Consider the following 55,031-nt stretch of genomic DNA (forward strand, 5'->3'; position numbering starts at 1 on the left):
CGTAAGTTGCTCGGCTGCTGCAGAAGCGGGTATCGGCAACATCGACGCGACGATTGCAGCAACCAATCCCGAAGCATTGGCATATTACGAGGCGATGGGCTTTCGAACCTACCGGACCCCAGATGGACTAATCTGCAAGCGTTTCGCGGTTGTGGGGCAGAGTTCCTAGACGCATGGTTTCGGGCATTGCCGCGCGGGCAAGTTTTGAAAAAGCAGACGTTGCAGCAGAAAGTTTGAATTTCCGTTCCGTCCGCATATCCAACATTCCAGACCACACCGCCCCTTGAAGGCCCGGTTGCAAAGTTCTCGGCCGGTTGGTGCAACAGCTTGGGGTCATGCAGGGGCCTTGTCGCGGACGCAGCCAACAGCTTCGCAATGACCGGTTGGAAGCCATCTGGTTGGCATTGTCCCAGAACGCGCTGCCACCGGAGACGACGCGCCCGCCCATTGTCACGGCTCAGGCCGTCAGGCCACCGTCGACCCGCAATTCCACCCCGGTCACGAACCCAGCCTCGTCCGAGGCGAGGTAGAGCGCCGCGTTGGCCACGTCCCACGCGCTGCCCTGACGCCCCATCGGCACCATCGCCGCGCGGCGCCGAGCCAGGTCTTCGGGATTGGTCTCGCTATCAACGAACGCATTCACATGCGGCGTCTCGATCACGCCGGGCAGGATCACGTTCGAACGCACCCCGTGGGGCGCGTTTTCATGCGCGACCGAGCGGGCAAAGCGCACCAGCCCGGCCTTCGACACCTCGTAAGAGACATAGCTGTAAGGCGCGGAATAGACCGCAGCCAGCGACGAGACATAGACAAAGGCACCGGTTCCTTGCGACCGCATTCCAGGCAGAACCGCCCGGGTGATCCGCATCGCCGCGCCGAGGTTGATGTCGAACACCCGCGCCCAGTCGGCGTCCGAGGTTTCGAGAACGCCGCCCGTCTGGCTGATCCCCACGTTATAGGCCAGCACATCGACCCCGCCCCAGGCTCGCTCCATCGCTCCTGAAACGGCATCGCCCGCCTCGGGCGCGGTCACATCAACCGCCAGAACCTCGGCCACACCGCCTTCATCGGCGATCAACCCCGCCGTCTCCTGCGCCGCCTCCAGGTTGCGATCGACACAGAGCACCCGCGCGCCCTCCCGTGCGAAGCGCACCGCCATCGCCTTGCCATTGCCCCAGCCCGGCCCCACCGAGCCGGCCCCGATCACCGCCGCGCGTTTTCCCGCCAGCCGCGTCATCGCGACAGCACCTGATTGGGCAGCCACATTACGATCTCCGGTTGCCAGATCAGCACCGCCAGAACCGCCACCTGCAACAGCACGAAGGGAATGATCCCGCGGTAGATGTCGCGCATTTCCACCAGGTCGCCCGCTGCGCCCTTCATGTAGAACAGCGCAAAACCGAATGGAGGCGTCAGGAAGGAGGTCTGCAAATTCACCGCCACAAGGATGGTGAACCAATAGACCAGGTCGGCCTTGTCGATATGCGCCCCCAGGTCCATCAACCCCACGATGGGCGCGAAGATCGGCAGCAGGATCAGCGTGATCTCGATCCAGTCGAAAAAGAACCCCATGACAAAGACCATCGCCATCATCATGAACAAGAGTGCCCAATCCCCGAGATCGAGGCTGCGTGCCATCTCGATGATGAACTCGTCACCGCCGATCCTGCGAAAGACGTAAGAGAACGCCGTCGCCGCCGCGAAGATGAAGAACAGAAGCGCAATGGTGCGCAATGCCGAATCCGTGGCCTCGCCCAGCGTCGAAAGGCTCAGCCGCCCGCGGATCAACCCCAGAAGCAGCGCCGCGAAGGCGCCCACCCCAGAGGCTTCGGTCGGGCTGGCAATGCCGCCGATGATCGACCCCAGAACCGAGACGATCAGGATCAGCGGAAAGCTGACCGAGATGATCGTTTCGCGCCAGAGACCGGCACGTTCCCCGGCCTCGAGCCGCGCCGTCACCGGCGTCTCGCCCGGCCGCAGAAGCGAGCGCAGCACCAGGTAGACAAGATAGACCCCGGCCAGGAACAGCCCCGGCAGGAACGCCGCCACGAACACCTTGGCAAGGTTGAGCGACAGAAGGTCCGACATGAAGACCAGCATCACCGAGGGCGGAATGAGAATCCCAAGCGTGCCCGCGCTCGCCACCGTGCCGGTGGCCAGCGGCGCGGAATATCCCGCCCGCATCATGGTGGGCAGCGCCATCACCGTCAGCATCACCACCGAGGCCCCGATGATCCCCGTCGCGGCGGCCAGGATCGTGCCCATCAATACCACGGCCAGCGCCAGCCCCCCCGGCACCCGCGCCATCAGCTTCTGAAGCGTGAGCAGCAGATCCTCGGCGATCCGCGTCTTCTCCATCACCACGCCCATGAAGATGAACATCGGCGCGGCGACCAGAACCGCGTTGTCGATCACCCCGCCGAAGATCCGCGTCGGGATAAGCGACAGGTGCACCGGCCGCATCTCGCCCAGCCACAGAGCGATCAGCGCGAAAACAAGCGTAATCGCCGACAGCACGATCGGCACCGGAAGCGAGGTGAAAAGCCCCGCGATCAGGCTCAGGAACATGATTGCGGGCAGGAATTCGATCAGCGTTTCCATAGGCCCCGCTCGATGAAAGGAGTCTCGACAAGATCGGGCCGCCTCAGCACGGCCAGAATACGAAGCACGACCGCAGCGCAGCCCGCGATCGTCACCAGCCCCGCGACCGGGATCACCGACTTGATGACCCAGCGATGCGGCAACCCGCGCCCGCCATTGGCCCCCTCGCCGCGCACGAAGGCGCGTTCGGCGAATTCGTAGCCATACCAGACAATGATCGCGAAGAACGGGATGACCAGAAGGACAACCACCCAAAGCTCAAGCCAGAGGCGGAACCGCGGATTCATCCGGTGGGCCAGAACGTCGATGCGCACATGGGCGTCGCGCGTATAGGCATAGCCAAAGGCGAACATCGCGATCACCCCGTGGATATGCCATTCCAGATCCTGCAACACGAAGGAACTGGTGTCGAAGAACTTTCGCCCGATCACGTCATACATGATGACCGCCACCAGCACGATGAGAAGCACCGCGGCGATCCGCGCGGCCCAGTCGCAGATGCGGGTCAGCGCCGCCGCGACATTCAAGGCTGCCTGCATGTCCCCTCCCCCGTTATGGCCCGGCCCGGAACCATGTCCGGGCCGACGCCTGCGATAAGCCTATTTCAGGTAACCGATCTCTTTCCACTCGGCATAGTCGGCACGGAAGGCCTCTATGCTCTCCCATGCGCGTTTGAAATCGGCGTCCTGCGCGGATTTCTCCGCCGCCACCTCGGCCCAGGCCGATTCATACGCCGCCAGGATCTCGTCGGGCCATGTATGAACCTGCACGTCGTTCTCCTCCTGCATCTTGGCCAGCGGAGCGAGCTGTACGGCCTCGCCCTCGGCCATGGTGCGCAGAACCTGCGCCTCGCAGGCGGTCTCGATGATGGCGCGCTCCTGGTCGGTGAAATCGTTCCAGGTATCCATGTTGATCAGCAGGCTCAGGAAACTGGTCTGCTGGTGCCAGCCGGGGAAATAGTAATGCTTGGCGTGTTCATACATCCCCACGAGGTTGTCGAGATAGGGAAAGCCCAGCTCGGCACTGTCGATCGCCCCGGTATTGAGCGCCGACATCGTATCGGCCAGCCCCATCGACTGCGCCTCGACCCCGAGCTTGGCCATCACGCTGGCCCCAAGGCCGAAGAAGCGCATCTTCTTGCCTTGCAGGTCGGCGACCGTCTTGATCTCTTCGCGAAACCAGCCCGAGGCTTCGGGCACCAGCGTCGAACAATGGATGGTCTTGATGTTGTATTGCGCCTCGGTGATCTCGGTCCAGATCTCCTGCCCGCCGCCATAATACCACCAGGCGGCATATTCCTTGATGTCCGGCCCGAACGGGAAGGTCGTGAACAGCGGCGCCGACGGCACCACGCCCTCGGCGAAACCGATCGAATACCACGACGATTCCAGCGCCCCGGTCGATACCGCGTCCCAGACCTCGCCGGTCGAGACGATTTCGCCGGGGTTCTTGACGTTGAACTGAACGCCCCCCGCGGTCAATTCCGCGACTTTCTCGGCAATGTCCCAGCCCGGCTTGCCCAGAAGCGGCAGCGTCTGCGGGAAAATCGCCTGCATCTCGATATCCTTGGCGACGGCTCCCGTCGCCACGATGGCCGCGGCACAGGCGGTTATGGTAAATTTGGTCTTCATTGGCACTCCTCCCTAAATGGCGCGTATCTAGGCCACGCGATCGCCTTTCTTGACCTGAACGGTCCGGTTATCGACGGCCGGAAGCATCCGGGCCGGGTCTCGTGTGACCATGACGTCGATGACGCTTGGCCGGTTCCTCTCGGCGAAGGCTGCCTTCAACGCGCCTTCCAGTTCTCCGGGCTCCTCCACCCGGATACCATGACAGCCCATCGCCTCGGCCACTTTCGCATAATTGGTCTCGGCCAGGTCCGAGCTCTGGTAATTGCCTTCGCCATACATCAGATGCTGCAACGCCTTCACGTACCCCGATGCCGCGTTGTTCACCACGATCACCGTCAGGCCCAGTCCCATCCGCCGCGCGGTCTCCAACTCCCCCAACACCATGTTGAACCCGCCATCGCCGGTCAATCCCACGACCACCGCTTCGGGATCGGCCAGTTGCGCGCCCATCGCGCCGGGCAGGCCATAGCCGATCGAGGCAAAGCCCCGGTCCGGCACGAAACTGCGCCGTGCCTCTTTCGAATTGAACAGCAATCCGCCCCAATGCGCGGCGAACCCGCCATCGGCGATCAGGTACCCATCCGCCGGCAAATGCCGGTTCAACTCGGTGATGAGCCGCGCCATATGCACCGGGCTTTCATCCGAATAAAGCCGATCCGCCGCGACCTCGTCATGCCAGGCCTGCATCTTCACCGGGATCTCGGCGAGGTAATCGGCCCGCCGTGCCCGCTGCGCCCCGGCGGTGTCGGCCATCGCTTCGGTCAGGGCGTCGAGCCCCTCGCGGGCATCCCCCCAAAGCTTGAGCGCCGGTTCATAGGTTCGCCCCATCTCCTCGGCCACATTGTCAAGGTGAATGACCCGTTGCCCCTTGTGCGGGATCGAAAACCGCTTGGTCGCGATCTCGCCCAGCTTGCAACCCGTCACGACGATGCAATCGCTGGCCGCGATCAGGTCGTTGGCGATCCGGTCATAGCGGCCGAACAACCCCGCGCTCAGCGGCGAGGTGCAGGCAATCGCGCCCTTGCCGCTCATCGTGTGGGCCACGGGGATGCCGTTTTCCTCGGCAAAGCGCGTCACCGCCCCGGTGGCCTGTGAAATATGGATGCCCCCGCCACAGAGCAGGATCGGCCGCTCGGCCCCGGCGATCATGTCAGCGGCGCGCGCAATGCTCGCCACATCAGGACGACAGCGCAGCGCGGGTGCCGCCTCATGCGCCGGATCGACATCGAAATCGCCGTCGTCATAGCCCCAGAGCCCATGCGCGATATCCTCGGGCACGTCCACCACCACCGGGCCGGGCCGTCCGCTCGTGGCCACGGCGAAGGCGCGGCGCATGATCTCGGGGATGCGCTGGATCGACTCGATGCGCAGAAGCTCCTTGCAGGCGGGGCGCAGGATCGACACCTGGTCGGTCTCCTGCGTCATGTTCTTGCCCGCGTGATCGCGCTGCGCATCGCCGATGATCGCCACGATGGGCGAACCCGCGTTCAACGCCTCGACCAGTCCGGTCACGAGGTTGGTGGCCCCCGGCCCCAGCGTGGCATCGACCAATCCGACCCGTCCCGACACCTTGGCATAGGCATCGGCGGCAAAGACCGCGCAGCGTTCGTCGTTGATCAGGTTGTGTTTCAGCCCCAGCCGCCGCGCCGCATCGTAAAAGGGCAGCAGTTGAAACCCGCCCATGCCGAACATCGGGCCGGCCCCATGGGCCAGAAGCATCCGCACCAGCGCCTCGCCCCCTGTCATCTCGTTGCTGCTCATGCTGCCTTTGCCTCCATCATCTCTTCCGCCGCCTGCGCGATCATTTCTTCCGTCACGCGCAACTGATCCTCAAGGTTGGGCGCATAGGCCACCAGCGACCGGGGCGCGCCCAGCCGACGTGGCCGCACCTTCATCGCCACATCCTGCGCGACGCTGGCCACCACCTCGGCACCGAAACCACCCACCGAAACGGCTTCATGCGCCACGATCAGACGGCCCGTCTTGCGCACGCTCTCGATCACCGCGCGCTTGTCCCAGGGCCAGAGGCTCACAAGGTCGATCACCTCGGCCGCGATGCCCCGTTCGGCCAGCACCGCCCCTGCACTCTCGGCCAGGTTGGCGCAATCCGACCAGCTCACGATGGTCACATCCCTGCCCGACCGTCGCACTCGCGCCTTGCCGAAATCGCCCGGGGCGGTGGTATCCACCTCGCCCTCGAGCGCCCAGATGTTCTTGTGTTCAAGGTAAACCACCGGATCGTCGCAGGCGATCGCGGCCTTCATCATGGAATAATTGTCCTGTGGCGTGCTCGGGCAGACCACGACCAGCCCCGGAATATGCGCATACCACGCCTCAAGGCTCTGGCTGTGCTGCGCCGCCGAACTGCGCCACATCCCCATCGGCTTGCGGATCACCATCGGCGCGCGGCTCTGTCCGCCGAACATGAAGCGGGCCTTGGCAACCTGGTTGATCAACTCGTCGGTGGCGCAAAGCGCGAAGTCGGCGAACCGCATCTCGACAATCGGCCGCGTGCCCACCATCGCCGCGCCGAAGGCCGCGCCCATGATCGCCGCCTCGGAAATCGGCGCATCGCTGATCCGATCGGGGCCGAACTCCTCGCGCAGCCCCGCGTATTGCTTGAAGACGCCGCCGCGTCCCAGATCCTCGCCCACGCACCAGACGCGCGGGTCATCACGCATCGCTTCGGCAACGGCCAGTTTCGCGGCCTCCGCGTAACTCATCACCACCATCAGAATGCCTCCACCGCAGGTGAACCTACATCCTGCACATCGTCGAATACCGTGTCATCGGCGGGCCATGGCGCCGCCTTTGCCGCCTCCAGAGCAGCGCGCATCTCGTCCCGCGCAGCCTTGGCGATCTCGTCCATCCGCTCCGCCGCGACCCCGGCCGCACCCAACAGGTCACGCTGGCGCGCGATCGGGCAGGTCTCGACCTGCATCCGCTCGGCCTCGCCCTCGGGGCGATAGGTCGCCGGATCGAAATAGGTATGCCCGTCAAGGCGATAGGTGAGCGCATGCATGAATTCCGGCTCTCCGCCCGCGCGGATGCGCGCGATGATCTCGCGCGATGTCGCGGCCATCTCCTCGACATCGTTGCCGTCGATCCGCGTGACCGGCAGGCCCAGCGCCTCGGCCCGCGCGCCGACGTCGCCCGAGGTCATGTCGGATGTCCTGGTGGTCGCCGAATACTGGTTGTCCTCGCACACGAAGAGGATCGGCAAATCGAACACCCCGGCCCAGTTGATCCCTTCCAGGAACGGCCCCCGGTTGGCCGCGCCATCGCCGAAGATGCACACGACAACCTGATCCCCGCCCAGAAGCTTGACCCCATGCGCCGCCCCCGCCGCGATGGTGATATTGGCCGACACCACACCGTTCGCGCCCAGCATTCCGACCCCGAAATCCGCGATATGCATCGAGCCACCCTTGCCGCCACAGCACCCGCCTTCGCGCCCCAGCAGCTCTTTCATCATCGCCGCCGGATCGGCGCCCTTGACCAGCGTGTGCCCGTGGCCGCGATGGGTCGAGGTGATGTAATCGTCGCGCCGCAGGCTTTCGAGCAGCCCCACCGCCACCGCCTCCTGCCCGATCGACAGGTGGATCGCGCCCAGTACGAGGCCCTCCTCGACCGCCGCATGGCGTGCCGCCTCTTCAAAGGCACGGATGCGCTCCATCAGGGTCAACCGCTCCAGCGCCTGGCCCGCATCGAAATTCCGCAAGCTCAAATCAACCCCTCCCCTTCGAGAATGCTGAACTTCTCCGCAAGCACCGCTACCTCCTGCCGCAACAGCGGCACCAGTTCGCCCTCGATCCGGTCGGTGCTCATCCGGTCGTTGATCGCCCCGATCCCGACCGCCGCAACGAGCCGCCCCGACCGTGTCACGATGGGCAGGCCCACCGCGCTCATCCCCGGGATCACGATCGACGGGTTGAGCGCATAGCCCCGCGTATGGAAATCCGCGCACCGTTCCTCGACCAGATCGGGGGTATAGTTGAAATCGGCCATCCAGCGCCGGTTCGCCTCGGCGACTGCGCGGCGTTTGCGTTCGGGCGTCATCGCATAAAGCGCCTGCCCGGTCGCCCCCACGCCCAACGGCACCCGGTCGCCCGCGTCGATGGTCAATGTGCGGATCGGGAATCCCCCCAGTTCGCGCCGCACACAGATCGAGGCCGCCCCCTCGGGCGCCGACATGAAGATCGTGTCCGCGCTTACATCGGCCAGCCGCCGCATCGACCGGGCCGCAAGCGCCGCAAGGTCGGATCGGTTGGCCACCCGCGCCAGCTTGGCCAGGGCGCTGCCCAGGAAATATTTCCGGCTGTCCGGGTCCTGATAGGCATAATGCACCTCCTGCAAGGAGGCCAGAACCCGGTGGGTGGTGGATTTGGTGAACTCGGTGCGGGCCATGATCTCGGTCAGCGACGCCCCCAAGGGTGCATCGGCCAGCGCCGACAGCACCTTCTGGGCACGCGCAATAGAGCCGACCGGCGCCTCTACATTCACTTGCTTCCTCCCACCATTCCTATTGTCGGAACTTATGTGCCGATAATAGGAACAACTTGTCGAGGTGTGTCAAACGAAATATTGATACCCCATGACCAAACGCGCGCTCCTGCTCGATTCCATCACCGACGCCGACACCGCGGCCGAGGGCCGCTTGGCCGTTTCGGGGTCACATGGCGGGCTCTATGCCGCCGCCATCGCCTCGCGCGCCGGGCTGCGCGCCGTCATTCTCAACGATGCGGGAATCGGGTTGAACCGTGCGGGGGTCAAGGGCGTCGAGGCGCTGGCCGATGTCGGCATGGCCGCCGCCGCCGTCGATGCCATGAGCGCCGAAATTGGCGCAGCCCGTGACATGCTCGAAAACGGGATAATCTCCCATGCCAACACATCCGCACTGGCCCTTGGTGTCGCCCCGGGCCAGACGGTGGGTGACGCCCTCGCGCGGCTCGCCGATGCACCGACGCCCAAGGCCATGCTCGCCCCCGTCCCCGAGGCACGATGGGAAGAAGCGCTTGGCCCGCACCGGATTCTCTGCGTCGACAGCGCCTCTCTCGTCCAGCCGCAGGATTCAGGCCGGATCATCGTCACCGGCTCGCATGGCGGGTTGATCGGCGGTGATCCGGCCCGCGCATCCAAGGCTGCCGCCCGGCTGATCGCCTTCAATGACGCAGGCCGGGGCAAGAATGATATCGGCCTCTCACGTCTGCCCGCGCTCGACGCATATGGCATCGGTGCGGTGACGCTCGATTGCATGAGTTGCGAAATCGGCAGCGCCGCCTCGGCGCTGGCCAGCGGTGTGATCTCGGCGGCGAATGACACCGCACGTGCGATGGGGCTTGACCCCGGCATGGCCCTCGCCGAAGCAATCGCCACACTCGGCCCGGCGGCGGCGTGACGTTCCCTTACCTGGCTGACGTCAGGCCACGCGGGCGATCTCGGCAGCGCCTAGGGCGTTGACCCGGTTCATGAGGGCGGTGCGGGTTCAGAGTTTTGCAACAAACATGCCAAGCGCAATCGGCCCCGCGGCGCACCACATCCGACAAGAGGTCCGACCGTCCGGCAGGGGTTCGTTTTTTCTGCCCGGCCCCTTCCAACCCGTGCGCGGCTGGCCTATCCATGCCGCGCAACAACCACGCGAGTCCATCATGGCCGAACTCATCCTTGTCCGACACGGGCAGGCCAATGCCGCCGCCACCGATGAAGAGAGCTATGACCGGCTCTCGGATCTGGGTCATCAGCAGGCCCGCTGGCTGGGCGAGCATATAGCCGCGACCAACCCGCATTTCGACCGGGTGATCACCGGCACGCTGAGCCGTCAGCGCGACACCGCGCTCTCCATGGGGCTCGAGATCACCGACACCGACCCGCGGCTCAACGAGTTGAGCTATTTCGCGCTGGCCCAGGCGCTTGAGGACCAGGCGGGCATCCCGGCGCCGCGTGATCCCACGGAATTCGCCGCCCACCTGCCCGAGGTGATCGACCACTGGACCCGCGATGCGCTGGAGGGTGTGCCCGAGCGGTTTTCCGACTTCGCCGCCCGCGTGACCGGCATCGTCGACGAGGTCTGTGAAGGTCATGGTCGTATCCTGATCGTGACCTCGGGCGGGGTGATCGGCATGGTCGTGCGCCATATTCTGGGGCTGGAGAATGGCGGCATGTCGCGGATCATGTTGCAGATCATGAATTCATCCGTGCATCGGGTCGAGCATGTCCATGACGCGCTCATGTTGGGCGGGTTCAACGCCACGCCGCATCTCGACATTCCGGGGCGCGAACATGCCCGCACTTTCGTCTGACGGAGACCTGCCATGATACATCTCTGGGTTCGCGCCGAGCAACGCCCGAACGAGGACCGCGTCGGCCTCACCCCCGAGGGCGCGAAGGCGCTGATCGACGCAGGCCTGCGCGTGACGGTCGAGGAGAGCGCGACGCGCGCCATCCCGATCGACGGCTATCGCGCGGCGGGGGCCGAGATCGCACCGGAGAATTCCTGGCCCGAGGCGCCGCGCGATGCGATCATATTCGGGTTGAAGGAACTGCCCGATGACGGCACGCCACTGCCGCATCGCCACATCCTGTTCGGCCATGCGTTCAAGGGCCAGCATTCGGGCAAGGCGCTTCTGCGGCGGTTCAAGGCGGGGGGCGGCACGCTTTACGATCTGGAATACCTCGTGGACGAAGACGGCCGCCGCGTTGCCGCCTTCGGCTATTGGGCGGGGTTCGCGGGGGCGGCGGTCACGCTCATGGCATGGGCGGCGCAGCAGGGGGGCGGCATCTGTGGCCCGGTGGGTGCCTATCCGGGCAAGGACGCGATGCTTGCCGACCTTGGCGCGCGGCTCGACGCTACCGGTGCGGGTCGGCCCTCGGCCCTTGTCATCGGCGCCCTCGGCCGGGTTGGCACCGGCGCCGCAGACCTGTGCGAGGCGGTGGGCGTCAGCGTCACCAAGTGGGACATAGATGAGACCGCGTCGGGCGGCCCCTTCCCCGAGACCCTCGATCACGACATCTTCTTCAACTGCATCCTTGCCCGGCCCGGCACGCCGGTTTTCGTGCCGCGCGCGGCCCTGACCGCCCCGCGCCGCCTGACCGCGATCGGCGATGTCGCCTGCGACCCGGACAGCGATTACAACCCGGTGCCGGTCTATGACCGGGCCACCACGTGGGATGCGCCTGTCATTCGCGTGCATGACACGCCGCCGCTCGACGTGATGGCGATCGACAACCTGCCCTCGATGCTGCCGGTCGAATCGTCGCAAGATTACGCCTCTCAGCTCTTGCCAACGCTGCTCACCCTCTCCAATCTTTCCCAAGGCGTCTGGGCCCGCGCCCGCGACACCTTCGAAACCCATGCAAAGGCGCTCTCGGAATGACCCTTGTCATCGGCTATCTCGCGGCCTTCCTCGGCACCGTCTGCTGGATTCCGCAAGCCTGGAAGGCCTGGGCCTCGCGCGATACCGCGGCGCTTTCGCTGCCCTCGAACCTGATGTTCCTCGCCACGGTCTCGCTCTGGCTGCTCTATGGCATCCTCGTGGTCGACTGGCCGCTGATCGTCGCCAATATCTGTGCCGTCACCGCGGTTCTCGCCATCGTGACGGCCAAGCTGAAATTCAAGTGAACAGGAGATGACGACATGACAATCCACTGGTGCGGCACCGGCTTTTCCTCGATCCCCGGCCTGCGCCGCCTGATCGCGGCGGGCCACCCTGTCACGGTCTGGAACCGGACGCTGGACAAGGCGCAGGAAGCGGTCGGCGACGTCGCCAGCGATATCCGCATCTTCGACATCGACGCACTGAGTGCGGCGACCGAGAAGGGCGATATCGTGGTGTCGATGCTGCCCGGCGACTGGCATGTGCCGCTGGCCGAGATGTGCCTGTCGAAGGGCGCGCATTTCGTCTCGTCCTCCTATATCGCGCCCGAGATGCGCGCACTGAACGACGCCGCGCGCGAGGCCGGGCTTGCCTTCGTCAACGAGGTCGGGCTCGATCCGGGCATCGACCACCTGATGGCGCACAAGCTGGTGGCGGATTACCGCGCCTCGGACGCCTATGCGCCGGACAACGAGATCAGCTTTACCTCCTATTGCGGCGGGGTGCCGAAAGAGGCCAACCCGATGCGCTACAAGTTCTCCTGGGCCCCGGTGGGGGTATTGAAGGCGTTGCGCTCGCCCTCGCGCTCGATCCGCGATTTCAAGGAGTTCAACGTCGAGAAACCCTGGGACGCGCTGTCGCGCTATGACGCACCGTTGCCCACGCCCGAGAGCTTCGAGGTCTATCCCAACCGCGATTCGCTGCCCTTCATGGCGGATTACAATTTCGCCCCGGAATGGCCGGTGCGCGAATTCGTGCGCGGCACATTGCGGCTCAACGGCTGGGCCGAGGCATGGGCCGACATCTTCGCCGAAATGGGCACGGCATCGGACGCGCGACTGCAAGAGATCGCCGACGAACTCCTGCGCGACAACGCCTATGACGAGGGCGAGGCCGACCGAGTGATCCTCTGCGTCGATCTCAAGGCCACAAAGGACGGCACGGCGGTCTGGCACAAGACCTGTGTGATGGACGCGTGGGGAGACGAGCGCGGCACGGCGATGGCCCGGCTGGTGTCGGTGCCCGTGTCGCTGGCGGTCGAGGCGGTGATGAACCGCGAGATCCCCGCCGGTGTCAGCCCCACACCCGCCGATCCGAAACTGGTCGGGCGCTGGCTTGGCGAGGTCGAGAAACTGGCCCAGCATATGCAGATCGTCGAGCACGCATGAAACACGAAGACGCCCGGACACCCCGGGCGTTTCACGATCCCTGGGGTTCGCTCATCCGCCGCGAATGAGATCGTCCTCTTCATCCGCCGCCGACAGGCCCAGCGCATCGAGTCCATTTTCCAGGTGGTCCGACAGGTGCGGTGTCCCCAGAAGGTAATCCGCCGTGGGCACCGTTGCCTCGGTCATGGCGGTGGCCTTGGCCTCTTCCAGCTCGTCGGCCGAAAAACTGTCGCGCCCGATCCACATCACCGCGACAAGGCTCGCCTGTTCCTCTTCGGTCAGGCGGTCGATGAACCCGCGCAATTCCCCTTCGGCGCGCTCCAGTTCCCGCGACATCAGGATCACCTGGGCGATCTTGTGAACAGAGATATCCAGCATGGTTTCATCCTTCCGTCCGCGCTTTGGGCATTGTCGGTGAAAGATGACGGTCACGCAATCCCCCGTCCTTGATCTGGCGCAAACGCCAGACGCGGCGCTTGCCTGACGGGTGGTGCGATTGAGTATTTTCACCAAGAAAGAACCACCAGGACAGACTCTCCCCCGTCTCTTTCTTGGGAAAAATACTCATTTCCACCTGTCCGCGCGCACCACGAATGAGCCGGGAAACAAGCCCGCCTGCGCGCGGGGGAGGGTGGGCGGGACGCGCGCAGGCGGGCGGCGCCGAAGGTCAGGACGTCGTTTCAGGGCCAGAGAGGGGCACCGCGTCGGACGGGTCCGGGGCGAGTTCCTCGAAATCGAAATTGTCGAGCCGCTGTGCCCGCCGCCCGGCCTTGTCGGCGGAAATCTTGATCTCCGAGATGTCCTTGGCCGCCTGCCCGAAATGCCGGTCGAGATTTTCAACCCGGCCAGAAAGCCTTTCAACGTCCTGGAACAAAAGGCTTAATTCCCGGCGAATCGCCCCTGCCTGTTCACGCATCCGGGCGTCTTTCAGGATCGCGCGCATCGTGTTGAGCGTCGCCATGCAGGTGGTGGGCGACACGATCCAGACCCGCGCGGCAAAGCCTTCGCGCACCAGTTCGGGGAAATTGGCGTGCAACTCGGCATAGACCGCCTCGGAGGGCAGGAACATCAACGCGCCGTCCGCCGTTTCGCCCTCGATGATGTAACGCTCTGAAATCGCCTTGATATGCGCCCGCACGGCCCCGCGCATCATGCGCGCCGCCTCGGTCAACTCGCCCTGGGTCTGGGCATTGCGCAATGCCTCGTAGGCCTCCAGGGGAAATTTCGAATCCACCACGATCGGCCCCGGCGGATTGGGCAGGTGGATCAGCACATCCGCCCGGCGCCCGTTCGACAGCGCCACCTGCACGCCATAGCTGTCGCGCGGCAGCGCCTTGGACACGATATCGTTGAGCTGAATCTCGCCGAACGCGCCGCGCGTCTGCTTGTTCGACAGGATATCCTGAAGGCTCAGCACATCGCCCGAAAGCTTGGTGATGTTCTCCTGCGCCTTGTCGATCGCGACCAGCCGTTCATGCAACTCGCCCAGCGAGCGGGACGTGCGTTGCGCCGATCCATGCAGGTTTTCCTGCATCTTGCCCGACACTTCCGAAAGCCGCTTTTCCATCAGTTCCAGCATGTTCTTCTGCGACGCCGCCTGCGCCTCGCTCACATGCATGAGCCCGCCCGAGAGTTGCTGTTGCCCGTCCGAGAGCGATTGAACCCGCTGGCTCATCCCCGCCAGTTGGTGAACCAATGGCTCGGTCGCCCGTGCCGTCCGCCCCGCAGCGCGCACCGCCATGATCAGCAGGATGAGCATGATCAGAAGCACCACCCCGCCCGCCAGCGCCGCCAGTTCCATTTCCGTCAGGGTATGGCCGTTGATTTCGATCATGTCCGACCAAACAACCGTTCGATATCGGCAAGCCTCAACTCCACATAGGTCGGGCGGCCGTGGTTGCATTGCCCGGAATGCGGCGTCGCCTCCATCTCGCGCAGGAGCGCATTCATCTCTTCGGCGCGCATCCGCCGACCCGAGCGGATCGAGCCGTGACAGGCCACGCGGCTCAGGATCGCCTCGATTCGCGCCTGCACGCCCAGGCTCTCGCCCAGATCGTCCAGCTCATCGAGGATGTCATGCAGCATCGCCTTGGCGTTCACCTCGCCGAGGATCGCGGGGGTTTCGCGCACCGCGACGGCACCGCCGCCAAAGGGTTCGATGGTCAGGCCGAGCCGTTGCAGGTCTTCGGATATCTCCATCAGGCGGGCGCAATCGCCGTCGTTCAACTCGACGATCTCGGGGATCAAAAGCGCCTGTGCCGCGATACCGTTCTCGGCCATCTGGCGCTTGAGCTTTTCGTAGACCAGCCGTTCATGCGCGGCGTGCTGATCGACGATGACCATGCCGGTTTCGGTCTGGGCGATGATGTAATTCTCGTGCACCTGCGCGCGTGCGGCGCCCAGCGGTCGGCCTTCGCTAGCCTCTGGCAATTCCGCCTCGGGCTCGACCCGCGCGCTTGGGGCGTCGGCAAAGCCCGGCGCGTCCATCTGCGGGGCCTGCATCCGGTAGGCCATTGAAATCGCTTGCCCTGACGGGCGGACCATCTGGTAGACCCGCGCGGGGCCCGTCGCCTCGGAGCGCATCGCGCCCAGCGTCGCGTCGGCCACGGTCGAAGAGGCGCGGTGCCCCGCCTCGGCCAGCGCGTGGCGCAGGGCCGACACGATCAGCCCGCGCGCGACGCCCGGTTCGCGAAACCGCACCTCGGATTTGGCCGGGTGGACGTTCACATCCACGAGGTGCGGGTCGCAGTCGATAAAGAGCGCCGCCGCCGGGTGGCGGTCGCGGCTGAGGAAATCGGAATAGGCGGCGCGCAGCGCGCCATAGAGCATCTTGTCGCGCACCGGGCGGGCATTGACGAAGAGGTATTGCGCCACGCTCGACCCGCGCGAATAGGTCGGCAGGGCGGCGTAACCGGCCAGCCGCAGCCCCTCGCGTTCGGCGTCGATCCGGAGGGCGTTTTCCGCGAATTCACGGCCCAGGACCTGCGCCAGCCTGCCATGCAGCGCATCGAAGAGATCGCCGTTCTGCGCGTCGGCGCGGAACGTCACGCGCCCCTCGCCGCCGCCCGAGACATCGCGCAGAGTAAAGCCCACGTAAGGCTCGGCCATGGCGAGGCGTTTGACCACGTCGCCAATCGCCTGCGCCTCGGCCCGGTCCGAGCGCATGAACTTGAGCCGCGCGGGGGTGGCGTGGAAGATGTCGCGCAGCTCGACCAGCGTGCCGGGGTTGAGCGCGGCAGGTTTCACCGCACCCATGCGCCCGCCCGTCACCTCGATCTCGGCGCCCTCCCCACCCGCCACGCGGGTCATGATGCTGAGCCGCCCGACCGCCCCGAGGCTGGGCAATGCTTCGCCGCGAAAGCCGAATGTCTGGATGTCGAGCAGGTCCGACCCGTCGATCTTGGACGTGGCATGGCGGCTCAGTGCGAGCGGCAGGTCGACCGCCGTCATCCCGCACCCATCATCGCCGACCCGGATGAGGGTCTTGCCACCATCGGCGTAATCGACGGTGATCCGCGTGGCCCCGGCGTCGAGCGCGTTCTCGATCAACTCCTTGACCGCGCTGGCGGGCCGTTCGACCACTTCACCGGCGGCGATGCGGTTGATCGCGGCGTCGTCAAGCTGCCGGATAACGGGGGTAGGTCGGTGCATATGGGGGTTTGCCTGTGCCATGCCACAAGACTTAGCACGTCACCTTGCGATTCTGCCAGCGGGATTGCCCGTCTCGCGGGCGCAAAATCGAAAAGACCCGGGCACCATTGGCACCCGGGTCCGATCCTTTCAGGCTGTAGCTTTGGTCAGCCCTTGCCGAAATCGGGATAGGCTTCCATCCCCAGCTCGCCCATGTCGAGGCCGTTGATCTCGGTTTCCTCGTCGACCCGCAGGCCCATCGTGGCCTTGATGACGACCCAGACCACCAGCGACGCGACGATGGTGAAGGCACCCACAAGGACGATGCCATAGATCTGGGCGCCGAAGGACGCGTCGGAGTTGGTCAGCGGAACCGCCAGCGTGCCCCAGATCCCGGCGATGAGGTGCACCGGGATGGCGCCGACCACGTCGTCGATCTTGAGCCTGTCGAGGAACGGCACCGCGAAGACCACGATCACGCCGCCGATCATGCCGATCAGCAGGGCCGATCCGAGGCCGGGCGCCAGCGGTTCGGCGGTGATCGACACCAGGCCGGCCAGCGCGCCGTTGAGCACCATGGTCAGGTCAGGCTTCTTGTAGAGAAGCTGGGTCAGGATCAGCGCGGCCACCGCCCCACCGGCAGCGGCGGCATTGGTGTTGGCGAAGATGCGGCTGACATTGGCGGCACTGTCCACGCCACCCAGCGCCAGTTCCGAGCCACCATTGAAGCCGAACCAGCCGAGCCACAGGATGAACGTGCCGAGCGTGGCCAGCGCGAGGTTCGAGCCCGGCATCGGCACTGTGCGCCCTTCCTTGGTGTATTTGCCAAGGCGCGGCCCGAGGATGATCGCCCCGGTCAGCGCGGCCCAGCCACCCACGGAGTGCACGATGGTTGACCCCGCGAAGTCGCTGAAGCCCGCGGCGTCGAGAACGCCCGCGCCCCAGCTCCAGCTTGCCTGGATCGGATAGATCAGCGCAGTCAGGACGATGACGAAGATCAGGAACGGCCAGAGCTTGATCCGCTCGGCCACGGTGCCCGACACGATCGAGGCGGTGGTCGCCACGAACATCAGCTGGAAGAAGTAATCCGACCCGGTCGAGGCATAGTCATAGGCATCGGCATCGGCCGCAGCGAGGCCGACGGGTTCGAGAATGGCAACGCCGAGCGCACCCAGCCAGCCATCGATCATCCACCCGTCGCCGGGATACATCAGCACGTAACCGATGACATAATAGGTGATCGCCGCGAACGAAAAGAGCGCGATGTTCTTGGTCAACTGCATGGTCACGTTCTTGGAACGCACCAACCCGGCTTCGAGCATGGCAAAGCCCGCCGCCATCCAGAACACGAGAACCCCGCCGATCAGGAACAGCAGCGTGTTGAAGACAAAGACAGAATCGGTGGGCACCGCGGTTGCGACCGCGTCCCCTGCATCCTGCGCGAAGGACGGCATCGCCATCATGGCCATGACCGCCGCAAGGCTGATTTTGGTTTTCAGGTAGTTCATCCGTTTTCCCCTTTGGCGCAACGCTCAGATCGCGTCTTCATTGGTTTCGCCCGTGCGCACGCGGACGGCCTGTCCCACGTCCAGCACGAATATCTTGCCGTCACCGATCTTGCCGGTGCGCGCGGTCTTGGAGATGGTTTCCACCACCTCGTCGGCCATGGCCGCACTCACGACGAGTTCCAGCTTGATCTTGGGCACGAAATTCACGGCGTATTCCGCACCGCGATAAATCTCGGTATGGCCCGACTGCGCGCCAAACCCCTTGATCTCGGTGACCATCATGCCGCGCACCCCGATCCCGGTGAGCGCCTCGCGCACCTCTTCGAGCTTGAACGGCTTGATCGTTGCTATGATCAGTTTCACCTCGGTTCCCCTTGTCCTTGCGCCGGTCTCCCGGCCTGTTTGCAACTGCAGCAAATCGCGGAAGACCGGGAAAAAGGAAGAAAACCGCACGAATTTTCAGCCCTGACCCCCATGCATGAGATTAAAAAATACACAAAAAGTGACTTGTGCCCCATTTTTAGGCAAATGAAAAAGTCACAGATGGTCACCTGGGTCTCTACTTTTGGTTGGCAACGGTCTATTGTGGGCACAACAAACAGGCACCGGGCAGGGCAACGGAATGAGTGATTCAGGGCGCAGGAAACCGCCACTGGTGGCCGAGCGGCGATACCCGTCCAAGACCGCCAAGGCCAAGACACGCGCAAAGACCAAGCGAAAGACGCAAAGGCGCAAAACCCGCCGCCGCAACCCGGTGACCGCGTTGTTCGCCTGGCTGTTGCGGCTGGTCTGGCGGCTGGTCTGGGGGTTCGGCTGGCGCGTGGCAGCGGTAAGCACGATCATCATCGCAGTGGCGGTCGGCTATGTCACACTTACCCTGCCGCCGGTCGATCAGCTTTATGATGGGCGCGCGCGCGGCTCGGTCACGCTTCTCGATGCGTCGGGCGATGTCTTTGCATGGCGCGGCGACCAGTTCGGCGGCGTGATCACGGCGGACACGGTCAGCCCGCACCTGAAGAACGCGATTGTCGCCACCGAGGACCGGCGGTTTTACCGCCATTTCGGGCTGTCGCCGCGCGGTATCGCCTCGGCCGTCCGCATCAACCTGAGCGAAGGACGCGGGCCGCTTTCGGGGCATGGCGGCTCAACCATTACCCAGCAGACGGCCAAGCTTTTGTGCCTGGGCGTGCCATATGACCCCGAGCGATGGACCAGCGAGGCCGACTACGAGGCCGATTGCCGCCAGGGATCAATCTGGCGCAAGGCCAAGGAAGCCATCTATGCCATGGCGCTCGAGGCGAAATTCACCAAGGACGACATCCTTACCGTCTATATGAACCGCGCCTTTCTGGGCGGCGGTGCGCGCGGGTTCGAAGCCGCGGCGCAGCGGTATTTCGGCAAATCCGCCGCGCAGGTAACCCCGCCCGAGGCCGCGATGCTGGCCGGGCTTCTGGTGGCGCCGACGCGCTATGCGCCGACCAACAACCTCGAACGCTCGCAGGCGCGGGCGCTCACCGTGCTCAAGCTGATGCACGATCAGGGTTACCTGTCGGACGAGGAACATGCCGCCGCCGCGGCGAACCCCGCGCAACTCTCGGAGGCGGCGCAGAAGCGGGCGGGCGGATATTTCGCCGACTGGGTGATGCAGACCGGCCCCGAGGTTTTCACCCGCGGCACGACCGAGGATGTGATCATCACCACCACGCTGGACCAGCGCATCCAGACCGCCGCGGAAGAGGCGATGCAAGAGATTTTCGAGAACAAGGTGCGCGAAGGCTCCGAGGCGCAGGCCGCCATCGTGGTCATGTCCGCCGATGGCGCGGTCCGGGCGATGGTCGGCGGGCGCAAGACCCGCGTTTCGGGCGAATTCAACCGCGCCACGATGGCCAAGCGACAGACCGGCTCGGCCTTCAAGCCGTTCGTCTATGCCGCCGCGCTCGACCTTGGCCGGTCGCCGCTGGATATGATCGAGGACACGGAATATTGCGTCACGATCCCCGGTTCCGGCGAATGGTGCCCGCAGAATTTCGACCGCAAGTTTCGCGGGCCCGTGACGCTGGCTGACGCGCTCAAGAATTCGTTGAACATCCCTGCGGTCAAGCTGGCGCAGGCCTCCGGGCTCGACATCGTGCGCAGGGTGGCCAGCGAATTCGGCATCGAATCAGACCTCGCACAGGGCCCGGCCCTTGCCCTCGGCGCATCCGAGGCATCGTTGCTGGAAATGTCGGGCGCCTATGCCGGCATCCTGAACGGGGGCAGTTCGGTCACGCCCTATGGCATGACCGGGTTGCGGCTGCTGGGCGAGTCAGAACCGATCTTTTCGGCCACGTCGGGCATCGGCGAGCGAGTCATCCTGGAGGAGACGGCGCGGCAACTGATCTGGATGATGAACAAGGTCGTCACCGAAGGTAGCGGGAGGCGCGCCGCCCTGCCCGACCGCGAGGCTGCGGGCAAGACCGGCACTTCACAATCGGCCCGCGACGCGTGGTTCATGGGCTTCACGGCCGATTACGTGACCGGCGTGTGGATGGGCTATGACGACAACACGCCGCTGACCGGCGTGACCGGGGCGGGGCTGCCAGCCGAAATCTGGCACGAAACCATGGTGCGGGTGCATGAGGGCCTGCCGGCGCGCCCCTTGCCGATGATGGCTCCGGTGCCCTCGACGCAACCGCAAGAGCAGACCCCCCGCACTGACGGCCAAGGCCGGACCGGCGGGGACATCAATAACGTGCTGCGTGGCCTGTTCGGGGCGGATAACCGCTGATCCCCGATCAACCGATGTTCTGAAGGTCCTGGATCAAGGCGTCGATATCGCCACGGCGCCGGTCGAGCATCGAGCCGATCTCGGTGCGCTCGGTCAAAAGCATGTTCACACCTTCGATGAAGATGTTGAAGAACTTAGGCCGCCCGGAACGGTCGCTGACCAGGAACGCCACTTCGAACGGCGCCTCGCCGCGCAGATGGGCGATGGTCTTGACCTCGTGGAAATTCTTGACCGCCCGGGCCTCTTGCACCTCGATCCGGCCGCCGATGAATTCACGGAAGCGGCGGCCATATTTGCGGCTGACATAGACCTGGAACGCCCGGGTAAAGCCGTTGATCTGTGCCGCGCTCGCCCGGCGGGCATCGACACCAAGGGCATAGCGCGCGATCGTCGGCACATCGGCATAGCGCACGAAGATCTTCTCGAACTCGGCGATCTTGGCAGCCTCCGAGGTCGGCGCCTCGATCACCTTGTTGATATCGGCGACGATCAGGTCAACCAGCCGCTTGGCCCCGTCCGCGCTCAAGGCCCAGGCCCCCGACGGGATCGCCGCCAGTGCCACGCCGGACATCAGGCCGCCAAGCAGGTTGCGCCGGGTCATATCATTCCGAGTAGGGATCATCATAAAGCTCACCATAGGGATCGTCATAAGGGTCGATGTAGGTATCATCATCGCCGCCACCAAGCTCGAAGCGGCGATTCTGGAGATATATCAGCCGGGATTGAGAATAGCTGTCCGCACTCTCGTAGAGAACCGAGTCGACCGTATCCGAGAAACGCCCGCGACTCCTGAGTTTCGAGGCCACGCTCGCCGCCCGGCCATAATATTTCTCGGGTTTGGGCAGCGCATGGGTCAACGGGTTGGTAAACAGGTCCACGACACGGCCTGCCGCGTCACGTTCGGTCGATGGCCCAAGGACCGGCAGTTCGACATAGGCGCCTTCCGGCACGCCCCAGACATGCAGCGTGCCGCCGAAATCGGCCTCGACCTCGGCAATGCCCAGTTCGCTCGCCGGATCGCCAAGCCCGCCGATGCCGAACACCGTGTTGAAGGCAAACCGATAGGTGTTCTGCAACGCCCCACCCAGATCGCCCTGAAGCAGGTTGTTCACAACGGTGCCCGGCAAGCTGAGATTGGCGGCGAAATTCGACACGGATTCCGCGACCGGATCGGGCACGATTGTCACGTATCCCTTGCTCGCCGGGCGGACGAGGCCTCGGTCAAGAGCGCGGTTCAACTCGTGATTCTTGCGGTTTGTCTGTTCATAGGGATCGTGAATGCCGTCCGGCGCACCGCCAGGTCCGGGCACGCTACAGGCGCTCAGCCCAAGTGCAAGGCACACCGACAGGACGAACCGGGCGGTCCCGGTTTTCCGGGCCCTGTGGAAAGAGAAGTCTGCCTGGGGAAAAAACGCTGGTGATCGCATGATGAACCTGACTGGCCTTAATACAATTGGTCGTAGGCAATTTCGCATCCCGTCATTCGGTGCCTGTTCCGGGTATGGCAGAATGGAGACACGAGACGCGGTGATAGATCAAAATGCGACGAATGACAACAAATCGCGATGGCGGATGGCACGCAAACCGATGCGGATGAGCCGGCACAAACTGCCGCCGGGGCCGCGAAATTGCGCACAAGGCACGGGGCAAAGGCCGGATCAGGGGGGGTGGCAAAACCCCGCTCATTGCCCCTGCGCGCCATGCAATGCAATCGCGGCCTCGGGGCGATTGGTGAATCGATGACACCGTTTGCGTGCAACCCGTCATAACCAGACCGAGGAGGCGATTCGGGTTTCCCTTCGGCATTTGTTTGCACTAGCGTCGCGGCGACATCAGCCAGAGGAGACCCAAGATGCCATCGCAAATCGAAACCCGCCTTGCCGACCTGGGCGTCACCCTGCCCGATGCTGCCGCCCCCGCCGCGAACTACGTGCCTTATGTTCAGGTCGGCGATCTTGTCTTCGTGTCTGGGCAGGTCTCGATGGACGAGAACGGCCTGATCAAGGGCAAGCTCGGCGCCGACATGGATGTTGACGGCGGAGTCGCGGCGGCCCGGCGCTGTGCCATCATGCTCCTGGCCCAGGCCAGGGCCGCGTGCGGCGGCGATCTCGACCGGCTCACCCGGGTTGTCAAACTGACCGGCTTTGTCAATTCGACCGACACGTTCGGGGATCAGCCCAAGGTGATCAACGGCTGTTCGGATTTCCTTGTCGAGGTTCTCGGCGATGCCGGGCGGCATTCGCGTTCGGCGGTGTCGGCGGCGTCGCTGCCTTTCGGTGTCGCGGTCGAGGTCGAAGCCATCTTCCAGATCAGTTGAGCGCAATGCCCGAACTCGACCCGGCCTTTACCCGTGCCCCCATCGCGCACCGGGCCCTGCACGACGTCACCGACGGGCGGCCCGAGAATTCGCGCGCGGCTATCCGTGCCGCAATCGCGGCAGGGTACGGGATCGAGATCGACCTTCAGCTTTCGCTCGACGGTCAGGCAATGGTGTTCCACGATTACGATCTGCACCGCCTGACCGGTCAGCCGGGTTCGATCCGCCAGCGCAGAGCGGGTGAGCTTGCCCGCCTTCCCCTGCTGCATGGCGACGGCGAAGGCGTACCGACCCTTACCGACATCCTGGCGCTGGTGCAGGGGCGCGCGCCGCTGCTGATCGAGATCAAGGATCAGGACGGCATCATGGGGCCGAATGTCGGCACGCTCGAATATGCCGCGGCGCAGGCGCTTGGCAGCTACAAGGGTCCGGTGGCGGTGATGTCGTTCAATCCCCACGCGGTCGAGGTCATGGCGCGGCTCATGCCCGATCTGCCGCGCGGATTGACGACCAGCGCCTTTGCCCCGCAGGACTGGCCGTTGCTGCCTGCGGCGACCTGCGATCATCTCGGACGCATTCCTGATTATGACCGGCTCGGGGCAAGTTTCGTGTCGCATGAACGCCACGACCTGCACAATCCGCGACTGGTCGAGTTGCGCGACAAGGGCGCGGCGATCCTGTGCTGGACCGTCACCTCGCCCGAAGCCGAGGCATGCGCCCGCGAAGTCGCCGACAATATCACCTTCGAAGGGTATCGCGCCGCGATGCCGTCTTGATCCACCACAAGGTCACGCCAATATCGGAAAGGGCATGGATACCGAGACGACGATCGAGATTCGGGTGAAGACATCGCTTTCCGAGATACCGGAACGCGAATGGGATGCCTGTGCCTGTCCCGAGGCCGCGCAGGGCGGGCGCCCGGACGATCCCTTCACCACGCACCGGTTTCTCTCGGCACTCGAAGACAGCGGTTCGGTCGGGCCGGGAACAGGGTGGGAGCCGCATTACCTGACCGCGCATGTCGGCGGAGACATGATCGCCTGCGCCCCGCTTTATGCCAAGTCACACTCACAGGGCGAATATATCTTCGATCACAACTGGGCCCATGCCTATGAACGCGCGGGCGGGCACTATTATCCCAAGCTTCAGATCGCCGTGCCCTTCACCCCGGCCACCGGGCGGCGTTTCCTGACCCGGCCCGGCTTTGACGGCATCGGGCGGCAGGCGCTGGCGCAGGGCGCGATGCAACTGGCCGAAGGCAACGGGCTCAGCTCGGTTCACGTCACCTTCTGCACCCCGGACGAGGCCGAAGAGGGCCAGACCCTCGGTTTTCTGCACCGGACCACGCAGCAATTCCATTGGCAGAACCGCGGTTACGCCGATTTCGACGCCTTCCTCGCCTCGCTCAGTTCGCGCAAGCGCAAGACCATCCGCAAGGAACGCGCGACGGCACAGGGATTCGGTGGTGAAATCCGGGCGCTGACCGGCAGCGAGATTCGCCCCGAGCACTGGGACGCCGTCTGGCAATTCTATCAGGACACCGGCGCGCGCAAATGGGGCACGCCCTACCTCACCCGCGCGTTCTTCGACATCGCACATGAGCGGCTGCGCGACGATGTGCTGCTGGTGCTGGCGTTTCGGGGTGGCGACCCCGTGGCCGGGGCGCTCAACCTCATCGGGCGCGACGCTTTGTTCGGGCGCTACTGGGGCTGCACCGAACATCACCCCTGCCTGCATTTCGAAATCTGCTATTATCAGGCCATCGAGTTCGCCATCACCCACGGGCTGGCACGGGTCGAGGCCGGGGCACAGGGCGAACACAAACTGGCGCGCGGATACATGCCCACCACCTGCCACGCGCTGACATGGGTGCGCGACCCGGGGTTTCGCGATGCCATCGCGCGCTATCTCGACGCCGAACGCGAGGCGGTGGCCGAGGAGGTCGAAATCCTCACCGAATACGGCCCGTTCCGCAACACCACCCAAGAGGAGGATCACGATTGAACGAACTTCTGTCAGACACGGCCCGCGAAAGCCTGCTCAAACCGCTTTTCGACAGTGGATGGACCATGGTCGAGGGGCGCGATGCGATCACCAAGGACTTCAAGTTCAAGGATTTCCCCGAGGCGTTCGGCTGGATGACCCGGGTCGCGATCTTTGCCGAGAAATGGGACCACCACCCGGAATGGAACAATGTCTATAACCGCGTGTCGGTGACGCTCACCACGCATGACGCGGGCGGGCTTTCGGCGCTCGACGCCAAGCTGGCGCGCAAGATGGACGGCCTCTGACCGCCCGCGTTCCGCGACAGGCAGGGAATTTTCGCAAGAAATCACCCACCAGGGCGCAGCAGGCCGCGGACCCGGCGATTCGGGGCGCGGCCTGTTTTCGGTCACGCGCCTGCGAATCCCCCTTGAAAACATGCGGTTTGACATTTCTGACTGTTTTTGTCATTTATAGAAATGCCCAGCCACCCCGTCGCGCATTTCGGGGAAGCCCGCGATCATTCCGAACCGGAGCCGAGAAATGCACACCGACCAGATGCCGGGCCTGTCACATCCCGAACATGCCATCGACCAACGCACAGGGTTGAACGACCTATGGGAACTCATTTCGACCATGGGCGGGCTGCGCCTGCCCGACTGCGAATGGCTCGTGGACCGATTGATCCCCGAGAACCCGGAGGAAACGCCATGATGCAGCACAAATCAGCCGATATGCGATGCCCCGACGGCGATTCGACCCCGCTTTACAAGGCCGAAGACCTGATGCAGGGCGGGCAGATCGCACATATCGTTCTTGGCGACCAGAATTACATCCTGCGGATCACCCGGGCCGGGAAACTGATTCTCACGAAATAAGAGGTATCGCCCCCAGATGACGGGGCTTGATCGGGCATCGCGTCAATGTGGCGCGCAATTTTGCGCCAATTCCGATAGAATTAGTCGACTTTCCTCTGGATGAACGGCGCCATTGCCCCTATCATCCTTCCGAACGGGATTTCACACACCGACCAGCACCCCGAGGCCACCCGCCATGATCGTCTGCCATTGCATGAATATCACCGACAAGGACATCCGCTCTGCAATCGAGTGGATGCGGCGCTCCGATCCTGATACCATTGTCACACCCGGCAAAGTGTATCATGCACTTGGAAAGCGCGCGGATTGCGGCGGATGCCTGCCGCACTTCATGGCCACCATGGAGACCAGCGACAGCTTTCAGGTGCCAGCCACTCTGCGCAACATGAGACAGAGAAAGCCAAGGAGAACCGCTCATGAAAGGCGACAAGAAAGTTATTGAATACCTCAACGCCGCGCTTCGATCCGAGTTGACGGCCGTGAGCCAGTACTGGTTGCATTACCGCCTTCAGGAGGATTGGGGCTTTGGTCGGCTCGCCGCAAAATCGCGCGAGGAGAGCATCGAAGAGATGCACCATGCCGACAAGCTCATCGAGCGGATCATCTTTCTCGAAGGTCATCCCAATCTGCAAAAGCTCGACTCGCTCAGGATCGGGGAAAACATCAAGGAAACCCTCGAGGCCGATCTCGCCGCCGAACACGAGGCCCGCACCCTTTACATCGAGGCCCGCAAGCATTGCGATCAGGTCGGGGATTATGTCTCGAAGAACCTGTTCGAGGAACTGATCGCGGACGAGGAAGGTCATATCGACTATCTCGAAACCCAGCTCGACCTGTTCGAAACCATCGGGCAGGAAAGATACGCCCTGTTGCAAGCCAAACCGGCCGACGAAGCCGAGTAACAAGAGCCAGGCAACAAGACCGGGGCACACCCGCCTTGCACGACCGGCCCGGGCCATCGCCGCCCGGGCCGTTGTCGTTTTGCCCGTCACCGGTCCGGCGATTTTTCCGCAAAAGATCTGTCGGCAGGCCCCCTTGGGCGGGCGTTGTTACAGAAGTTTCGCATAACCGTCACGCCCCTTTGACAGTTTTGATGTCTTGGTCCCCGCAAATGAAACGGGGGTCTGCATGCTTGCCTTTGACAGTCTGACAAAGCGTTTCGGCGCCAATGTCGCCGTGAAGAATGTCAGTTTCTCGATTGATCGGCCGATGATGGTCGGGATCATCGGGGCGTCGGGCGCGGGCAAATCCACGCTGTTGCGCATCATCAACCGGCTCACCGACGCCACCAGCGGCAAACTGGAATTCGAAGGCCGCGACGTCCTGGGGCTCAAGGGCACGGCCAAGCGCGAATGGCAGTCGCAATGCGCCATGATCTTTCAGCAATTCAACCTCGTGCCGCGCATGGACGTGGTCTCGAACGTGCTGCATGGCACGCTCAACCGGCGCTCGACGCTGGCAACGATGTTCAATCTCTACCCGACGGCCGACATTCACACGGCCATCGCCATTCTTGACCGCCTGGGCATCGCCGAGCATGCCCCCAAACGGGCCGAGGCGCTCTCGGGCGGTCAGCAACAGCGCGTCGCCATTGCCCGCGCCCTGATGCAGGACCCCAGGATCATCCTTGCCGACGAGCCCATCGCCTCGCTCGACCCGATGAACGCACAGATCGTGATGGACGCGCTGCGCCGCATCCACGAAGAGGACGGCCGCACCGTTATCGCCAACCTGCACACGCTCGACACCGCGCGGCGCTATTGCGACCGGGTGATCGGGATGCGCATGGGCAAGGTCGTGTTCGACGGCACGCCCGAACAACTCACCACCGGCGTGGCACGCGACATCTACGGCGCCGACGCGGATTTTTCCGAATCCGCGACCAGCACCAGCATCGACACCATCGAAACCTCCGCCGCCCGCGCCATTCACGCGGCCGAGGCCATCGCCTGACTTTCAATCCCCGCCGCGGACCCGCGCCGGGACCAACCACCGGAGAGAGAGAAGATGAAACACATGCTTGCGGCCATGCTGGCCACCACCACCCTCGTCACCCCCGCGCTTGCACAGGACAGCATCAGCGAATTCCGCATCGGCATTCTTGGCGGCGAAAACGCCCAGGACCGGATGACCTCGAACGAATGCTACCGCGCCAAGGCCGAAGAGCTTCTGGGCGTTCCGGTCAAGCTCTTCACCCCCGCCGATTATGACGGCGTGATCCAGGGCCTCGTGGGCGGCAGCATCGACATGGCCTGGCTCGGCGCGTCGGGCTATGCCAAGGCCTATCTGACCGATCCCGACGCCATCGAGCCGATCATGGTCAAGACCAATCTCGACAAGTCCTTTGGCTATCATTCCATCGGTTTCGCGCGCAAGGACAGCGGCATCACCTCGCTTGATGACATGAAAGGCAAGGTCTTTGCCTTCGGCGATCCGAACTCGACCAGCGGTTACCTGATCCCCTCGATCGAGATCCCGCAGGCGACCGGCGCCAGCATGGAATCGGGCGACTATTTCGGCGAGGTGAAATTCGTCGGCGGTCACGAGCAGACCATCGTCGCGGTCGCCAATGGCGACGTGGACGCCGGTGTGACCTGGGCCGATGGCATGGGCGACTGGGAAGACGGCTATAACTCCGGCGCGCTGCGCAAGGCATCGGATGCCGGTCTCGTGGACATGAACGAACTGGTCGAGATCTGGAAATCCAAGCCGATCCCCGAAGGCCCGATCGTTCTGCGCAAGGATCTGCCCGAGCGGGTCAAGCTCGACATCACCACGCTGACCGCATCGCTGCCCTACATGGATGCCGACTGTGCCTACAGCTTCATGGCCGGCGAGGCGCTGGGCTTCCAGCCGATCGACCATGACGACTACATCTCGATCATCGAAGCACGCAAATCCAAGATGTAAGACCGCGCTCCGCGCATTCGACCGGCCCCGCCAACAAGGGGCCGGTCATTCCATTTCCAAGTCCCCGCTCAAGGAGAAGCCGACATGGCGGAAACCACGATAGGCCAATCCGTGGGCGCAGAGCGCACCACCGAGATACAAGACGCCTATATGGCCATGACGCGCACCAAGCGCATGTATGGCGGCATCATGCTGGTGATCTTCATCGCGCTGATGACGTCGGGCTTCATGCTCGCCGACAGCCGCAACGCGGGCGGGTTCTGGGACGGAATCCTCAATGTTTTCAATTTCCCCGGCGAGGTGGTGAAAGAGGCGAGCGAGAAAATCACGCTCCTGCCCGCGCTGATGGTCAAGTTCTTTCCCTCGCTGATCGAGACGATCAACATCGCCGCCGCCTCGACCCTGGTGGGCGGGCTGATCGCGATCGTGCTATCGCTTTTGTCCACCCGCGGGCTGGCGCGGTTTCCCCGGCTGATCGGCCTCTTCCGCCGGTTGATGGACATCATGCGCGCAATCCCCGAGATCGTCGTCGCGCTGGTGCTGATCTTCGTCCTCGGTGGCGGGCCGGTGCCCGCGATGATCGCAATCGCGCTGCACACCACGGGCGCGCTGGGCAAACTCTTTTCCGAGATCAACGAAAACGCCAGCCTCAAGCCGCTTGAGGGGCTGGAATCGACTGGCGCCACATGGGCCCAGCGGATGCTTCTGGGTGTCGTGCCGCAGGTCGCCCCCAACTGGCTGAGCTACGCGCTCCTGCGCTTCGAGATCAACATCCGCGCCTCGGCCATCCTCGGCTTCGTCGGTTCGGGCGGGATCGGTTATGACCTCAAGAACGCCTTCAGCTGGGGCCAGGGCCGCTATGACGAGGTGGCGGCCATCTTCATCCTGCTGTTCCTGACCATCGTCTTCTTCGATCAGCTTTCCAGCCATTACCGCAACAAACTCGTCGGAAAGGTGTGAGGTCATGACCGCAACCGCAGACACGATGCCCGTCACCGACCTGAAACAAACCGCCACCGCGCTGATCGCCCGCAAACGCTTCATCGCCTTTGCCGCGCCGGCGGTCATCCTGGCCTATTTCATCTACCTCTTTTTCGCCTTCGACATTCCCGGGCTGGTCGAGCGCGCGCGGATGGACAATGCGCGCATCCTCGTGGCCGACAGCTATAGCTACAAGACCCATATCACCCACGACAACCGGAGTGGCGGGCTCAGCTTTGCCATCGAGGGCGAGAACAAGGGCACATATCCCGAGAGCATGATTCCCGATTTTGTCACGCGAAACGGCGACGATTCGGTCGACATCGCGCTCAAGGCCCGGGAAAGCGCGCAAATCGACGGCTCGACCCTGCGCTATATCCGCCCCGATTATGGCACCGTCACCGTGACGGTCGAGGGCCGCGATATCATCCTCGACACGCCCGACGGAGAGGTGCCCGACTGGATCAGCGCCAGCAATGCCCGCGTCAACATCACCGGCGCGGGCGGACGCGCCATCGTGACCCGCGCCCGCACCGAGGTTTACCGCTATTCCTTCGGGTGGGAGCTGTTCTGGTTCACCCTCGACAGCCCGTTCTACGGCAAGGGCTTTGGCGAATTGGCAGGGCTGGCCCTGTCGGGCGACCGGGTGGTTGCCGACAAGAGCAACCTTGCCGCCATGGTGCATGATTTCTGGAACAACGCCATGTGGCGCCACAAGGATGTGATCTGGGCGATCTTCGAAACCATTCTCATGGCCTTTCTCGGCACGATGGGGGCGGCACTGGTGGCCCTGCCGCTGGCCTTTCTCGCCGCGCGCAACTTTACCCGGCTGATGAGCATCCGCTTTGCCGTGCGCCGGTTCTTTGACTTCGTGCGCGGGGTCGACGGGTTGATCTGGACCATCATCCTTTCCCGCGCCTTCGGCCCCGGGCCGATGACCGGCGCGCTGGCGATCCTGATCACCGACACCGGCAGCTTCGGCAAGATGTTCTCCGAGGCGCTGGAGAATGTCGATAACAAGCAGATCGAGGGCGTATCCTCCACCGGGGCCAAGCGGCTGCAACGCTATCGCTTTGGCGTGATCCCGCAGGTGACACCGGTCTTGCTCAGCCAGATCCTCTATTACCTCGAATCCAACACCCGCAGCGCCACGGTAATCGGCGCGATCACCGGCGGCGGTATCGGGCTTCTGCTGACGCAGGCGATCATCACCCAGAAGGACTGGGAAGAGGTGAGCTATTACATCGTGCTGGTGATCCTCATGGTGATCGCGATGGACTGGTTCTCGGGCTGGCTGCGCGGGCGGCTGATCGGCCGGAACGAGGCGCATTGATGGCCCGCCTTTCGGCCACGGCGCCCTTTCTCCACCCCGATTGCGAGATCACCGATACCCGCCTTGGCCGCTATGTCGAAATCGGGCGCGGCAGCCGCGTGGCCCATTCGGTGATCGGCGATTATTCCTATTGCGACCGCTATGCCGACATCGCCAATGCCGAGATCGGCAAGTTCGCCAATATCGCCAGCTTCGCCCGCATCGGCCCGACCGATCACCCAATGGACCGGGCCAGCCTGCATCATTTTCACTATCGCTCGGCGGATTACTGGGACGACGCGCAGAACGACCCGGATTTCTTCGCCCATCGCCGCGCCCGCATCGCCCGGATCGGGCATGACACATGGATCGGCCACGGCGCCGTCATCCGCCCTGAAGTGACCGTCGGGCATGGCGCGGTCGTCGCGGCAAAGGCCGTCGTCACCCGTGACGTTGCCCCTTACGAGATCGTCGCGGGAATCCCGGCCAAACCGCTTCGGATGCGCTTTGCGCCCCAGATCGTCGAGCGGCTCATCGCGCTGGCGTGGTGGGACTGGGATCACCAGACCCTGCGCGCGCGGCTTGACGATTTCCGGTCACTTCCCATCGAGGCGTTTCTTGAGAAATACGAAACCGGCTAGGGTTCGCCACCTGACGAAAAGCCCCGATTCTGCAGTTCCTGCGCATTCGGGCGCTCAAAAGACCCGCGGGTCAGCTTTGCGGACAAAGGGTGATTTCGCTGCCCTTGCGCCAATGTCGGGTTTGTCAAAAACAGTATCTTAATTTGTTCACTGCCGAAGCGTTCGTTCTGGTTGCATTTCTGTATTGCGAATAGACTGACCAGCATGACCATCGAACCGAGACTGGATATCATCGGTGCGGCCTTGGCTGATCCTAGCCGATCACGCATCCTCTGCGAGTTGATGGATGGCCGCGCCTTCACCAACAAGGAGCTGGCCTGCGCGGCAAATGTCAGTCCGCAGACGGCGAGCGCGCATCTCAAGCAGCTAGAACAGGCAGGTCTGACCGCTTCGCTACGCAACGGACGGCACGTCTATCACCGGATTGCCAATGCAGAAGTCGCCGCAATTCTTGAAGGGCTGGCACAACTTTCGCCCACCGACCATTTGTCACGGCCCGGTCAGATCGGCACAGACACTCGACAGGCGCGCAGTTGCTACAACCATATAGCGGGGAGGCTCGGCGTTTTGATGACGGATCGTTTGATCGCGCTCAATGTGCTAATGGTTCGCGATGACACTATCTGCGCTGGCCCCCGATATCATGCCTTTCTCGATGAAATCGGTATCGAGGCTCCACTTGGGAGCTTGGGGAAGCCTCCGGCGAAGTTCTGTCTCGACTGGACTGAGCGGCGACATCACATATCCGGTCCGCTTGCTACCGCGATCATGCAAAAATTTCTGGAGGCGCACTGGCTTGAGCGTCGTACAGGCAGTCGTGCATTGAACATTACCGCTGAGGGGTTGGATGTGCTTGAGTGCCAGTTTGGCTTGACCCAAGTGGATATCGATCTCGTCGACCCGGTCTGAGAGTTCGGTCGTCAACGAACTGTCTTTTCTCACAGGAACAATGATCCGGGTTATTCCGACTGCATATCAGCCGGAGACAACAATGACATTACCCAAGCTTGATAATGATAGGTTCGTTCCCGAGGAGGGGCTGCGGATTATCGTCCAGGTGCCCGACACCCATGCACAAAGAATCGTGAACGCGGTTCTGACCGAAGACGCGCTGAAATATGGAGATTATGATTCTGTAACGTTTCAGACCACGCCGGGAACTCAGAAATTCAGGTCGCTGGGGAGCGGACGCAATTCTGGCACCGAAAAGGTGGTCGAAGTGCCCTGCGTGGAACTCTCATTTTTCTTGGGCGGTGATGATGCCAAAGCGGTGCGGGTTCTGAAAGCCATTTACACCTCCCATCCCTACGAAGAGCCGGTTGTGTTTGTAGTCCAGTGCATCCGGACACTTCATATTCGCGGAATGGACGAGGACAATCCCAACAGGTTCTGGAACAGCGATGCTGAAGACTGGGTGCCCGAAGAACACCGGTAGCAGACACAAAAGCCGCCGTTCGTCCAAAGCGCAGCATTCGGTAGTGTAGGGCTCCAACCGGTCATCCCACAGTTCCGCTCAGAGAAAATGGGCTCCAGCCTGTCGTCCTGCCTTCATCGGGTATCTCATGTCAGGCGGCGAACACGAGGGTGTGTCGTGCCGCACCTGATCGGGTTCCGAATGGAGGGCAGGCGCATGCCCCTCACTCGGCGGCAAGGCGGGACGGGGACAGAACCGACATGAACCGCGCGGCGGCCTCACCGGCGATATAGGCCAGTTCGCCCCTCGCAAGCGTCGCCTCGATCACCCGGGTCTCGGCGTTCATCACCACGATATCGGCGCGCTTGCCCGGATCAAGCGTGCCACGATCGGCGAGTTTCATGATCCGCGCCGGGTTGGTCGAGATCATCGCCCAGGCCCGCGCAAGGGTCAGCGTCCCGCCTTGCGCCAACATCGACGCGGCGACCGGCAGCGCCGGGTAGTGGTAATCCGACACCAGCACATCGCACAATTCCCGCGAAATGAGGGTCGTGGCCGCGACATTTCCCACCTGCGATCCGCCCCGCACCACGTTCGGCGCGCCCATCACCACCGCATCGCCATAGGTCTTGGCCACCGACGCCGCGCTGGTCCGGGTGGGAAACTCACAGATCCGCGCCCCGATGGCGTGGAACAGGTCGCGGGTTTCGCCGTCGGGGTCGTCATGGCTCCCGTATTGCACGCCGATCTCGTCAAAGGCCGCGGCCAGCGCATTGAGATGACGCGGGACATCCCCGGCCCGGTCCTGCGCGGCCCTTATGCGGGCGATGAAATCCTCGATGCTCCCGCCTTCGCGCTCGGCCCAGTGGGCCAGGTTCTGCGGCGCCTCGCGCACCATCTGGATCGCCTCGGGGATGTGGTTGTTGAACACCACGTAATCGATCCCGAACCGGCGCACTGCCGCGATCATCCGGTCGCGGGTCTCGGGCATGTGGGTTTCACAACGGATCTGCATCCGCATGTCGGTCATCGCGTTGGGCCTGTAGGCCTCCAATGCCGCGGCCAGCTTTTCGGCGAAATCGGGTCCGCGCAGCCCGCCTTCCCAACTCCAGCCCTGTGCCAGCCAAGCCGTGGTGATCCCATGCGCCGCAAGCTCGCGATCCACCGAATGCAGGGCCATGTCGATTGGAAACGGCGCCTTGGGGCGCGGCGCGATGTGCCGCTCGAACCCGTCGCCATGCATGTCGACGATCCCGGGAAGCAGCAGGTAACCCGACAGGTCCACATCCACCGCATTCCCGCCACGAACACCCGCAACGATCCGCCCCTCTGCAAGGGACAGATCACCGGCGCGCAACGCATCGTCGCGCAGGACCGTCGCACCCGTGAGGCGCAAAGGGGGAAGCCGTCGTATCATCACCGAAACCTGCTCTGGCGTTTTGCATGGATATACAGGGGTTTCGTATCGTTTCGATGACGCCACGTCATCATTCCGGCGCCACGGTCAACGTCACGCGCTCGCCCGCGAACCATGTCGTGCCGCGCTCGATCGGCCGCCCCTCGGGGCAGACATTCACGCTCAGCGACTTGATCAGCGGATCGCCCTCGCGCAGCCGCAGGTGCAGCGCCTGAGTCGCGCTGGCCCGCTCGGCCATCAGCCGGGTTTCGGCCCGGGTAAAGTCGGCGATCCCGTTCATGCGCAGCGCCTCGGTGACAGAGCTTGTCTCGGTCAGAGCATCGGCCAGGTCCGGCACGCGGGCCTCGGGGAACACGCTTTCGAAATGGGCAATCGGCGTGCCCCCGGCCAGCGAAAGCCCCTCGTAAACGATCACGGACGTCCCCGGAGCCAGCCCAAGCGCCGCTGCCTCGTCACGATTGCAAAGCCGGGTCTCAACCCGCAGCACCCGCTTTTCCGGCAACCGCCCCGTTGCCGCGATATTGCGGTGAAACCGCACGCGGCGGCCAATCGGATACTCGGCCGGGGGCGCTTCGACGAACACGCCCGCACCACGCCGCGACCGCGTGATGCCGCGCTCCGACAAATCCGCCAGCGCCCGGCGCACGGTGTGACGATTGACCCCGAACCGCGCGGCCAGCACCGCCTCGGTCGGCAGCTTGTCACCGGCGCGGTAATGCTCCGCCGCGATCTCGCCCTCAAGCGTCGCGGCGATGGAGGTCCAGACAGGTTTGCGTGCCATATGTCACCAAAAATTCACGAAATGCGGGTTGCCAGACCACCATCAGTGGTCCTATGATTTGTCTAGTTGTATAGTATTATGGACAAATCGGCAAGGTGTCTAGATGACGGCTCAAAATGACCAAGGCGAGGCCCGCAAACGCTGGATGAGCCTGCTGGCGAAATCCCCGCCCGCGCGCCTTGCCGCCCTGACCCGCGACATGACTGACTGGCCCGCTTTTGAATGGCTGCGCCCGCCCGAGGTGGGCGGCGTCATGGTGCGTGGTCGCACCGGCGGCACCGGCGCCCCGTTCAACCTCGGCGAGATGACGGTCACGCGCTGCGCCCTACGCCTTGCCACGGGCGAGGTCGGGCATGGCTATGTGCAGGGCCGCGACAAGGCCCATGCCGAGCGCGCCGCCCTGATCGACGCGATGATGCAGACCAAGCGCGCCGATGCCCTGCGCCGCGCGGTGCTCGACCCGCTCGCAACGCAGATGCAGGCCGACAAGGCCAGCCGCGCGGCCAAGGCGGCGGCCACAAAGGTCGATTTCTTCACCATGGTCCGGGGGGAAGACTGATGCGCGACGACACGCTTTCCGGCGGCTTTGCCGATCCACCCGTCGACGCGGCCCATGCCTTTCGCGCCGCCCTTTCGGCGCTGGCCCGGCCCGGGCGCATCGAAACCCTGACCGGCGCCCAAGCGCCCGAACCGGTGTCGCCCGCCGCCGCGGCCCTTCTGCTCACGCTTTGCGACGCGGAAACGCCGCTCTTCCTCGCCCCCTTGCATGACACGCCCGCGCTGCGCGACTGGATCGCCTTTCACATCGGCGCCCCCATCACCCCGCCCCACGCGGCGCAATTCGCGCTTGGCCGCTGGTCCGACCTGCCCCCGTTGCAGGGCTTTCCCATCGGCACGGCGGATTACCCCGACCGCTCGACCACGCTCATCATCGAGCTGGACCGCCTCACCGCGCAGGGCGCGCGCCTCACCGGGCCGGGAATCGAGACCGAGGCGCATCTCTCGCTGCCCGACATTGCGCCGTTCCGCGCCAACCGCGCGCTCTTTCCGCTGGGCCTTGATTTCTATTTCACCTGCGGCACGTCGCTGGCCGGTCTGCCGCGCAGCACCAATGTGGAGGATGCCTGATGTATGTGGCGGTCAAGGGCGGCGAACGCGCCATCGACAACGCGCATGACTGGCTCGCCGAGGAACGCCGGGGCGACCCGTCGGTGCCGGAACTCGGCGTGGCACAGATCCGCGAACAGCTCGCCCTCGCCGTGAACCGCGTCATGGCCGAAGGCTCGCTTTATGACCCCGACCTTGCGGCGCTGGCCATCAAGCAGGCGCGCGGCGATCTGATCGAGGCGATCTTTCTCATCCGCGCCTATCGCACCACCCTGCCCCGGATCGGCCATTCCCGCCCGGTCGACACCGGCGCCATGGCCTGTATCCGCCGCATCTCGGCCACGTTCAAGGACGCCCCCGGCGGGCAGGTTCTGGGCCCGACCTTCGACTACACCCACCGGCTCCTCGATTTCAAACTCGCCGCTGACGGAGAAACACCCGAGGCCAAAACGGGCGCGGGCCTTGCGCCCGAAATGCCCCGGATCACCGAGTTCCTGAACCGCGAGGGTCTGATCCAGGACGAGTCGACCTGCGACGACACCCCGCCCGACATGACACGCGCACCGATGGAATACCCGGCAGGCCGCGCCCTGCGGCTTCAGGCCCTGACCCGCGGCGACGAAGGCTTCGTGCTGGGCATGGCCTATTCCACGCAGCGCGGCTATGGCCGCAACCACCCCTTCGTCGGCGAATTGCGCATCGGCACCGTCGCCGTCGAAATGGACATCCCAGAGCTGGGCTTTGCCATCGAGATCGGCGAGATCACCCTCACCGAATGCGAAACCGTCAACCAGTTCATGGGCTCGAAAACCGAGCCGCCGCAATTCACCCGCGGCTACGGCCTCGTCTTCGGCCAGACCGAGCGCAAGGCGATCTCCATGGCCCTCGTCGATCGCGCCTTGCGCTGGGAAGAGCTGGGCGAAGACAGCGACGGCGCCCCGGCCCAGGACGAGGAGTTCGTGCTCTCCCACGCCGACAACATCCAGGCCACGGGCTTTCTCGAACATATCAAGCTGCCGCATTACGTCGATTTCCAGTCCGAGCTCGAACTGATCCGCAAGATCCGCACCGAGGCACAGGCCGGGGCACGAAAGGACGCCGCCGAATGACCCATATCGTATTCGATATCGGCAATGTCCTCCTGCGCTGGGATCCGTTCGCGGCCTTCGCCCACATGCCCCGGGCCGAGGTCGAGGCGATGTTCGACGCGGTCGATTTCCCGACCTGGAACCTCGCCAATGATGCCGGTCGCCCCCGGGCCGAGGCGGTCGCGGAAATCGCTCGCACCCAGCCGCAGCATGCCGCGCGGATGGGCGAATATTTCGACCGCTTCCACCACACGATCCAAGAGCCGATCCATGGCACATGGCAGATCGCCAACCGCCTCAAGCGGGATGGCAGGCGGCTATTCGGCCTGACCAATTTCTCGGCCGATACATGGCCCGTCGCGCTCGACCTGCATGGCGGGCTGACCGATCTGCTTGAGGATATCGTCGTCTCGGGCGTGGAACAGGCAATCAAACCCGATCCGCGCATCTATGCCATCCTGTGCGAGCGTAACCGGCTTGCCCCCGGTGATTGCCTCTTCATCGACGACAGCGCGGACAATGTCGCGGGCGCACGCGCCGTGGGCTGGGACGCGGTGCAATTCACCACGCCCGAAGCACTGGAACGGGCCTTGACCGAAAGGGGGCTTCTGTGAGCGATTACAACTTCGCCTATCTCGACGAACAGACCAAGCGGATGATCCGTCGCGCCCTGCTCAAGGCCGTGGCGGTGCCGGGCTACCAGGTGCCGTTCGCCAGCCGTGAAATGCCCATGCCCTATGGCTGGGGCACCGGCGGGGTGCAGGTCACGGCGGCCTGCCTCACCCCCGATGACACGCTCAAGGTGATCGACCAGGGCGCCGACGACACCACCAATGCCGTGTCGATCCGCAAGTTCTTCGAGAAAACCGCGCATGTGGCGACCACGGAAAAAACCCGCGCCGCAAGCGTGATCCAGACCCGCCACCGCATCCCCGAGGAACCGCTCACCGCCGATCAGATCCTCGTCTACCAGGTGCCGATCCCCGAGCCGCTGCGCTTTCTCGAACCGCGCGAGACCGAAACGCGGCGGATGCACGCGCTCGAAGAATACGGCCTCATGCATGTCAAACTATACGAGGACATCGCGCGCCACGGCCATATCGCCACCGCCTATGCCTACCCGGTCAAGGTCGAGGGGCGCTACGTGATGGACCCGTCGCCGATCCCGAAATTCGACAACCCCAAGCTCGAAAGCGCCGCGCTGCAACTCTTCGGCGCGGGCCGTGAACAGCGCATCTATGCGATCCCGCCCCATACAAGGGTGGTCAGTCTCGATTTCGAGGATCACCCTTTCGAGGCGAGCAAGGCAGATCACGCCTGTGACCTCTGCAGCGCGCGCCATACCTATCTCGACGAGGTGATCACCGACGATGCCGGCGGGCGCATGTTCGTCTGCTCCGATACCGACTATTGCGCCGGGCGTCAGGCCACGGGCCATCATGGCCGGCTGAGCCCGCAGGAGGCAACCGCATGACCCCGCTTCTCTCGGTTCGTGACCTGTCGAAAACCTATGGCGGCCGGATCGGCTGCGCGGACGTGTCCTTTGATCTCTACCCGGGCGAGGTGCTCGGCATCGTCGGCGAATCCGGCTCCGGCAAATCCACGCTCCTGAACTGTCTTGCCGGGCACCTCGCCCCAGACACCGGCGAGATCCTGTTCGACACCCGCACCGACGGTCCCCGCGACACCCGCAAGATGAGCGAGCCGGAAAGGCGGATGCTGTCACGCACCGACTGGGCCTTCGTGCACCAGAACCCGCGCGACGGGCTGCGCATGGGGGTCTCGGCTGGCGGCAACGTGGGCGAGCGGCTGATGGCCGTGGGCGCGCGCCATTACGGCCAGATCCGTGCTCAGGCCACTGACTGGCTGGGCCGGGTCGAGATCACCGAGGACCGGCTCGATGACCGCCCCTCGGCCTTCTCGGGCGGCATGCAGCAGCGGCTCCAGATCGCGCGCAACCTCGTCACCGGGCCACGGCTCGTGTTCATGGACGAGCCCACCGGCGGGCTCGACGTGTCGGTGCAGGCGCGACTGCTCGATCTTCTGCGCGGGCTGGTGCGCGAAATGGGGCTTTCGGCCATCATCGTCACCCATGACCTTGCCGTGGTGCGGCTGCTGGCCCATCGGCTGATGGTGATGAAATCCGGCCACGTGGTCGAACAGGGCCTCACCGATCAGGTGCTGGACGACCCGCAACATGCCTATACCCAGCTTCTCGTCTCCTCGATCCTGCAGGTGTAACCCGATGATCCGTATCGAAAACGTCTCGAAATCCTTTACCCTGCACAATCAGGGCGGCGCGGTAATCCCGGTCATGGAGGGCGCGTCTTTCACCGTCGCCCCCGGCGAATGCGTGGCCCTCACCGGCGATTCTGGCGCGGGCAAATCCACGCTGATGCGGATGATCCACGGCAATTACCTCGCCGCCTCGGGCCGCATTATCGTCGGCGACACCGATGTCGCCCGGGCCGAGCCGCGCGAGATCCTCACTCTGCGGCGCGACACGCTGGGCTATGTCAGCCAGTTCCTGCGCGTCGTGCCGCGCGTGCCCACCCGCGACGTGGTGGCCGAGCCGCTGCTCGCGGTCGGCACCGATCGCGCCACCGCCCACGCCCGGGCCGAGGAACTGCTCACCCGGCTCAACATCCCGCAAACCCTCTGGTCGCTCAGCCCCACCACCTTCTCGGGCGGCGAACAGCAGCGGGTGAACATCGCCCGCGGCTTTGCCCATGACTTCCCCGCGATGCTGCTCGATGAACCCACCGCCAGCCTCGACGCCACCAACCGCGAAACAGTGCTGCGCCTGATCGAAGAGGCCAAGGCGCGCGGCACCGCGATCATCGGCATCTTTCACGATGCCGACGCCCGCGCCCGCGTCGCCGACCGCGAAATCGACGTCTCGGCCTTCACCCCGGCGCGCGCGGCATGAGCGGCGCGATCTTCGCCATCGTCGGCCCCTCGGGCGCGGGCAAGGACACGCTGATGCAGGCGGCAGCCGCCCGCCTGCCCGACCTCTACCTCGTGCGCCGCGTGATCACCCGGGCCGAGGATGCGGGCGGCGAGGAGTTCGAAGGCATCACCGAGGCGGAATTTTCCACGCGCCTCGCACGCGGCGAATTCGCCCTGCACTGGCAGGCCCACGGGCTGCGCTATGGCATCCCCGCTTCGGTTCTCGACCATCTCGCACGGGGCAAGACCGTGCTCTTCAACGGCTCGCGCGCCATGCTGGACGATGCCGCCCGCGCCTTTCCGGGGTTGCGCGTGATCCATATCACCGCCTCCGACGCCTTGCTGGCGCAACGCCTGCACGCCCGCGATCGCGAAACCGCCCCCGACATCGCCGCGCGCCTCACCCGCGCCCGCCTGCCCCTGCCCGAGGGGCTCGACGTGACCGAGATCGACAATTCCGGCCCGCTCGATGCGGCACTTGACCGGCTGATATCCATCCTCGCCCCCGACCCGGAGACCACGACATGACCGACATGACCCTCGCCAATGCCCGGATCGTTCTGCCCGATGAGGTGATCCATGGCGCGATCGAGATCAGGGACGGCCATATCGCCGCCATCGAGCCGGGCGCGCACGTGCCCCCCGGCGCGGTGGATGCAGCGGGCGATCTGATCATCCCCGGCCTGATCGAGCTTCACACCGACAATCTCGAACGCCATATCCAGCCACGCCCCCGGGTCGACTGGCCCCATGCCGCCGCGATCCTCGCCCATGACGGCGAGCTGGCCTCGGTCGGCGTCACCACCGTGTTCGACGCGATGCGCGTGGGCTCGGTGCCCGGCGGCAAGGGCCGCTATCTCAAATACGCCCGCAACCTCGCCTCCGAACTGTGGGAGCTGCGCGCCGCGCGGGCGCTCAAGATCAACCATTACCTGCACCTGCGCGCCGAAGTCTGCTCGGAAACCCTGGTCGAGGAAATGGCCGAATTCGGCCCGCAGGACCGCGTCGGCATCGTCAGCCTGATGGACCACACCCCCGGCCAGCGACAGTTTCGCGACGTCTCGAAACTCAAGGCCTATGTTCAGGGCAAACTCAACCTGACCGACCCGGAATTCGAAGAACATGTCGCGCAGTTGCACGCGCTGCGCCGCGCCCATGGCGACCGCCACGAAGCCGCCGCGGTGGCCGAGGCCGCCCGCTATGGCGCCGTGCTCGCCAGCCATGACGACACCACCGACGCACATGTCGCGACCAGCGCCGGTCACGGTATCGCGCTGGCCGAATTCCCGACGACACTCGAAGCCGCCCGCGCCTGCCATGCGCACGGGATCAAGGTCATGATGGGTGCACCCAACCTCATTCGCGGCGGCTCGCATTCGGGCAATGTCGCGGCGCACGAGCTGGCCGCGCATGACCTCTTGGACATCCTGTCATCCGATTACGTGCCCTCGGCCCTGATGAGCGCCGCGTTCCTGCTGGCCGATCTCTGGGATGACCTGCCCCGCGCCATCGCCACCGTCACGGCCAATCCCGCCCGCGCCGCCGGGCTTGATGATCGCGGGCGCATCGCCACCGGCCTCCATGCCGATCTGGTCCGGGTCGCGCGCATCAAGGGCACCCCGGTCATCCGCGGCGTCTGGTGCCACGGGCGGCAGGTCGGGTGACTACCGCGCCGGACCATCCCGCTCGCGGTTGAGCGCCTCGATCTTGGCGTCCAGCACTTCGAGCCGCGACAGAACCTCGTCGCGGTAAGCGTCGGTATTGGCGACATCCTCTTCGTGATGCGCCTCCTGCATCGAGTTGACGATGAGACCGACCACGAGGTTCACCACCGCGAAGGTGGTGACAAGGATGAACGGCACGAAAAACGCCCAGGCTTGGGGATAGACCTCCATCACCGGGCGCACGATCCCCATCGACCAGCTTTCCAGCGTCATGATCTGAAACAGCGAATAGGCGCTGCTGCCCAGATCGCCGAACCATTGCGGAAAGCTCTCGCTGAAAAGCTTGGTCGCCATCACCGCCGCGATGTAGAAGATCAGCCCCATCAACAGAAAGACCGACCCCATCCCCGGCACGGCGCGGATGAACCCCTCGACCACCCGGCGCAGCGACGGCGCAACCGACACCACCCGCAACACCCGCAGGATGCGCAGCGCACGCAGCGCGGTAAAGCCCTGCCCGGCGGGGACAAGCGAAACGCCGACGATCACGAAATCGAAGATGTTCCAGCCATTGCGGAAAAACCGCGGCCCAAGGGCCACGAGTTTCATCGCGATCTCGACGACAAAGACCGCCAGACAGGCCGCATCGAGCGCAAGGATGAGCGGCCCGGCGGCCTCCATCACCGGCTTTGACGTCTCAAGCCCGAGGATCACCGCGTTGAAAATGATCACGGCGGTGATGAACGTGACAAAACGCGGATGTTCGACAAGACGCGCAAGGCGTTGACGCATTGGGTTATCCTTCGGCGGTCAAAAGCGCGGGCAGCCCGTCGCGATAGCTGGGGTAAAGCAGGCGCACGCCCAGTTCGTCCTTGATCCGGTCGTTTCGCACCCGCTTTGATTCGGCATAGAACGAACGCGCCATCGGCGTCATCTCGGCCGTCGCGAAATCCTCTTCGGGGGGCAGCGGCAGGCCCAGCAATTCGGCGGCATGGGCCAGCACGTCCTGCGGCGGGGCCGGGTCATCGTCACAGACATTGTAGATCGCGCCGGGATCGGGGCGCGCGATCGAGGCGGCCAGAACCTGCGCGATGTCATCGACATGAATGCGCGAAAACACCTGACCCGGCTTGATGATGCGGCGCGCGGTGCCCCGGCGGACCTTGGCAAACGGCCCGCGCCCGGGGCCATAGATGCCCGCAAGGCGAAAGATATGCAGCGGCAGGCCGGTCGCCTGCCATTCTGCCTCGGCCTTGACGCGATGACGCCCCCGCTCCGTCGACGGGGTGAGCGGCGTGGCCTCATCGACCCAACCGCCCCCGTGATCGCCGTAAACCCCGGTGGTCGAGAGATACCCCACCCATTCGAGATTGGGCGCAAGGCGGGCAATGTCCGCCCCAAGCTCGGCGATCACCGGATCGCCGTTCTCATCCGGCGCCGCCGAGAGCAGCAGGTGCGTGACCCCGGCCAGCGCCGGGCGCGGGTCGCTGCCCGGCCAGATCAGGGGCGTGACGCCCTCCGCCGCGATCCGGTCCTGTTTCTCGGGCTTGCGCGTCGTGCCGAAAAGCCGCCAGCCCCGCGGCGCCAGAAGGCGCGCAAGGGCGGATGCGGTAAAACCGTGACCAAAGGTGAAAAGCGTGCCTGTCATGGCTGCATACCTGCGACCTGACCGGTTCGATTGCAAGGGGCGGACCGGCAGATCACCGGGATGCGTCCTGCGCCGCCCGACGCGCCGCCCGCAACTGCCGGAACATCGACACGGTATAAAGGACAAGCGCCGTCCAGATCATCGGAAAGGCGATCATCCGCGCCCGCCCGAACTCTTCCTTGAAGACGAAAACACCGATCAGCATGATCATGGTCGGCGCGGTGTATTGCAGGATGCCGATGGTCGAGAGCCTGAGCAGTTTCGCCCCGTTGGCATAAAACAGAAGCGGCACCGCGGTCACGATCCCGCACCCCAGCAAAAGGCCGATATCGACGGCGCCGGTGAAATGGCTTTCGCCCGTCGCCACGAGCCACGCCACCCAGATCAGCGCCGGAGGCGTGAGGATCAGCACTTCGAGCAGGAACCCCTGGTTGGGGCCGATGGGCAGCCATTTCTTGAAAAAGGCATAAAACCCCCATGACAGGGTCAGGCCCAGCGCCGCCCATGGCACCCGGCCATTGTCGAGCGTGAGCACCAGAACCGCCAGCGCGGCTAGCGCGATGGCGGCGATCTGCATCGGCGCCAGCCGCTCGCGCAACAGGACCGCCCCCAGGAAGATCGAGAAAAGCGGGTTGATGTAATATCCCAGCGCCGCGTCGAGCGCATGGTTGGTCGCGATGGCCCAGACATAGATCGCCCAGTTGACCGAAATCAGCGCGGCGGTGACACAGCCCATGGCGAGCATGCGCGGATCGCGCAGCGCAACGCGAATACTGTCGGTCCGGCCCAGCAGGATGAGAAGCCCACCGGCCACGGGCACCGACCACAGGACGCGGTGGGCCACGACCTCGGCCGCCGGGATATGCGACAAGAGCTTGAGATAGAGCGGCAGAAACCCCCAGAGCCCATAGGCGGTGAGCGCGAAGGCAAGGCCCTGCGGCGTGTCGCGATTGTCGGGCCGGTCGGGAATCTGGGTCATCGGGCACACTCCTTGGCCATCGGCTTAGCGGCAGGTTGCACGATGGTCCAGAGCCTGCACCCGCCCCCTCTGGCAAACGCCCACCCACCCACCCCGTTCGCCAGAGGGGGCTTGGCGCCGATTCTTCACCGTTGCGCGGGCAGAGAGCGCGGATCTTGAGTATTTTCACCAAGAAAGAGACGGCCGGTCCTTCTTGCTTCCCTTGCTCTTTCTTGGGAAAAATACTCATTCGCCCTGTCGACCCGCACAGGGTATCCCCGCGCGCACCACCTTGACATTGGCTGCCGTGACACGCGCTATATGCGAAGAACGAAAGGTTTCCCATGCATCCCAACCCGGCATTCCGACCCGAGAACAACGACGAATCGCTCGCCTTCGCGCGCGAAGCGGGGTTCGGTCTGCTGGCCGTCGCCAATGGCGACGGGGCGCCGATGCTGTCGCATGTGCCCTTTCTCGTGACCGGGGACGGCGCGGCGGCCGAGCTGCACCTGATGCGCTCGAACCCGATCGCGCGGGCCTGCACCGCGCCACTGGCGGCACGGATCGCGGTGCAGGGGCCGCATTCCTATGTCTCGCCCGACTGGTATGGCATCGACGAGCAAGTGCCGACATGGAACTACCTGGCGATTCACCTGATCGGGCGGATCGAGCCGCTGCCCGACCCGGACCTGCCCGGGATACTCGACCGGCTTTCGGCGCATTTCGAATCCCGCCTCGCGCCCAAGCCGGAATGGACCATGGACAAGATGTCCCGCGATGCCGCGGCCCGGATGATGCGCCAGATCCGGCCCTTCCGGTTTGTCATCGAACGGCTCGACAGCACGTGGAAGCTGGGCCAGAACAAGCCCGAAGCGGCGCGGCTGGCCGCGGCGGAGATGCTGGCCAGCCACGGGCAGGGACAGGAAGTGGCGGTGCTGGCCGCGATGATGCGCAGGCCGCCGGTGTGACCGGCGTGGACAGCCCCTGCCCACGCCTCTAAGCTCGCCACGACACCACTCGAAAGGACCCCCGGAATGGAACTGATCTACGCCGCCGCCTCGCCCTATGTGCGCAAGGTCCGCACGCTCCTGCACGAAACCGGCCAGAGCGACGATGTCACGCTCGTTCCGGTCAAGACGTCGCCCACCGCCACCCCCGACGTGGTGCGCGCCGCCAACCCGCTGGGCAAGATCCCGGCGCTGGTGCGCCCCGACGGGCCCGCGATCTATGACAGCCGGGTGATCACCCGCTATCTCGACGCCCGCGCCGGTGGCGGGTTCTACCCCGAGGCCCGGATCTGGGAGGTGCTGACGCTCGAGGCAACGGCGGATGCGATCATGGATGCGGCCATCCTGATCACCTATGAAAACCGCCTGCGCCCGCCCGAGCATCGCTCGGAAGATTGGATCGAGGCGCAATGGAGCAAGGTCGCCCATGCCGTGCGCGCGGTCAACGACCGCTGGATGAGCCACCTTGCCGGGCCGGTCGACATGGGCCATGTCGCGGTCGGCTGCGCGCTCGGCTATCTCGATTTCCGCCATGACGCGCGCGGCTGGCGCAAAGGGTGCGATGCGCTCGACGACTGGTTCACGGTGTTCGCCTCGCGCGACAGCATGCAGGCCACGGCGCCGAAGGATTGACCGCGACCCGCCGGGCATATGCCGGCATGGCCCTTGACCCGGCCGGGCCTAAGCTGCGCCCAAAAGGCGCATTTCCCAATCCCTTCTGGACGCAAGCGCCAAGCCTCGCTACATAACGCCCGAGAAGGGCCGCGGCGAGTCTGCGGCCATCTTGTTGCTAGCCGGTTCCGGCCTGAAAAAACGGAGAATACCTCGTGTCCAACGCAGAAGATCACGCAGGCACCCGCAGAGATTTCCTCTATTACGCCACCGCAGGGGCCGGTGCCGTTACCGCAGGTGCCGCAGCCTGGCCTCTTGTCAACCAGATGAACCCCTCCGCCGACGTCGCGGCACTCAGCTCGATCCGGGTCGATGTCTCGGGGGTCGAGGTCGGCACGCAACTGACGGTGAAATGGCTGGGCAAGCCGGTTTTCATCCGCCGCCGCAGCGCCGAAGAGATCGAGGCCGCGCGCGCCGTTGCGCTCGACGAGCTGATGGACAAGAACGCCCAGAACCGCAACGACATGGCGCTCGATGCCTCCGACCAGAACCGCACGCTCGACGAAGACGGCGAATGGCTGGTGATGATCGGCGTCTGCACCCACCTGGGCTGTGTGCCGATCGGTGACGGCGCGGGCGATTTCGGTGGCTGGTTCTGCCCCTGTCACGGCTCGCATTACGACACGGCCGGCCGCATCCGCAGAGGTCCGGCGCCCGAAAACCTCTGGATCCCGGTTGCCGCCTTCGACGGCGACGACCTGGTGCTCGGATAAGGAGACGCGCGAATGTCCGGAATTCCTCACGACCATTACGAACCCAAATCGGGTTTTGAAAAGTGGCTGCACAAGCGTCTGCCTGTGGTTGGCCTCATGTATGACACGATCATGATCCCCACCCCGAAGAACCTCAACTGGTGGTGGATCTGGGGCATCGTGCTGGCCTATTGCCTTGTGCACATGATCGTCACCGGCATCATCCTGGTGATGCATTACACCCCGCATGTCGATTACGCCTTTGCCTCGGTCGAGCATATCATGCGCGACGTGCGCGGCGGGCACATGCTGCGCTATCTGCACATGAACGGCGCATCGCTCTTCTTCCTTGCCGTCTATATCCACATCTTCCGCGGCCTTTACTATGGCTCCTACAAGGCGCCCCGCGAAGTGACCTGGATCATCGGCATGCTGATCTTCCTGCTGATGATGGCCACCGGCTTCATGGGCTACGTGCTGCCCTGGGGGCAGATGTCGTTCTGGGGTGCCACGGTGATCACCGGGCTGTTCGGCGCGATCCCCTTCATCGGCGAACCGATCCAGACCTGGCTTCTGGGCGGTCCCGCGGTCGACAACGCGACGCTCAACCGCTTCTTCTCGCTGCACTACCTGCTGCCCTTCGTGATCGCGGCGCTGGTGATCGTGCATATCTGGGCCTTCCACACCACCGGCAACAACAACCCCACCGGGGTCGAGGTGCGCCGCGGCTCCAAGGAAGAGGCCGAGAAGGACACGCTGCCCTTCTGGCCCTATTTCGTGATCAAGGATCTGTTCGCGCTGGCGGTAATCCTCGCGATCTTCTTTGCCATCGTCGGGTTCATGCCCAACTATCTTGGCCACCCCGACAACTATATCGAGGCCAATCCGCTGGTGACGCCGTCGCATATCGTGCCTGAATGGTATTTCCTGCCGTTCTACGCGATCCTGCGCGCCTTTACCTCGGATGTCTGGGTGGTGATGTTCGCAAGCTGGATCACCGGCGGCATCATCGACGCCAAGTTCTTTGGCGTGCTGGCGATGTTCGGCGCGATCATCGTGATGGTGCTCGTGCCCTGGCTCGATACCTCCCGGGTGCGCTCGGGCCGCTTCCGGCCCCAGTTCAGATGGTGGTTTTACCTGCTCATCATCGACTTCGTCGTGCTGATGTGGTGCGGCGCGATGCCCGCGGAACCGCCTTACTCGACGATCGCCCTGATCGGCTCGGCCTACTGGTTCGCCTATTTCCTCGTGATCCTGCCGATCCTTGGCGTGATCGAGAAACCGACCGCCGTACCGGCCACCATCGAAGAGGACTTCGAGGCCCATTACGGCACCAAGGCCACCCCGGCCGAATAAGGAAAGGACAAGGGAATATGCTCAAGAAGATTGTACTGAGTGCCGCAACCGCCCTCGCCCTTTCGGCAGGGGGCGCCATGGCCGCCGGTGACGAAGCGCATGTCGAGGACGTGGCCTTCTCCTTCGAAGGTCCGTTCGGCAAGTTCGACGAGAACCAGCTCCAACGCGGCCTCAAGGTCTATACCGAGGTCTGTTCGGCCTGCCACGGGCTGCGTTACGTGCCGCTGCGCACGCTGGGCGACGAAGGTGGCCCGCATTTCAGCGAGGCCGAAGTGCGCGCCTATGCCGAGCGGTTCGAGGTCTTTGACGCCGAAATCGACGATTACCGCCCGGCCAAGCCGACCGACCATTTCCCGATGTCGGGCGATCCCAACGCGCCTGATCTCTCGTTGATGGCCAAGGCGCGCGCGGGCTTCCACGGCCCGGCAGGAACCGGCCTCAACCAGCTCTTCAAGGGGATGGGCGGCCCGGAATACATCTACTCGCTCCTCAACGGCTATACCGGCGAGGAAAAGGAAGAGGCGGGAACCCTGTTTTACGAGAACACCGCCTTCCCCGGCGGCTGGATCTCGATGGCCCCGCCCCTGTTTGAAGAGATGGTCGAATTCGACGACGGCAGCGCCAACTCGATCGAGGCGATGTCCGAAGACGTGGCGGCCTTCCTGATGTGGACCGCCGAACCCAAGATGATGGCGCGCAAGCAGGCGGGCTTTGTCGGGGTGCTGATGCTCACCGTTCTGTCGGTGCTGCTCTACCTGACCAACAAACGCCTCTGGGCGCCACACAAGGGCAAGCGCGAGGCCTGATCCCGGCGCGAATGAACCCCGATGAAACCCCGCCCCTCACAGGGCGGGGTTTTCTTTTGCCGCCCATGGGGGGGCGCATTTGATTGGCCGCGCGCGCCGCATTAACCTTTTTTCGGTTAACGAATGGTTAGTTCACCCGGCATACGCCTGGCAGCCGGGCAACAGCCGGGAATCACCCCCCTGTTTTCGCCGATCCGGCCCCGTTAACACAGGTTACGATCCGGTTAATCGCCGAGGTAATTCCTTAACACGGGCGGCGGGTTCTCCAGCAGTTCCGCCACCTCCACGGGGGCTTCCGCCCGCCCCTCGGCCACCAGGATCGCCTGCCCGCCCAGCCGCCGCGCGTCGCCCGGATCGTGGCTCACCATCAACAGCGTCGCCCCGATCTCGCTCGCCACGTCCTCAACCAGCGCCAGCATCTCGGCGCGCAGCGCAGGCCCCAGCGCGGCAAAGGGTTCATCCAGCAATATCAACGATTTGCCCTGCACCAATATCCGCGCCAACCCGGCGCGACCCTGCTGCCCGCCCGACAATCGCCCCGGTTTGCGCCCGCCCATTCCGCCCAAACCGACCCGCTCCAGCGCCGCTTCGACCCAGGCCCTCTGATCCCGCGTGAGCCGCAAGCCGGGGTCGATGCCAAGGCCCACATTCTGCGCCACCGTCAAATGGGGAAACAGGTTATTATCCTGAAACAAAAGGGAGATTCCCCGCTCCCCGGGCGGCTTGCGGGTGATGTCGCGGCCCTCCCGCAGCACCCGCCCCGCACTCGGCTCGAAAAAACCCGCGATCACGTTCAAAAGCGTCGATTTTCCCGCTCCCGACGGCCCGATCACCGACACGCGCGCGCCCTTGGGCACGTTGAGATCGGCGCGCAGCTCGAACGCATCCTGGCGGATCACCACGCCTTCAAGCGTCAACATCACCGCGCCCTCCCCGATCGAAAATCCAGAAAATCCCTAGGCTTAGCGCCAAGAGGATCAACCCCGCGCCCGCCGCCGCCTCCATCTGGTAGGCGCCCATCAGGCGATACATCTGCAACGGCAGCGTGGCGAAATCAGGGTCCGCAAACAGCGCCACAACCCCCAAATCCCCCATCGACAACGCCCCGGCCAGCCCCGCCGAAAATCCCAGCGCCGGGCGCAGGCGCGGCAATATCAGCCAGCGCAACCGCGCCCAGCCCGTCAGGCCCAGCGCATCGGCCAGCCGCCCGAAATCCGCCTCGGTCCGGGCCAGGTCGGGCGCCAGCACGCGCATCGCAAAAGGCAATGCCATCAAGGCGTTGACCAGCGCAGTCACCGGCAGGGCAAGCCGCGAAGGATCGATCCACGGGTTCACGATCACGAATAACCCGGTGCCGATCACCAACGGCGAAACCGCGATCCCCATCAACGCCACCACCTCGGCCCAGCCCCGCCGCGCCATCGCCAGCGACAGGGCCAACCCGATGCACAGCACGGTCGAGATGAGCGCGATCACCACCGACACGCCCGCCGCCCGCCAGACCGCGCCGGGCATCTGTGTCAATCCGTTAACGCCGTTGAGGAAAATCATCGCCAGCGGCACGATCAGGAACCCCGCCGCCAGCGTGATCCACCCCGCATCCAGCGCTCGCGCCCCCCAAGTCTCCGCCTCCCACCGCCGCACCACCCGCCCCAGCCCCGCACCGAACCCGGCGGGCACCGCGGCCCAGAACGCCACCACCGCCGCCGCCCCCGCCAACACCAGTTGGATCAGCGCCAGACGCGCCGCGCGGCCAAGGTCGAAATCAAAGTTAAACGCTTGATAAATGGCCAATTCCACCGTTGTCGCCCGTGGCCCCCCGCCCAGCGTGAGCGCCACGGCAAAGCTGCTCAGGCAGATGGCGAACACCACCATCAGCGCCCCCGGCACCACCGCCCGCAGCATCGGAAATTCCAGAAAGCGCGCCACCTGCACGCCCGACAAGCCCAGGTTCGCCGCCAGCCGAAACCGCTCCGCCGGTATCCCCTGCCAGCCCTGAAGGATGATCCGCGTCGCCAGCGGAAGGTTAAAGAACACATGCGCCAGAACCACACCCTGAAGCCCGTAAATGCTCACCGGCGGCAGGCCCAGCCACGCCAGCCCGGTATTGACGATCCCCCCACGCCCGAACACCGCCAAGAGCCCAAGAACCGCGACGATCACCGGAAGGATGAACGGCGCCCCCAGAAGCGTGATGAGAATCCCGCGCCCCGGAAACGCCCGCCGCGCCAGCGCACGGGCCACAGGAATGGCCAGCGCAATGCTTAACGCGGCCGACAAAATGGCCTGTAAAATGGTAAACCGGACGGCGGCCCAATCGGATGTTAACACTGCTCCGCCAGTCTCGGCACGCATGAAAACCGCGAAAAGCGGGCCGAGAATCAGCGCCGCGACGATCCCCGCCGCAACCCATCCCGGCCCGCTTCTTGTCATTTCGACAGCGCGCGCAGCCATTCGGCCAGCGCCGCGTCCCGCTGCGCCGGAACCTCGTCCGGCGCAAAGAGCAGCGCCTTGTCCGCCGCGAGCGGCGCATCGAACCCGTCGGGCAATCCGCCCTCGGGGCTGACCACCGGATACATCCAGTTGGTCGTCGGAATGACCGACTGGAACGCATCCGTGATCATGAAGGACAGGAATTGTTCGGCCAGCTCGGGCTGCGTGCTCGTGGCCAGTTTCCCGGCCACCTCGATCTGCATGTAATGCTGGGGAAAGATGGCCGCCACCTTGCTGTCATCTTCTTCCGCGATCCGGTGATAGGCCGGCGACGTGGTATAGCTCAGCACCATGTCCGCCTCGCCTTCGAGAAACAGCCCATAGGCCTCGGACCAGCCCGGCGTGACCGTCACGATATTGTCGGAAAGCCCCTCCCAGATCGCTTCCGCCCGTTCGCCGTGAACCGCCTTGACCCACAAGAGAAGGCCCAGCCCCGGGGTCGAAGAACGCGGATCCTGGATCACGATACTGACGTCCGATTCGGCCAGTTCTTCAAGGCTTTCAGGCGGTTGCGGGAGGTTCTCGCGATCATGTACAAAGGCGAAATAGCCCCAGTCATAGGGCAGGAACAACTCGTCCTGCCACGCCTCGGGCCGCGGCACATCCAGTTCGGCCTCGATCCCGTGCGGTGCGAACAGCCCGGTTTCCCGCGCCGCCGCGGTCAGGTTTGTATCCAGCCCCAGCACCACATCCGCCTTGCTGCGCTCACCCTCAAGCCGCAGCCGCGACAAGAGCGACGCCCCATCGCCCGCCGCCACGAATTGCAGGTCGCAATCGCAAACCTCCTCGAACGCCGCCTCGACGGCCGGTCCCGGCCCCCAGTCGGATACGAAACTGTCATAGGTATAGACAGTCAGAACGGGCGTTTCGGCCGTGGCTTGCGTGGCCAGAAAAACTCCCGCTGCAATGAAAAGACGTTTCATGTCATCTCCCTTTCTTGCGACGGGCGGGGCAAGTGTTGGGAGAATCCCAGACCTTCCCTCCGCCGGTCTTAACCGGTTCAGGTTCAACGGGTTCGCCTCTTGCGCAGCATCTCAACCTGAACCGCCGTTCAGGCACCCCGAGGTGTGTCAACACCTATGCAACCGGGCCAAGATTGACAAGCGCCCCGCGCCCTCCTCCCCGCGCTTCCTTGTTGGCAGGGCGTGCCGGTCATGCTAGGGCGCGGGCATGAGCCAGCTGCCCTCCCGTGACGAGATCCTGCAATGGATTTCCGACAACCCGACCCAAAGCTCGAAACGCGACATTGCCCGTGCCTTCGGCATCAAGGGTGCTGCGCGGATCGACCTCAAACGCATGCTCAAGGAGCTTGAGGACGAGGGCCACCTTGCCAAGCGCAAGAAAACCTATCGCGACCCCGAGAAGCTCCCGCCCGTGGCGGTGCTTCAGGTCGGCCCACAGACCGCCGATGGCGACCTGACCGCGCGCCCGATGGAGTGGCAGGGCGAGGGCGCGGAACCGGCCATCGTGATCGTGCCGCGCGCCTCGGATCCCGCCTTGGGCGAAGGCGACCGCATCCTCGCACGCCTGACCGAGATCAAGGGCGATTTCGCCTATGAGGCAAGGCTCATCCGTCGCATCGGCACCAACCCCCGCCGGGTTCTCGGTGTCTTTCGCGCCACCCCCGAAGGTGGGCGCATCCTGCCCATCGACAAGGGCGACGGCAAGGAATGGCAGGTATCGAAATCCGACATCGGCGGCGCGAAAGAGGGCGAGCTGGTCGAGGCCGAACAATCCGGCCCCAAGGGTCGCATGGGCCTGCCCCGCGCCCGCGTGCTGGCCCGCCTTGGCGACCCGAGCGCGCCGCGCGCCGTCTCGCTCATCGCGATCCATCAGCACGGCATCCCGCATGATTTCCCCGACGAGGTGATCGCCGAGGCCGACGCAATGCACCCCGCCACGCTCGACGATGCGCGCGAAGATCTCACCGATCTGCCGCTCATCACCATCGACCCGGCCGATGCGCGCGACCATGACGATGCCTGCTGGGCCCACCCCGACGACGACCCGAAAAATGCGGACGGGCACGTCATCTGGGTCGCTATCGCCGATGTCGCCGAATACGTCCGACCCGGCACCGCGCTCGACGCCGAGGCCCGCAAACGCGGCAATTCCTCCTATTTCCCCGACCGGGTCGTGCCGATGCTCCCCGACCGGCTTTCGGGCGATCTGTGTTCCCTGCACGAGGGCGTGCCGCGCGCCTGTATCGCCGTGCGAATGCAGATCGACGCCCATGGCGAAAAGATCGCGCATCGCTTTGTCCGCGGCATCATGCGTTCGGTCGCCTCGCTCACCTACAAGCGTGTGCAGGCCGCCCGCGACGGCAATCCAGACGAACAATGTGCGCCGCTCATGGACGAGGTGATCCACCCGCTCTTCAACGCCTACGAGGCGCTCACCCGTGCCCGCAACCGCCGCCAACCGCTCGACCTTGACCTGCCCGAACGCAAGGTCGTGATCTCCGAGGAGGGCGAGGTCGAAAGCGTTAATTTCTCCGACCGGCTCGACGCCCATCGCATGATCGAGGAATTCATGGTGCTGGCCAATGTCGCCACCGCCCAAGAACTCATCTCCCGCCGCTCGCCCCTGCTGTTCCGCGTCCACGAGGAACCCCCGCCCGAGAAACTCGACACCTTGCGCGACACCGCCGAGGCCGCAGGGTTGACCCTCGCCAAGGGCCAGGTGCTGAAAACCGCCCATCTCAACGCGCTGCTGGCCCAGGCTGAGGGCACCGAGAATGACCAGTTGATCAATCTCGCCACGCTGCGTTCGATGACACAGGCCTATTACTCGCCGTCGAATTTCGGTCATTTCGGCCTCGCGCTTCAGGCTTATGCGCATTTCACCTCGCCGATCCGGCGCTATTCCGACCTGGTCGTGCATCGCGCCCTGATTACCGCCCATAAATGGGGCGAGGACGGGCTTTCGCCCGACGATATCGCGCGGCTCGAACCCACCGCCGCGCATATCTCGGAAACCGAACGCCGCTCAATGTCGGCGGAGCGCGACACCAATGACCGCTACCTCGCCGCCTTCCTGTCGGATCGGGTTGGCAGCAC

The 55,031-nt window shown here is 64.5% G+C and carries 60 protein-coding genes and 1 riboswitch (1 of these 61 running past the window's edge); of the genes, 36 read left to right on the top strand and 24 right to left on the bottom strand.

Going from position 1 to position 55,031, the window contains the following annotated elements; genetic code table 11:
* Positions 1-457 precede the first annotated feature (457 nt).
* The 8 genes from FLO80_RS13700 to FLO80_RS13735 are packed head-to-tail and all read right to left on the bottom strand — an operon-like array spanning position 458 to position 8,735.
* On the bottom strand, positions 458-1,237 hold the full coding sequence (locus tag FLO80_RS13700) for an SDR family NAD(P)-dependent oxidoreductase (protein ID WP_111364647.1): 780 nt from the start codon (positions 1,235-1,237) through the stop codon (positions 458-460).
* Positions 1,234-2,601: a TRAP transporter large permease gene (locus FLO80_RS13705; protein ID WP_111364644.1), complete on the bottom strand. Its 1,368-nt coding sequence runs from the start codon at positions 2,599-2,601 to the stop codon at positions 1,234-1,236. The genes FLO80_RS13700 and FLO80_RS13705 overlap by 4 nt, the downstream gene beginning before the upstream one ends.
* Positions 2,589-3,140, bottom strand: coding sequence for a TRAP transporter small permease subunit (locus FLO80_RS13710; RefSeq protein WP_111364642.1), 552 nt, complete (start codon positions 3,138-3,140; stop codon positions 2,589-2,591). Before FLO80_RS13710 ends, FLO80_RS13705 begins: the two co-directional genes overlap by 13 nt.
* Positions 3,141-3,200: 60 nt before the next feature.
* Positions 3,201-4,232 (bottom strand): TRAP transporter substrate-binding protein, encoded by a 1,032-nt coding sequence (locus FLO80_RS13715; RefSeq protein ID WP_246156685.1) that lies wholly within the window; start codon positions 4,230-4,232, stop codon positions 3,201-3,203.
* Between the two features lie 27 nt (positions 4,233-4,259).
* Positions 4,260-5,993 carry a thiamine pyrophosphate-binding protein gene (locus tag FLO80_RS13720; RefSeq protein WP_111364639.1) on the bottom strand — a complete coding sequence of 578 codons (1,734 nt, stop codon included), beginning with the start codon at positions 5,991-5,993 and terminating at the stop codon, positions 4,260-4,262.
* Complete coding sequence (locus FLO80_RS13725; RefSeq protein ID WP_188078295.1) at positions 5,990-6,964, bottom strand: alpha-ketoacid dehydrogenase subunit beta; 975 nt, start codon at positions 6,962-6,964, stop codon at positions 5,990-5,992. The genes FLO80_RS13720 and FLO80_RS13725 overlap by 4 nt, the downstream gene beginning before the upstream one ends.
* Complete coding sequence (locus tag FLO80_RS13730) at positions 6,964-7,959, bottom strand: thiamine pyrophosphate-dependent dehydrogenase E1 component subunit alpha (protein WP_246156686.1); 996 nt, start codon at positions 7,957-7,959, stop codon at positions 6,964-6,966. Before FLO80_RS13730 ends, FLO80_RS13725 begins: the two co-directional genes overlap by 1 nt.
* On the bottom strand, positions 7,956-8,735 hold the full coding sequence (locus tag FLO80_RS13735) for an IclR family transcriptional regulator (protein ID WP_111364633.1): 780 nt from the start codon (positions 8,733-8,735) through the stop codon (positions 7,956-7,958). Before FLO80_RS13735 ends, FLO80_RS13730 begins: the two co-directional genes overlap by 4 nt.
* Positions 8,736-8,826: 91 nt before the next feature.
* Between FLO80_RS13735 and FLO80_RS13740 the strand changes: the two genes are divergently transcribed.
* The 5 genes from FLO80_RS13740 (at position 8,827) to FLO80_RS13760 (ending at position 12,993) form a co-directional block, all read left to right on the top strand.
* On the top strand, positions 8,827-9,630 hold the full coding sequence (locus tag FLO80_RS13740) for a hypothetical protein (protein WP_111364631.1): 804 nt from the start codon (positions 8,827-8,829) through the stop codon (positions 9,628-9,630).
* Between the two features lie 250 nt (positions 9,631-9,880).
* Positions 9,881-10,531: a histidine phosphatase family protein gene (locus FLO80_RS13745; RefSeq protein ID WP_111364976.1), complete on the top strand. Its 651-nt coding sequence runs from the start codon at positions 9,881-9,883 to the stop codon at positions 10,529-10,531.
* Positions 10,532-10,543: 12 nt separating this feature from the next.
* Positions 10,544-11,605 carry a saccharopine dehydrogenase gene (locus tag FLO80_RS13750; RefSeq protein ID WP_111364629.1) on the top strand — a complete coding sequence of 354 codons (1,062 nt, stop codon included), beginning with the start codon at positions 10,544-10,546 and terminating at the stop codon, positions 11,603-11,605.
* The gene (locus FLO80_RS13755; protein ID WP_111364628.1) at positions 11,602-11,850 is read left to right on the top strand and encodes a SemiSWEET family sugar transporter; all 249 of its coding nucleotides are present in this window, start codon (positions 11,602-11,604) and stop codon (positions 11,848-11,850) included. Before FLO80_RS13750 ends, FLO80_RS13755 begins: the two co-directional genes overlap by 4 nt.
* Before the next feature lie 15 nt (positions 11,851-11,865).
* Positions 11,866-12,993 carry a saccharopine dehydrogenase family protein gene (locus FLO80_RS13760; protein ID WP_111364626.1) on the top strand — a complete coding sequence of 376 codons (1,128 nt, stop codon included), beginning with the start codon at positions 11,866-11,868 and terminating at the stop codon, positions 12,991-12,993.
* A 51-nt stretch (positions 12,994-13,044) separates the two neighbouring features.
* Here the strand turns inward: FLO80_RS13760 and FLO80_RS13765 are convergent, their stop codons facing one another.
* From FLO80_RS13765 to FLO80_RS13790, 6 genes are all read right to left on the bottom strand, one after another.
* A complete protein-coding gene (locus FLO80_RS13765; RefSeq protein WP_111364624.1) occupies positions 13,045-13,371 on the bottom strand; it encodes a DUF3775 domain-containing protein in 327 nt (108 codons plus the stop codon).
* Between the two features lie 4 nt (positions 13,372-13,375).
* Complete coding sequence (locus tag FLO80_RS13770; RefSeq protein WP_146611020.1) at positions 13,376-13,561, bottom strand: hypothetical protein; 186 nt, start codon at positions 13,559-13,561, stop codon at positions 13,376-13,378.
* 99 nt (positions 13,562-13,660) lie between these two features.
* Complete coding sequence (locus FLO80_RS13775) at positions 13,661-14,827, bottom strand: DNA recombination protein RmuC (protein ID WP_111364620.1); 1,167 nt, start codon at positions 14,825-14,827, stop codon at positions 13,661-13,663.
* Entirely contained in the window at positions 14,824-16,665 is a 1,842-nt protein-coding gene (gene mutL / locus FLO80_RS13780; protein WP_111364617.1) for a DNA mismatch repair endonuclease MutL, read from the bottom strand. Before mutL ends, FLO80_RS13775 begins: the two co-directional genes overlap by 4 nt.
* A 125-nt stretch (positions 16,666-16,790) precedes the next feature.
* Entirely contained in the window at positions 16,791-18,131 is a 1,341-nt protein-coding gene (locus FLO80_RS13785) for an ammonium transporter (protein ID WP_111364614.1), read from the bottom strand.
* A gap of 24 nt (positions 18,132-18,155) precedes the next feature.
* Positions 18,156-18,494 (bottom strand): P-II family nitrogen regulator, encoded by a 339-nt coding sequence (locus FLO80_RS13790; protein WP_111364973.1) that lies wholly within the window; start codon positions 18,492-18,494, stop codon positions 18,156-18,158.
* 259 nt (positions 18,495-18,753) lie between these two features.
* On the opposite strand from FLO80_RS13790, the gene FLO80_RS13795 reads away from it, so the two are divergent.
* Entirely contained in the window at positions 18,754-20,898 is a 2,145-nt protein-coding gene (locus FLO80_RS13795; RefSeq protein ID WP_111364612.1) for a transglycosylase domain-containing protein, read from the top strand.
* 7 nt (positions 20,899-20,905) lie between these two features.
* Here the strand turns inward: FLO80_RS13795 and FLO80_RS13800 are convergent, their stop codons facing one another.
* Together FLO80_RS13800 and FLO80_RS13805 are read right to left on the bottom strand one after the other, a co-directional pair.
* On the bottom strand, positions 20,906-21,499 hold the full coding sequence (locus tag FLO80_RS13800) for an MlaC/ttg2D family ABC transporter substrate-binding protein (protein WP_188078296.1): 594 nt from the start codon (positions 21,497-21,499) through the stop codon (positions 20,906-20,908).
* 1 nt (position 21,500) lies between these two features.
* Positions 21,501-22,208 (bottom strand): MlaA family lipoprotein, encoded by a 708-nt coding sequence (locus FLO80_RS13805; RefSeq protein ID WP_246156687.1) that lies wholly within the window; start codon positions 22,206-22,208, stop codon positions 21,501-21,503.
* 542 nt (positions 22,209-22,750) lie between these two features.
* Between FLO80_RS13805 and FLO80_RS13810 the strand changes: the two genes are divergently transcribed.
* The 15 genes from FLO80_RS13810 (at position 22,751) to FLO80_RS13875 (ending at position 33,355) form a co-directional block, all read left to right on the top strand.
* Entirely contained in the window at positions 22,751-23,215 is a 465-nt protein-coding gene (locus FLO80_RS13810) for a RidA family protein (protein WP_111364608.1), read from the top strand.
* 5 nt (positions 23,216-23,220) lie between these two features.
* Complete coding sequence (locus FLO80_RS13815) at positions 23,221-23,991, top strand: glycerophosphodiester phosphodiesterase family protein (protein ID WP_111364606.1); 771 nt, start codon at positions 23,221-23,223, stop codon at positions 23,989-23,991.
* A gap of 34 nt (positions 23,992-24,025) precedes the next feature.
* Positions 24,026-25,219: a GNAT family N-acetyltransferase gene (locus FLO80_RS13820; RefSeq protein ID WP_111364604.1), complete on the top strand. Its 1,194-nt coding sequence runs from the start codon at positions 24,026-24,028 to the stop codon at positions 25,217-25,219.
* Positions 25,216-25,506 carry a 4a-hydroxytetrahydrobiopterin dehydratase gene (locus tag FLO80_RS13825; protein WP_111364602.1) on the top strand — a complete coding sequence of 97 codons (291 nt, stop codon included), beginning with the start codon at positions 25,216-25,218 and terminating at the stop codon, positions 25,504-25,506. Before FLO80_RS13820 ends, FLO80_RS13825 begins: the two co-directional genes overlap by 4 nt.
* A 235-nt stretch (positions 25,507-25,741) precedes the next feature.
* Positions 25,742-25,912, top strand: a complete 171-nt coding sequence (locus FLO80_RS22880) for a hypothetical protein (RefSeq protein ID WP_188078297.1) — start codon at positions 25,742-25,744, stop codon at positions 25,910-25,912.
* 20 nt (positions 25,913-25,932) lie between these two features.
* Positions 25,933-26,076, top strand: a complete 144-nt coding sequence (hemP, locus tag FLO80_RS13830; RefSeq protein ID WP_246156692.1) for a hemin uptake protein HemP — start codon at positions 25,933-25,935, stop codon at positions 26,074-26,076.
* A 235-nt stretch (positions 26,077-26,311) separates the two neighbouring features.
* Positions 26,312-26,518, top strand: a complete 207-nt coding sequence (locus tag FLO80_RS13835) for a (2Fe-2S)-binding protein (protein ID WP_246156693.1) — start codon at positions 26,312-26,314, stop codon at positions 26,516-26,518.
* The gene (bfr, locus tag FLO80_RS13840; RefSeq protein WP_111364598.1) at positions 26,493-26,978 is read left to right on the top strand and encodes a bacterioferritin; all 486 of its coding nucleotides are present in this window, start codon (positions 26,493-26,495) and stop codon (positions 26,976-26,978) included. The genes FLO80_RS13835 and bfr overlap by 26 nt, the downstream gene beginning before the upstream one ends.
* Positions 26,979-27,204: 226 nt before the next feature.
* Positions 27,205-28,029 carry a phosphonate ABC transporter ATP-binding protein gene (gene phnC / locus FLO80_RS13845; RefSeq protein WP_111364596.1) on the top strand — a complete coding sequence of 275 codons (825 nt, stop codon included), beginning with the start codon at positions 27,205-27,207 and terminating at the stop codon, positions 28,027-28,029.
* A 54-nt stretch (positions 28,030-28,083) separates the two neighbouring features.
* Complete coding sequence (gene phnD / locus FLO80_RS13850) at positions 28,084-28,986, top strand: phosphonate ABC transporter substrate-binding protein (protein WP_111364594.1); 903 nt, start codon at positions 28,084-28,086, stop codon at positions 28,984-28,986.
* Between the two features lie 84 nt (positions 28,987-29,070).
* Positions 29,071-29,946 (top strand): phosphonate ABC transporter, permease protein PhnE, encoded by an 876-nt coding sequence (gene phnE / locus FLO80_RS13855; protein WP_111364592.1) that lies wholly within the window; start codon positions 29,071-29,073, stop codon positions 29,944-29,946.
* Between the two features lie 4 nt (positions 29,947-29,950).
* A complete protein-coding gene (phnE, locus tag FLO80_RS13860) occupies positions 29,951-31,300 on the top strand; it encodes a phosphonate ABC transporter, permease protein PhnE (RefSeq protein ID WP_111364590.1) in 1,350 nt (449 codons plus the stop codon).
* Positions 31,300-31,920: an LbetaH domain-containing protein gene (locus FLO80_RS13865; protein WP_111364588.1), complete on the top strand. Its 621-nt coding sequence runs from the start codon at positions 31,300-31,302 to the stop codon at positions 31,918-31,920. The genes phnE (FLO80_RS13860) and FLO80_RS13865 overlap by 1 nt, the downstream gene beginning before the upstream one ends.
* A gap of 204 nt (positions 31,921-32,124) precedes the next feature.
* Positions 32,125-32,829 (top strand): ArsR/SmtB family transcription factor, encoded by a 705-nt coding sequence (locus tag FLO80_RS13870; protein ID WP_111364586.1) that lies wholly within the window; start codon positions 32,125-32,127, stop codon positions 32,827-32,829.
* Between the two features lie 82 nt (positions 32,830-32,911).
* On the top strand, positions 32,912-33,355 hold the full coding sequence (locus FLO80_RS13875; RefSeq protein ID WP_111364583.1) for a YqfO family protein: 444 nt from the start codon (positions 32,912-32,914) through the stop codon (positions 33,353-33,355).
* A 202-nt stretch (positions 33,356-33,557) separates the two neighbouring features.
* On the opposite strand, the gene FLO80_RS13880 is transcribed toward FLO80_RS13875, so the two are convergent.
* Positions 33,558-34,751 (bottom strand): alpha-D-ribose 1-methylphosphonate 5-triphosphate diphosphatase, encoded by a 1,194-nt coding sequence (locus FLO80_RS13880; RefSeq protein ID WP_111364581.1) that lies wholly within the window; start codon positions 34,749-34,751, stop codon positions 33,558-33,560.
* A gap of 70 nt (positions 34,752-34,821) precedes the next feature.
* Positions 34,822-35,532 (bottom strand): phosphonate metabolism transcriptional regulator PhnF, encoded by a 711-nt coding sequence (gene phnF, locus FLO80_RS13885; RefSeq protein ID WP_111364579.1) that lies wholly within the window; start codon positions 35,530-35,532, stop codon positions 34,822-34,824.
* Between the two features lie 103 nt (positions 35,533-35,635).
* Between phnF and phnG the strand changes: the two genes are divergently transcribed.
* The 9 genes from phnG to FLO80_RS13930 are packed head-to-tail and all read left to right on the top strand — an operon-like array spanning position 35,636 to position 42,340.
* On the top strand, positions 35,636-36,091 hold the full coding sequence (phnG, locus tag FLO80_RS13890; protein WP_111364577.1) for a phosphonate C-P lyase system protein PhnG: 456 nt from the start codon (positions 35,636-35,638) through the stop codon (positions 36,089-36,091).
* Complete coding sequence (phnH, locus tag FLO80_RS13895; protein ID WP_111364575.1) at positions 36,091-36,660, top strand: phosphonate C-P lyase system protein PhnH; 570 nt, start codon at positions 36,091-36,093, stop codon at positions 36,658-36,660. Before phnG ends, phnH begins: the two co-directional genes overlap by 1 nt.
* Positions 36,660-37,748 (top strand): carbon-phosphorus lyase complex subunit, encoded by a 1,089-nt coding sequence (locus FLO80_RS13900; RefSeq protein WP_111364573.1) that lies wholly within the window; start codon positions 36,660-36,662, stop codon positions 37,746-37,748. The genes phnH and FLO80_RS13900 overlap by 1 nt, the downstream gene beginning before the upstream one ends.
* Positions 37,745-38,341, top strand: a complete 597-nt coding sequence (locus FLO80_RS13905) for an HAD family hydrolase (protein ID WP_111364571.1) — start codon at positions 37,745-37,747, stop codon at positions 38,339-38,341. The genes FLO80_RS13900 and FLO80_RS13905 overlap by 4 nt, the downstream gene beginning before the upstream one ends.
* Positions 38,338-39,201 carry an alpha-D-ribose 1-methylphosphonate 5-phosphate C-P-lyase PhnJ gene (locus FLO80_RS13910; RefSeq protein WP_111364569.1) on the top strand — a complete coding sequence of 288 codons (864 nt, stop codon included), beginning with the start codon at positions 38,338-38,340 and terminating at the stop codon, positions 39,199-39,201. The genes FLO80_RS13905 and FLO80_RS13910 overlap by 4 nt, the downstream gene beginning before the upstream one ends.
* Positions 39,198-39,968, top strand: coding sequence for a phosphonate C-P lyase system protein PhnK (gene phnK, locus FLO80_RS13915; RefSeq protein WP_111364567.1), 771 nt, complete (start codon positions 39,198-39,200; stop codon positions 39,966-39,968). The genes FLO80_RS13910 and phnK overlap by 4 nt, the downstream gene beginning before the upstream one ends.
* Before the next feature lie 4 nt (positions 39,969-39,972).
* Entirely contained in the window at positions 39,973-40,656 is a 684-nt protein-coding gene (gene phnL / locus FLO80_RS13920; RefSeq protein ID WP_111364565.1) for a phosphonate C-P lyase system protein PhnL, read from the top strand.
* Positions 40,653-41,204 (top strand): phosphonate metabolism protein/1,5-bisphosphokinase (PRPP-forming) PhnN, encoded by a 552-nt coding sequence (gene phnN, locus FLO80_RS13925; protein WP_111364563.1) that lies wholly within the window; start codon positions 40,653-40,655, stop codon positions 41,202-41,204. Before phnL ends, phnN begins: the two co-directional genes overlap by 4 nt.
* A complete protein-coding gene (locus tag FLO80_RS13930) occupies positions 41,201-42,340 on the top strand; it encodes an alpha-D-ribose 1-methylphosphonate 5-triphosphate diphosphatase (RefSeq protein WP_111364561.1) in 1,140 nt (379 codons plus the stop codon). The genes phnN and FLO80_RS13930 overlap by 4 nt, the downstream gene beginning before the upstream one ends.
* Here FLO80_RS13930 and FLO80_RS13935 read toward each other — a convergent pair whose 3' ends face one another.
* Genes FLO80_RS13935 through rarD form a run of 3 tightly spaced genes read right to left on the bottom strand, consistent with a single transcriptional unit; the run spans position 42,341 to position 44,967 of the window.
* The gene (locus FLO80_RS13935) at positions 42,341-43,132 is read right to left on the bottom strand and encodes an ion transporter (protein ID WP_111364559.1); all 792 of its coding nucleotides are present in this window, start codon (positions 43,130-43,132) and stop codon (positions 42,341-42,343) included.
* A gap of 4 nt (positions 43,133-43,136) precedes the next feature.
* Positions 43,137-43,988 (bottom strand): SDR family oxidoreductase, encoded by an 852-nt coding sequence (locus tag FLO80_RS13940; protein ID WP_111364557.1) that lies wholly within the window; start codon positions 43,986-43,988, stop codon positions 43,137-43,139.
* A 52-nt stretch (positions 43,989-44,040) separates the two neighbouring features.
* Positions 44,041-44,967, bottom strand: coding sequence for an EamA family transporter RarD (gene rarD, locus FLO80_RS13945; RefSeq protein WP_111364555.1), 927 nt, complete (start codon positions 44,965-44,967; stop codon positions 44,041-44,043).
* A 323-nt stretch (positions 44,968-45,290) separates the two neighbouring features.
* Here rarD and FLO80_RS13950 point away from each other — a divergent pair, with 323 nt between their 5' ends.
* The 5 genes from FLO80_RS13950 to FLO80_RS13970 all read left to right on the top strand — a co-directional run bounded on the left by FLO80_RS13950 (position 45,291) and on the right by FLO80_RS13970 (position 49,479).
* Complete coding sequence (locus FLO80_RS13950) at positions 45,291-45,914, top strand: FMN-binding negative transcriptional regulator (protein ID WP_111364553.1); 624 nt, start codon at positions 45,291-45,293, stop codon at positions 45,912-45,914.
* A gap of 66 nt (positions 45,915-45,980) precedes the next feature.
* Positions 45,981-46,586, top strand: coding sequence for a glutathione S-transferase (locus FLO80_RS13955; protein ID WP_111364551.1), 606 nt, complete (start codon positions 45,981-45,983; stop codon positions 46,584-46,586).
* Between the two features lie 194 nt (positions 46,587-46,780).
* The gene (petA, locus tag FLO80_RS13960; protein ID WP_111364549.1) at positions 46,781-47,338 is read left to right on the top strand and encodes a ubiquinol-cytochrome c reductase iron-sulfur subunit; all 558 of its coding nucleotides are present in this window, start codon (positions 46,781-46,783) and stop codon (positions 47,336-47,338) included.
* 12 nt (positions 47,339-47,350) lie between these two features.
* A complete protein-coding gene (gene petB, locus FLO80_RS13965) occupies positions 47,351-48,673 on the top strand; it encodes a cytochrome b (RefSeq protein WP_111364547.1) in 1,323 nt (440 codons plus the stop codon).
* A gap of 17 nt (positions 48,674-48,690) precedes the next feature.
* Complete coding sequence (locus tag FLO80_RS13970) at positions 48,691-49,479, top strand: cytochrome c1 (protein ID WP_111364545.1); 789 nt, start codon at positions 48,691-48,693, stop codon at positions 49,477-49,479.
* A gap of 224 nt (positions 49,480-49,703) precedes the next feature.
* On the opposite strand, the gene FLO80_RS13975 is transcribed toward FLO80_RS13970, so the two are convergent.
* The 3 genes from FLO80_RS13975 to thiB are packed head-to-tail and all read right to left on the bottom strand — an operon-like array spanning position 49,704 to position 52,895.
* Positions 49,704-50,399 carry a thiamine ABC transporter ATP-binding protein gene (locus FLO80_RS13975; protein ID WP_111364543.1) on the bottom strand — a complete coding sequence of 232 codons (696 nt, stop codon included), beginning with the start codon at positions 50,397-50,399 and terminating at the stop codon, positions 49,704-49,706.
* Positions 50,386-51,933: a thiamine/thiamine pyrophosphate ABC transporter permease ThiP gene (locus FLO80_RS13980; RefSeq protein ID WP_111364541.1), complete on the bottom strand. Its 1,548-nt coding sequence runs from the start codon at positions 51,931-51,933 to the stop codon at positions 50,386-50,388. Before FLO80_RS13980 ends, FLO80_RS13975 begins: the two co-directional genes overlap by 14 nt.
* On the bottom strand, positions 51,909-52,895 hold the full coding sequence (thiB, locus tag FLO80_RS13985) for a thiamine ABC transporter substrate binding subunit (protein WP_111364539.1): 987 nt from the start codon (positions 52,893-52,895) through the stop codon (positions 51,909-51,911). Before thiB ends, FLO80_RS13980 begins: the two co-directional genes overlap by 25 nt.
* A gap of 37 nt (positions 52,896-52,932) precedes the next feature.
* A riboswitch (TPP riboswitch) is annotated at positions 52,933-53,045 on the bottom strand.
* Positions 53,046-53,142: 97 nt separating this feature from the next.
* On the opposite strand from thiB, the gene rnr reads away from it, so the two are divergent.
* A protein-coding gene (gene rnr, locus FLO80_RS13990; protein WP_111364537.1) for a ribonuclease R crosses the window boundary here: on the top strand, positions 53,143-55,031 show its 5' portion. It continues 370 nt past the right edge of the window; the window shows 1,889 of its 2,259 coding nt (coding positions 1-1,889); it begins with the start codon at positions 53,143-53,145; its stop codon lies off the right edge, out of view.

Source organism: Aquicoccus porphyridii (assembly GCF_008369105.1).
Lineage (GTDB): Bacteria > Pseudomonadota > Alphaproteobacteria > Rhodobacterales > Rhodobacteraceae > Aquicoccus > Aquicoccus porphyridii.

What these genes read in the sequence shown, in the direction of transcription:
- mutL (WP_111364617.1), bottom strand. Translation starts at nt 16,665, where the DNA reads ATGGCACAGGCAAACCCCCATATGCACCGACCTACCCCCGTTATCCGG.
- phnL (WP_111364565.1), top strand. Translation starts at nt 39,973, where the DNA reads ATGATCCGTATCGAAAACGTCTCGAAATCCTTTACCCTGCACAATCAG.
- FLO80_RS13880 (WP_111364581.1), bottom strand. Translation starts at nt 34,751, where the DNA reads ATGATACGACGGCTTCCCCCTTTGCGCCTCACGGGTGCGACGGTCCTG.
- phnG (WP_111364577.1), top strand. Translation starts at nt 35,636, where the DNA reads ATGACGGCTCAAAATGACCAAGGCGAGGCCCGCAAACGCTGGATGAGC.
- phnD (WP_111364594.1), top strand. Translation starts at nt 28,084, where the DNA reads ATGAAACACATGCTTGCGGCCATGCTGGCCACCACCACCCTCGTCACC.
- FLO80_RS13715 (WP_246156685.1), bottom strand. Translation starts at nt 4,232, where the DNA reads ATGAAGACCAAATTTACCATAACCGCCTGTGCCGCGGCCATCGTGGCG.
- FLO80_RS13740 (WP_111364631.1), top strand. Translation starts at nt 8,827, where the DNA reads ATGACCAAACGCGCGCTCCTGCTCGATTCCATCACCGACGCCGACACC.
- FLO80_RS13785 (WP_111364614.1), bottom strand. Translation starts at nt 18,131, where the DNA reads ATGAACTACCTGAAAACCAAAATCAGCCTTGCGGCGGTCATGGCCATG.
- FLO80_RS13745 (WP_111364976.1), top strand. Translation starts at nt 9,881, where the DNA reads ATGGCCGAACTCATCCTTGTCCGACACGGGCAGGCCAATGCCGCCGCC.
- phnE (WP_111364590.1), top strand. Translation starts at nt 29,951, where the DNA reads ATGACCGCAACCGCAGACACGATGCCCGTCACCGACCTGAAACAAACC.
- FLO80_RS13835 (WP_246156693.1), top strand. Translation starts at nt 26,312, where the DNA reads ATGCGGCGCTCCGATCCTGATACCATTGTCACACCCGGCAAAGTGTAT.
- FLO80_RS13865 (WP_111364588.1), top strand. Translation starts at nt 31,300, where the DNA reads ATGGCCCGCCTTTCGGCCACGGCGCCCTTTCTCCACCCCGATTGCGAG.
- FLO80_RS13710 (WP_111364642.1), bottom strand. Translation starts at nt 3,140, where the DNA reads ATGCAGGCAGCCTTGAATGTCGCGGCGGCGCTGACCCGCATCTGCGAC.
- FLO80_RS13940 (WP_111364557.1), bottom strand. Translation starts at nt 43,988, where the DNA reads ATGACAGGCACGCTTTTCACCTTTGGTCACGGTTTTACCGCATCCGCC.
- phnE (WP_111364592.1), top strand. Translation starts at nt 29,071, where the DNA reads ATGGCGGAAACCACGATAGGCCAATCCGTGGGCGCAGAGCGCACCACC.
- FLO80_RS13795 (WP_111364612.1), top strand. Translation starts at nt 18,754, where the DNA reads ATGAGTGATTCAGGGCGCAGGAAACCGCCACTGGTGGCCGAGCGGCGA.
- rarD (WP_111364555.1), bottom strand. Translation starts at nt 44,967, where the DNA reads ATGACCCAGATTCCCGACCGGCCCGACAATCGCGACACGCCGCAGGGC.
- FLO80_RS13720 (WP_111364639.1), bottom strand. Translation starts at nt 5,993, where the DNA reads ATGAGCAGCAACGAGATGACAGGGGGCGAGGCGCTGGTGCGGATGCTT.
- phnF (WP_111364579.1), bottom strand. Translation starts at nt 35,532, where the DNA reads ATGGCACGCAAACCTGTCTGGACCTCCATCGCCGCGACGCTTGAGGGC.
- bfr (WP_111364598.1), top strand. Translation starts at nt 26,493, where the DNA reads ATGAAAGGCGACAAGAAAGTTATTGAATACCTCAACGCCGCGCTTCGA.
- petB (WP_111364547.1), top strand. Translation starts at nt 47,351, where the DNA reads ATGTCCGGAATTCCTCACGACCATTACGAACCCAAATCGGGTTTTGAA.
- FLO80_RS13820 (WP_111364604.1), top strand. Translation starts at nt 24,026, where the DNA reads ATGGATACCGAGACGACGATCGAGATTCGGGTGAAGACATCGCTTTCC.
- FLO80_RS13775 (WP_111364620.1), bottom strand. Translation starts at nt 14,827, where the DNA reads ATGATCGAAATCAACGGCCATACCCTGACGGAAATGGAACTGGCGGCG.
- FLO80_RS13770 (WP_146611020.1), bottom strand. Translation starts at nt 13,561, where the DNA reads ATGAGTATTTTTCCCAAGAAAGAGACGGGGGAGAGTCTGTCCTGGTGG.
- FLO80_RS13970 (WP_111364545.1), top strand. Translation starts at nt 48,691, where the DNA reads ATGCTCAAGAAGATTGTACTGAGTGCCGCAACCGCCCTCGCCCTTTCG.
- FLO80_RS13900 (WP_111364573.1), top strand. Translation starts at nt 36,660, where the DNA reads ATGTATGTGGCGGTCAAGGGCGGCGAACGCGCCATCGACAACGCGCAT.
- FLO80_RS13725 (WP_188078295.1), bottom strand. Translation starts at nt 6,964, where the DNA reads ATGGTGGTGATGAGTTACGCGGAGGCCGCGAAACTGGCCGTTGCCGAA.
- FLO80_RS13870 (WP_111364586.1), top strand. Translation starts at nt 32,125, where the DNA reads ATGACCATCGAACCGAGACTGGATATCATCGGTGCGGCCTTGGCTGAT.
- hemP (WP_246156692.1), top strand. Translation starts at nt 25,933, where the DNA reads ATGCGATGCCCCGACGGCGATTCGACCCCGCTTTACAAGGCCGAAGAC.
- FLO80_RS13810 (WP_111364608.1), top strand. Translation starts at nt 22,751, where the DNA reads ATGCCATCGCAAATCGAAACCCGCCTTGCCGACCTGGGCGTCACCCTG.
- FLO80_RS13705 (WP_111364644.1), bottom strand. Translation starts at nt 2,601, where the DNA reads ATGGAAACGCTGATCGAATTCCTGCCCGCAATCATGTTCCTGAGCCTG.
- FLO80_RS13980 (WP_111364541.1), bottom strand. Translation starts at nt 51,933, where the DNA reads ATGGCTGCGCGCGCTGTCGAAATGACAAGAAGCGGGCCGGGATGGGTT.
- FLO80_RS13760 (WP_111364626.1), top strand. Translation starts at nt 11,866, where the DNA reads ATGACAATCCACTGGTGCGGCACCGGCTTTTCCTCGATCCCCGGCCTG.
- FLO80_RS13935 (WP_111364559.1), bottom strand. Translation starts at nt 43,132, where the DNA reads ATGCGTCAACGCCTTGCGCGTCTTGTCGAACATCCGCGTTTTGTCACG.
- FLO80_RS13750 (WP_111364629.1), top strand. Translation starts at nt 10,544, where the DNA reads ATGATACATCTCTGGGTTCGCGCCGAGCAACGCCCGAACGAGGACCGC.
- FLO80_RS22880 (WP_188078297.1), top strand. Translation starts at nt 25,742, where the DNA reads ATGCACACCGACCAGATGCCGGGCCTGTCACATCCCGAACATGCCATC.
- FLO80_RS13800 (WP_188078296.1), bottom strand. Translation starts at nt 21,499, where the DNA reads ATGACCCGGCGCAACCTGCTTGGCGGCCTGATGTCCGGCGTGGCACTG.
- FLO80_RS13930 (WP_111364561.1), top strand. Translation starts at nt 41,201, where the DNA reads ATGACCGACATGACCCTCGCCAATGCCCGGATCGTTCTGCCCGATGAG.
- phnC (WP_111364596.1), top strand. Translation starts at nt 27,205, where the DNA reads ATGCTTGCCTTTGACAGTCTGACAAAGCGTTTCGGCGCCAATGTCGCC.
- FLO80_RS13755 (WP_111364628.1), top strand. Translation starts at nt 11,602, where the DNA reads ATGACCCTTGTCATCGGCTATCTCGCGGCCTTCCTCGGCACCGTCTGC.
- FLO80_RS13875 (WP_111364583.1), top strand. Translation starts at nt 32,912, where the DNA reads ATGACATTACCCAAGCTTGATAATGATAGGTTCGTTCCCGAGGAGGGG.
- FLO80_RS13955 (WP_111364551.1), top strand. Translation starts at nt 45,981, where the DNA reads ATGGAACTGATCTACGCCGCCGCCTCGCCCTATGTGCGCAAGGTCCGC.
- FLO80_RS13950 (WP_111364553.1), top strand. Translation starts at nt 45,291, where the DNA reads ATGCATCCCAACCCGGCATTCCGACCCGAGAACAACGACGAATCGCTC.
- thiB (WP_111364539.1), bottom strand. Translation starts at nt 52,895, where the DNA reads ATGAAACGTCTTTTCATTGCAGCGGGAGTTTTTCTGGCCACGCAAGCC.
- phnN (WP_111364563.1), top strand. Translation starts at nt 40,653, where the DNA reads ATGAGCGGCGCGATCTTCGCCATCGTCGGCCCCTCGGGCGCGGGCAAG.
- FLO80_RS13700 (WP_111364647.1), bottom strand. Translation starts at nt 1,237, where the DNA reads ATGACGCGGCTGGCGGGAAAACGCGCGGCGGTGATCGGGGCCGGCTCG.
- FLO80_RS13905 (WP_111364571.1), top strand. Translation starts at nt 37,745, where the DNA reads ATGACCCATATCGTATTCGATATCGGCAATGTCCTCCTGCGCTGGGAT.
- FLO80_RS13975 (WP_111364543.1), bottom strand. Translation starts at nt 50,399, where the DNA reads ATGTTGACGCTTGAAGGCGTGGTGATCCGCCAGGATGCGTTCGAGCTG.
- phnK (WP_111364567.1), top strand. Translation starts at nt 39,198, where the DNA reads ATGACCCCGCTTCTCTCGGTTCGTGACCTGTCGAAAACCTATGGCGGC.
- FLO80_RS13765 (WP_111364624.1), bottom strand. Translation starts at nt 13,371, where the DNA reads ATGCTGGATATCTCTGTTCACAAGATCGCCCAGGTGATCCTGATGTCG.
- FLO80_RS13815 (WP_111364606.1), top strand. Translation starts at nt 23,221, where the DNA reads ATGCCCGAACTCGACCCGGCCTTTACCCGTGCCCCCATCGCGCACCGG.
- phnH (WP_111364575.1), top strand. Translation starts at nt 36,091, where the DNA reads ATGCGCGACGACACGCTTTCCGGCGGCTTTGCCGATCCACCCGTCGAC.